A 54,241-nucleotide genomic window follows, 5' to 3' on the forward strand; every position below is an offset into this window, starting at 1 on the left:
CGACCTCGCCGATGAACAGCACGTGGTCGCCGGCCGGATGGCGGTCGACGATCCGGCAGCCGATCTCGGCGAGCCCGCCGGACAGGAACGCGTGGTCACCGCGCCACTGGAAGTCGGGCGTCAGGCCGGGGCACGGCCTGCCGCCGAAGTGGCGGGACAGTTCCTCCTGCTCGGCGGAGAGCACCGTGACGCCGTAGCGGTCGCCCCGGTGCAGGTGCTCGGCCATCGTGCAGTTGCCGAGCGACACGAGCACGAGCGGCGGATCGAGCGAGACCGACAGGAACCCGTTCGCGGTCATGCCGTGCACGCCGCCCTCCGGCGGGGTCGTGGTGATCACCGTGACGCCGGTGGCGAAACGCCCCAGCGCGGCGCGGAAGTGGCGCGCACCGGTGACCGAGGGGCGCGGTCCGGCGATCACGTGCCCGCCACGGGCGCGTAGTGGATCACCTGCGCGCCGCCGGTGGCGTAGTTGGCGACGTCGGCGTTGACGGCCTTGCCCTCGTCGGAGGACAGCGCCGCGATCATGGCGTCCTGCGAGTCGAAGTCGCCCTCGAAGATCGCGAAATACGGGCTGTCCCCGCCACCGGCGGCCCGCACGTCGAGGCTGTAGCGCATCGCGCGCAGGCCGGGCAGCTTCGCGGCCAGCGGCAGGTGCGTGTTGACGTAGTACTCCCGGAAGTGGTCGGGGTCGGCGGGCGGCGGGTACAGCACGGTGAGGCGGTACATGCTGGGTTCTCCTCTCGGATCGGTCAGGATTTGGCGTGGCGGGCGAGGAACTCGCGGGTGCGCTCCGGGGTGGCGAGGATGCGCCACTGCCGGTCGGGGTAGTCGAAGTTGTCCGTGAACTCGTTGGCGACCGCCTGGTCCTGGCTCATCGCGCCGAAGAGCTGCAGCAGGTGCTCCGGCGGCGGCGTGAGCATGAAGTTGGTCCACTGGGCCGCGCCCAGCACGACGTCGGCTCTGCGTGCGGCGACCCGCTTGCAGAACTCCTCGTCGAGCGCGTAGTCGGCGAGGATCTCCTCGCCGGTGACCCACGCGGAGTGCGACGCCGAGTTGGCGCCCTGGCCCACCACGGGGTCCACCACCGTGTGCACGTCGCCGATCGCGAGCGCGTACTTGCCGTTCGGCAGCGCGGCGTAGTCCTGGCGCACGGTCGGGGTCAGTGCGCCCTGGAGGATGTCGAGCGGTCCGGTGAGCCCGAAGCTCGCCGGGTCGACGCGCTCGAAGGTCTGCGGGTGGTGCTTGGCGAGCAGGTCGAGCACGAGGCGCTCGTAGCCTGCTGGGTCCTCGTCGTAGGACTTGCGGCCGAGGATCTCCAGCTCGCCGCCGGGCACGTTCTCGAACAGCAGCGCCGTGGTGAACCCGGCGGCGCTGTACATCGGGATCTCCAGCAGCTCGCCGTGGCCGGGCGAGACGCTGATCGTGACGCCCTTGGGCTCGGAGTAGGTGATGCCGTTGTAGAAGCCCACCGACAGCACGCGCTGCGGCTTGTCGTACGGGCTGTACTCGGGCCTGCGGGGGAACAGCGCGGAGAAGGCGCCCCGGCCGGCCGCCACGACGAGCAGGTCGTGCCGGTCGGCGATGGGCTCGATGTCCTCGGCCTGCAGCATGCGCACCTCGAGCGTGCCGCCGCGTTCCTCGAACGCCTTGGTGAGCCTGGGCAGGTAGAGGCGGTAGTCGATGGCGCTGGACCAGCGTGCGAAGTCGCCGCGGAAGGACAGCGGGCTCGGGCCGCCGACGTAGTGGTGGTGGCAGGAGTAGCCGTACTCCTCGACCGGCCAGAAGTGGACGTCGAGCTCCCGCTCGCGCTGGATGGTGGGGCCGTGGTGGGCCACGCTGTTGAGCAGCCTGCCGCTCGCGAGCTGGGCCGCGGTCTTGTCGGTGTAGATGGTGACCGGGACGTCGTGCTGCCGCAGCTTCAAGCCCAGCTGCAGGCCGGCGATCCCGGCGCCGACGATACCGATGTTCGGCATGGTGCGTGCTCTCCTCACAGTCGCGTCCAGACGCTCTTGATCTCGGTGTACAGGGCGATGGCGTGCTTGCCCATCTCGCGGCCCCACCCGCTGGCCTTGAACCCGCCCCACGGCGCCGCGGCGTCGACGGGGTTGGGCATGTTGACGAACACGGTGCCGGCGCGGATGGCGGCGGCCAGGGAGTGCGCGGCGCCGACATCCCGCGTCCACACCGACGCGGCGAGGCCGTACTCGGTGTCGTTGGCCCTGGCCACCACCTCGTCGGCGTCCTCGAACGGTAGTACGGCGAGCACCGGGCCGAACACCTCCTTCCGCGCGATGATCATGTCGTCGGTGACGCCGGTGAGCACGGTCGGCCGGTAGAAGTGTCCGTCACAGCCGACGAGCTCACCGCCCGCGGCGAGCCGCGCGCCCTCGGCGGCGGCTCCGCGGACGAGGGCGTCCACGGAGGACAGGTGCTCCGCCGACACGAGGGGGCCGACCTGCGTCGCCGGGTCGAGACCGGGGCCGACGACCATCGCGTCGGCGGCCTTGCCGAGCCGGTCGGCGAACTCGTCGACCACGGACGCGTGCACGTAGAAGCGGGTGTAGGCGGCGCACACCTGACCCGCGTTGAGGAACCCGCCCTGCAGGCAGCCCTCCACGGCGGCGTCCAGGTCGGCGTCGGGCAGCACCACCACCGGCGCCTTGCCGCCGAGTTCGAGCGAGACCCGCTTGAGGTTGCCGGCCGAGGCACGCACGATCTCGCGGCCGACATCGGTGGAGCCGGTGAAGGAGACCTTGTCGACGTCAGGGTGGGCGACGAGCGCCTTGCCCGTCTCCGGGCCGCCGGTGAGGACGTTGAGCACCCCCGCGGGCACCCCGGCGTCGATCATCAGCTCTGCCAGGCGCAGCGTGGTCAGCGGGGTCTGCTCGGCGGGCTTGAGTACGACGGTGTTGCCGCACGCGAGCGCGGGCGCGAGCTTCCACGAGGCGATCATCAGCGGGAAGTTCCACGGCGTGATCAGCGCGCACACGCCGATCGGCTCGCGGCGCGTGTACTGGAGCACGCCGGGGATCGACACCGGCGACGTCTCACCCTCGATCTTGGTGACCCAGCCCGCGTAGTAGCGGAAGTGCTCCGCGGCGGCGGCCACCGACACGTTCCTCGCGATGCCGATGGGCTGCCCCTGGTCGCGGCACTCCAGTTCGGCCAGCTCGGCGGCGTGCTGGTCGATGAGGTCGCCGACGCGCCACAGGATCCTGGCCCGCGCGGCGGGGGTCAGCTCCGGCCACGGGCCCGAGGCGAACGCCGTTCTCGCCGCGGCGACGGCACTGTCCACATCGGCCTGCCCGGCGTCGGCGACGGTGCCGAGCGGGCGCGCCGTCGCCGGGTCGGTGGTCTCGAACCGCCCGCCCCCGGCCGCGTCGACCCACTGGCCGCCGATCAGCAGTTGCCCTGTCACGTTCATGTGCTCAGCCTGGCAACCGGCCCCGTGTCCGGTCTTTGCCTGAGGCGAACGGTTCTTGACGATTCACGTACCGGCCAGCGCCCTGGCCCGGAACTCGCGCGGGCTGAGCCCGTAGGCGGCCTTGAAGGCGCGGCTGAAGTGCGCGGCGTCGGGCAGGCCCCACGCCGCCCCGACCGCGCTCACCGGTTTGGCGAGCGTGCCGGGCACTGCGAGGTCGCGGCGGCACTGTTCGAGCCTGCGGGTGCGGATCCAGCCCGCCACGCCCGCGCCCTCCTCGGCGAAGAGCTTCTGCAGGTAGCGCGTGGACACGTGCAGTGCGGCCGCGACGGCGTCCGGGCACAGGCCGGGGTCGTCGAGGTGCTCGTCGATGAACGCCTTCGCGCGGGCCACGAGCGCGGCGTGCGGCACCTCGGCCGGTGCCGCGATGCGTTCGGACAGCAGTGCCGACAACAGGTCCAGCACCGCGTCGGCCAGCGACAGCGTGGCACCGGGCGTCGTGCCGCCGAGCCTGCCGAGCAGGCGCAGGAACAGCGGGGCGAGCAGCGAGCCGGTGTCGTCGTCGCGGGCGATGCGGTGGGCGAGCACGTGCCGCTCTCCCCCACCGGGAACGCGCAGCCGTTCGCGCGGGAACATGAACACCGCCATCGTGGTGGCCTCGGGGAACGCGAGCGTGTAGGGCCGGTCGGTGTCGTAGAGCGCGAAGTCTCCTGGCGAGAGCATCGCCTCGTTGCCGTCCTGCACGAGCAGGCAGCTGCCGGTCAGCTGGAGCCCGAGCTTGTAGTAGCCGCGCTCGCTGCGGGCGATCATGGGCCGGGTGCGCCGGACCCGGTGCGCCTGAGCGTCCACTCTGGACACCAGGAGCGCGCCGAGCCGGTCGATGCGCACCTCGCCGTGGAACTCCGGCGCCTGCGCCACGGCGTCGAGCGGCACGAACGCGTCGGAGATGACGTGGCGCCAGTAGTCGACGCTCTCGCCGCCCGCCACGTCGTCGGTGTTCAGTACGGTGCTGCCGATCGCTGGATGGACCACGTCGTCCTCCGATCTCCTTCTGCTCGGTCCCCGGCGAGGAACTCCCGCTGACGCCGTGGCGTCGCGAGCAGCCGCCACTGCCGGTCCGGGTGGTCGAAGTTGGTGGTGAACTCGTCGGCGCGACGTTGGTCGGCCGCGAGTGCGCGCAGCAGTTCGGGGATGCGGGGCGGCGGGTCGAGCATGAGGTTGGTCCACGCCGACCCCGCGAGCAGGACCTCTTCCCTGGCGCGCGCGACCCGCAGGCAGAACTGTTCGTCGTAGACGGTGTCGGTGACGATCTCGGCGGCGACGACGGCCGCGCTGTAGGCGGCGAGGTTGGCGCCCTGGCCCATCACCGGGTCCACCACCACGTGGGCGTCGCCGAGCGCGAGGGCGAACTTCTCGTCGCCGAGCGGCAGGTAGTCCTCCCGCACGGCGGGGATGACGCCGCCCTGCAGCAGGTCCAGCGGGTGGGTCAGGGCGAACTCACGTTCCTCGACGCGTTCGCGGGTCGCGGGGTGGTGCACGGCGAGCGCGTCGAGCACGGCGCGGTGGAACCGGGCCGGGTCGTCGTCGTAGGGCAGGCTCGCGAGCCCGGCGAGGTCGCCGTCGGGCTCGTTCTCCAGCAGCAGCGCCGTCACCGGTCCGTGCCTGCTGAGGATGGGGATCTCCAGCAGCTCGCCGTGACCGGGCGCGACGCTGATGCCGACTCCGGCGGGCTCGGGCGCGCGGACGCCGGTGTAGAGCCCCGCGCACAGCAGCCTGCGCGGGGCGTCGTGCGGGCAGTGTTCCGGTCTGCGGGCGAACAGACCGCTCAGCGGGCCCCGGCCGGAGGCGACCACCACCAGGTCGTGCTGCGCGCCGAGCCGGGCGAGGTCACGGGGGCCGATGTCGGCGACCACCGGCTTCGCGCCGCGGTCGGCGAGGTCGGCGGCGACGCGGGGCAGGTAGAGGCGGTGGTCGACGGCGCAGGACGGGTTGGTGAAGTGGCCGGTGAAGCGCACCGGCTCGGCGCCGCCGAGGTAGTGGTGGTGAGCCGCGTAGCCGTATTCCTCCGCGGGCCAGTGATGCACGCCGAGCGCGCGCTCGCGTTCGAGCATCGGGTGGTGGTGGGCGACCGTGTTGAGCAGCCGCGCACCGGCGAGGTCCTCGAGGGGGTGCTCGGTGTAGAGCGTCACGTCGACGTCGGCAGCACGCAGGGCGAGGCCGAGATGCAGCCCCGCGACCCCCGCACCGACGATGCCGACCGTTGCCATCGCACGCTTCCCGTCAGTTGCTCTATTATCGAGCAGCACGTTCTCTAAGCGAGCACACCGTACGACGCGCCCAGCGGGCGCACAACCCCGGGTGGAGGCGAGCGATCCGTGGCGGAAGCCAAGGTGGCCGGACTGCAGACCCTGGAGCGTGGCCTGTCGGTGCTGGAGGCCGTCGCCGCGCACGGGCCCTGCACCGCGGCCCAGGTCGGAGAGGCGACCGGGCTGCACCGCTCCATCGCCTACCGCGTGCTGTGCACGCTGGAGGCGCGTGGCTACCTGCGCCGGGGCCAGGGCGGCCGGTACGAGGTGGGGCTCGCGGTGCTCACCGTCGCCTCGGCGGTGCATTCCGACCTGCAGGCACTCGCGCACGCCGAGCTGAGCACCGTCGCGGAGGCCACCGGCACCACGGCGTTCCTCGCCGTGCCGCACGGCGACGACGCGCTGACGCTGGTGACCGTGGAGCCACCCGCGGCCAGGGCTCCGGTCTCCTACCGGCCGGGGGTGCGGCACCCGCTCACCCGCGGCGCGCCCGGCCTGGCGATCCTCGCCGCGCAGCCACCGCGTGCGGGCGAACGGCCCGAGGTGACGCTCGCCCGCGACCTCGGCCACGTGCGTACCAGCGGCGAGGTGGTGCCCGGCATCAGCTCGCTCGCGGTCCCCGTCCGGCTGCGCGCGGGCCGGGTCGCCAGCGTGTGCGTGCTGTTCGTCGCCGGGCGCTTCGACGAGACCGCGGCGCTGGAGCGGCTCCACGCCGCCGCCGACCGCCTGCGGGGGAACTGACGGGCCTTCGCCGTGGCCGCGTCAGCTGCCCGCCGTCGCGAACGCGGGGGCCACCTGTGCGGTCTCCTCCGCCGGCACACGGGTGGCCGAACGCCACGCCACGGCCGCCACGACGGTGGCACCGAGGGTCACCAGCCCGGCGGCGAGCAGCGCCTCGGCGGGGCCGAGCCGCTCACAGAGCCAGCCGAGCAGCGGCGCGCCGACCGCGCCGGCACCAGCGGCGACCGTGCCCTGGATCGCCAGCACCCTGCCCCGCATGCCCTCGGCGGAGTCCAGCTGCAGGCGCGTGCTCTTCGCGGTGTCGATCAGCACCGCGCCCGCGGCGATGGGCAGGATCATCGCGGCGAAACCGGCGATCCCGGGCAGGTAGCCGCTGAGCGCCTGGAGCACGCTGGTGACGGCCGCCGCGCCGAGCAGCACGGGAATCGTCAGCTCGCGGATCCTGGCGGTGACGACACCGCCGACCACGGTGCCGACCGCGAAGACCGACGAGAGCAGCCCGTACCCGGCCGCGCCCGCGCCGAGCGGCCCCTCGGCCATCGCCGCCATCGTGACCTGGTAGTTGCGGCCGAGCCCGGAGAGCACGAAACCGAGGGCGAACAGGATGATCAGCACCCGGTGCCCGCGCACGTAGGCCAGCCCGGCCCGCACCCCGGCGTGCTCGGGCGGGCTGACCGCCAGCGGGTGGAACTCCCCCGTGCGCATCACGGCGATCGTGGCGATGACGGCGACGAAGCTCGCGGCGTTGACGAGGAAGAGCAGCGGCTCGCCGACCGCGGCCGCGAGCACCCCGGCCAGGCTCATGCCCAGGACACGGCCGATGGAGTTGACGATCGAGTTCCACGCGAGCGCGTTGCCGAGGTCGTCCCTCGGCACGACCTGGCTCGCGAACCGCCCGAGCGCGGGGCCGCCGAACGTGCCGACGAGGCCGGAGGCCGCGGTCAGGGCGTACACGGCCGCGATCGGCAGGCCCTGCCACACGACGTAGGCGAGGACGAGCGCCAGTGCCAGATGCGTGGACTCGGCGATGAGGATGATCCGCCGGGGCGGGAACCGGTCCGCGAGCGCACCCGCCCACGGGCCGAGCAGCAGTGCGGGCAGGGTGCTCAGCAGGATGGACGCGCCCACCGACGTCGCCGACCCGGTCAGCTCCAGCACGACCCAGTTGAGGCCGAGTACCTGCATCCACGTGCCGGTCACCGAAATCAGATCGGCGGTGGCCCACAGCCGGTAGTTGTGGTTGCCGAGGGCACGCAGCATCGGCGGCAGTTCTCGCCGCAAGGTCTTTCCCCTTTGGACAGTGGTACGCCGGAAAAGCACCGTCGCGCACCGGAAGGCGGGCAGGTTCGCGATCGACGGTGACCGAGCGGCCGCTCACGCTACCCGGGAACGCGCGCGCTACTCCTTTCCGGACGTGTGGCGATGCCAACAACCGAAGCCGGAAACGCTTCTGCCGAAAGGAATCCGCATGTCGGCGCGTGGGAGCATGGCCGGTTGGTCACGGACCAGAGTCAGTCGTTGTGCGGGAGGCGATGAGATTGGTGGCACAGCCGCGACGAGCAACCCGGGTGCCCTTCGCGCGTCGGCGGACGGTTGACAGAACCCATATCTAGTATAACGATTATCAGGCCAACATCGGCGTTGGAGCGACGGGAGACGAGATGAAGACCAAGGGTGCGCTGCTGTGGGAGCCGGGGACCAACTCCGGGTGGAGCGTCGAGGACATCGAGATCGATCCGCCCAAGGAACGCGAGGTACTGGTCAAGCTCGCCGCCTCGGGCATCTGCCACAGCGACCACCACCTCGACGATGGCGTGATCCCGCTGCCGTGGGCACCCATCCTTGGCGGCCACGAGGGCGCGGGCGTCGTCACCGAGGTCGGGCCCGGCGTCACCGACGTCGAGGTCGGCGACCACGTGGTCCTGTCGTTCCTCCCCTCGTGCGGCAAGTGCACGATGTGCGTCGCCGGCCGCAGCAACATGTGCGCACTCGGCGCGGGCGTGCTCGCCGGCACCGCCCCCGACGGCACCCACCGCGTGCACGCCAGGGGCAAGGGCGTCGGCTGCATGTCCTACCTGGGCACGTTCAGCCCCTACGTGTGCGCGCCGCTCGACGCCACGATCAAGATCGACCGCGACATCCCGCTCGACAAGGCCGCCCTCATCGGCTGCGGCGTCCCGACCGGCTGGGGCTCCTCCGTGTACGCCGCCGACATGCAGCTCAACGACACCGTCGTGATCGTCGGCACCGGCGGCGTCGGCATCAACGCCGTACAGGGCGCCCGCCACAAGGGGGCGCGCAACATCATCGCCATCGACCCGGTCGAGTTCAAGCGCGAGTCCGCACTGCGCTTCGGCGCCACCCACGCCGTCAGCGACTACGCCGAGGCCGCCCAGCTGGTCGAGCGCATGACCGACGGCCAGGGCGCCGACCGCGTGATCGTCACCGTCGGCGTCGCGCACGGCAACCTCATGAACCCGGCCCAGGAACTCACCCGCCGCGGCGGCGTCATGGTCCTCACCGCGGCCGCCCCGCTCACCCAGCGCGACGTGGACTTCGACCTGTTCACCTTCGCCATGTCCGGCAAACGGCTCCAGGGCTGCCTCTACGGCAGCACCAACTCGCGCAACGACGTGCCGGTGCTGCTGGACCTGTATCGCGACGGCAAGCTCATGCTCGACGAACTGGTGACCAAGACCTACGACCTGGAGGACATCAACCAGGCGTTCACCGACCTGCAGGAGGGCAAGAACCTCCGCGGCGTGATCATGTACGACTGAGATACTGCTCCCCTCGGCCGCGCTGTCGATCCGGCCTCTCGCCGTTCGTACAGAGGGTGAGAGGCCGGCAGCCCGCCGGCCGGGTCCGAGGAGAAGCGGCATGAAGCAGTACCTGCTCAGCATCTACCAGCCCACCGGCGGCGTGCCCGCCCCCGACGTCCTCGCCGGGGTCATGCGCGACCTCGAGCGGCTCAACCAGGAGCTGCGCGCCGCCGGCGCGTGGGTCTTCGCAGGCGGCCTGCACTCCCCCGAGTCGGCGACCGTCCTGCGCCCCGACGGCGACCACGTGCTCACCACCGACGGCCCGTTCGCCGAGGGCAAGGAGCACCTCGGTGGCTTCACGATCATCAGGGCCGAGGACCTGGACTCGGCACTGCACTGGGGCCGCAGGCTCGCGAAGGCGACCACGCTGCCCGTCGAGGTGCGGCCGTTCCAGGACGAGGCCGGGGACTGAAGCGACATGGCGCAGCCGTCCACCGCGGACCTCGAACGGATCTTCCGCGAGGAGTACGGCCGCACCGTCGCGGTCCTGGTCCGCGTCTTCGGCGACCTCGACCTCGCCGAGGAGGCGGTCCAGGACGCGTTCGCCGCCGCGGTGCGCGCCTGGCCCGAGTCCGGGCTGCCGCCCAGCCCGGCCGGCTGGCTCATCACCACCGCCCGCAACCGCACGATCGACCGCCTGCGCCGCGAGGCCTCCCGCCAGGACCGGTACGCGCAGGCGGCTCTCCTGCACGCCAGGGGCGAGCCCGCCGAGGAGGGGCCCGTGCGCGACGAACGGCTCCGCCTGCTCTTCACCTGCTGCCACCCCGCGCTCGCCATGAGCGCGCGGGTGGCGCTCACACTGCGGCTGCTCGGCGGGCTCACCACCGCCGAGATCGCCCGCGCGTTCCTGCTGCCCGAGCCCACCCTGGCCCAGCGGATCGTGCGCGCGAAGGCCAAGATCCGCGACGCGGGCATCCCGTACCGGGTGCCGGACGAGGCCGACCTGCCCGAGCGGCTCGCCGGAGTGCTCGCCGTGGTGTACCTGATCTACAACGAGGGGCACACCGCGAGCACGGGCCAGGCGCTCGTCCGCGAGGACCTGTGCGCGGAGGCGGTGCGCCTGGCCCGGCTGCTCGCCGGCCTGCTGCCGGGCGAGCCGGAGGCGCTGGGCCTGCTCGCGCTGCTGCTGCTCAGCGAGTCCCGCCGCGCGGCGCGCACCGGCGAGAACGGCGAGGTGGTGCTGCTGGCCGACCAGGACCGCGGCCGCTGGGACCGGGCGCTCGTCGCCGAGGGCCAGGCACTGGTGCGGGAATGCCTGCGCCGCAACCGGCCCGGCCCCTACCAGCTCCAGGCCGCCATCAACGCCGTCCACAGCGACGCCCCGAGCACCGCCGAGACCGACTGGCACCAGATCGTGCGGCTGTACGACCAGCTGCTGGCGATCGCGCCGAACCCGGTGGTGGCGCTGAACCGCGCCGTCGCCGTGGCCGAGGTGGAGGGGCCCGCCGTCGCGCTCGCGCTCGTCGACGAGCTGAAGCTCGACCGCTACCACCTGTTCCACGCCATCCGCGCCGACCTGCTCGGCAGGCTCGGCCGGACCGGCGAGGCGGCGCGGGCGTACGAGACGGCGCTCGAGCGCACCGCCAACGAGGCCGAGCAGGCACTGCTGCGGCGCAGGCTCGCCGGACTGGGCTGAGGCTCAGGCGGGCCAGTGACCCGGCCGGGTCAGGGTCGACGGCAGTGTCGTGCCGCCGTCGCCTTTCGCGGCGTCGAGCTGGGACTGGATCAGGAACAGGCTCGTGCTCAGGTCGGCGCCCCGCAGATCCGCGCCCCGCGTGTCGGCACCGACGACGTCGGCCAGCCGCAGATCGGCGTCACGGAGATCGGCCCCGATCAGGAACGCGCCCCTCAGGTTCGCACCACGCAGGTCGGCCTTGCGGAAGTCCCGGCCGATCAGGTCGGCACCCCGCAGTTCGGCGGGCCGCCGCACCCCGCGCCGCGCCAGCTCGCTCGCGCGCGACAGCAGGGCGTTCACCGACCGCCAGTGCGGGCCCACGTCGAGCCCGGCGAGCGCGTCCGGCTCCAGTAGCGTGAGTCGTTCTGTCTCCTCGCGCGCGGCCGTCAGGTCGGCATGCACCGGGCGCGCCGCTCGCAGGGTCAGCGCCTCGTTGACGTACCACAGAAGCTCGTGCAGCTCCCGCATCACGGGGAAGACGGTGAACATCCGCTCCGCGGTCTCGGGCGCGCCGCGCCAGTCCCGCCCAGCAAAGGTGACCTGGGAGACGTGCTGGCCCGCGCCGAAGCAGTCGTACACCGTGCAGCCGGGGAAACCCTTGTCCCGCAACCGGTCATGGATGCCGCAGCCGAAGTCGGCGAGGAGGTTGCGGCACGGCGTGCGCGCGGGCTTGTCGACGGCGAAGTCGGCCGACGCGGCGAAGGCGGGAACGACGCAGCACAGCCCGAAGCAGCTCGCGCAGTCGGCCCGCAACCGGGTCCGGAAGCCGTCGGTCGCGGTGGCCGCGCCGGGCGGCGCGGAAGGTTCTGGCATGGGGAGATCTCCTGCGAGGCGGCTGTCAGGCCTGGGACTTCGCGGCCATCCTCGCGCGCACCTCGGGCCTGCGCAGTGGCGGCACCGTCGACGGCGGGTTCCGCCGGGCGGGAAGCTCGGCGAGCAGCCGCGTGGTGATCTCGGCGATCTCGCTGACGGCCCGCTCGAACGGCTCGCGGGTCGCGTCCGACACGGACTGGACTCCGCTGACCTTCCGTACGTACTGCCGGGCGGCGGCCTCGATCTCCTCCGGCGTCGCCGACGGCTCGAGCCCGCGAAGAACGGTGATGTTGCGGCACATGCGTTCAGCCTACGCGCCGGGCCGGGGCCAAAGGCCTTCCCGCCGACCGCGCGACGGTGTACACCTACCTGGTGGGCACCACACCCCAGGGCCCTGAGCAGCTGATCCAGCTCGATGAAGTCGCCACCGCCCTCCGCCTGTTGCACGACGAAATGAGCGCGGCCGAGCCGCTGGAGCGCGCGCTGTGCCGGGTCACCGCGGGGGCGGTGGCCGCCGTTCCCGACGCCCGGCACGCGAGCGTCACGCTGCTCGACGACGGGCAGCTGAGCACGGCCGCGGCGACGGCGGGCGACATCACCGAGCTCGAGCACGTCCAGTACGTCGTGGGCCGGGGCCCGTGCGTGCTGGCCGCCACCACCCGCCGGGTGGTCCGCGCCGTCGCCGGTTCGGGGCCCGCGCCGTGGCCCGAGTTCGCCGAGGCCGCGCACGGTGCCGGCCTGCGGGCGGCACTGTCGGTACCGCTCGTGGTGGCCGCCGACGACGAGCCGATGTGGGGCTCGCTGAACCTCTACAGCGGCGACGAGACCGCGTTCGATCCCTTCGACGAAAGCCTCATGGGCGTGTTCACCGTGGCGGCCTCCGCCGCGATCTGCAACGCCCGCCGCTGGCAGCGCTCGCTCCGCCAGGTCGAGCAGCTGGAGTTCGCGCTCGTCTCGCGCGCCGACATCGAGCAGGCCAAGGGCGTGCTGATGGCGCTGCACGGCTGCTCAGCGGACGAGGCGTTCCTGCTGCTTGCCCACGAGTCGCAGGTCCGCAACACGAAGCTACGCGAGGTCGCCCGCGAGCTGCTGACGTCGCTGCGGCGCCGTTAGCGGCTCATCAGTAGTAGCCCTCCACCGGAACCCGCGCCTCGTCGAACAGCGCGGGGCCCTCCTGCGGCACGGCCGCAAACCCGGTACCGGGTGGCTGCAGGCTCGCCAGCTGTTCCCCCGACAGCGCGAACACGACACGGCCCACGCCGGAGCGCGCGAGCGCCCCCGCGCACATCTCGCACGGCTGGCAGCTGGTGTAGAGGGTGGTGCCCGCCGCGGTGTCGCGGTCCAGTTCCCGCGCCGCCCATTTCGCGAGTTTCAGCTCGGGGTGGGCGCTGATGTCGCGGTCGCCCAGCACGGTGTTCCACGCCTCGGCGAGGACGTCGCCGCCGGGCCCGGCGAGCAGCGAGCCGAACGGTGCCTCCCCGGACTCGCGGGCCTTGGCGGCGAGCGCGATCGCCCTGCGCAGGAAATGGTCGTCGTCGTGGGTCACGAGGTCTCCCTCCGGTTCCAGTGGGCGGCCACCGCCGCCAGCGCCTGCCACGCCCGCTCGGGGTGGTGCGTCTCGGCCGGGTCGCCGCCGAAGGGGTCGAGCACGACCGTGTCGGCGCCGAGCAGCCGCAGCCGCTCCAGGTCACCTGCGATCTGCTCGATGCTGCCCTCGCCGGCGAGCCGCCCCGGCGCGGTCAACGGCGTATCGGTCAGGCGCAGCACGATGCGGGGCGCGAGCGCGGGCACCGGGCGCCCCAGTGCGTCGGCGTCGGCCTTGAGCCGCTGCGCTGACTCGTCCAGCCAGCCCGCCTCGAACCGCAGCGGATGCCACGCGTCACCGAACCGGACCGCGCGGCGGCGGCCCGCGGCGCTGTTGCCGCCGACCCACACCGGGACGTCACCGGCGCGGTAGTCGGACTCGTTCGCCCACGCCTCCCGCAGCATGCGCAACGTCTCGTCGGTGAGCGCGCCGCGCCGCTCGAAGGGCACGCCGAGCGCCTCGTACTCCTGCCGCGCCCAGCCGACCCCGACACCGAGCACGAACCGGCCGCCGCTGAGGTCGTTGAGGTTCGCCGCCATGCGCGCGATCAGCAGCGGATGCCGGTACGGCGCCACGAGCACGGTGGTCCCGAGCCGCACGCGGTCGGTGACGCCCGCCAGCCAGGACAGGGTGGTGAACGGCTCGTAGAACGGCGCAGGGTACTGCGCGGCGACATCCGGGGTCACCGCGACGTGGTCGGAGACCATCAGCAGGTCGAAACCGAGCCCCTCGACCGTGCGGGCCCACTGCCGGAGCACGCCGGGATCGGTGCCGGGCCCGAAGTTGAGGACGTTGACGCCGAGTCGCATGGCTTCAGGCTAGAGGGATTCCTTCGTGAAAGGTCTTTCATCCCGGTTTCATCGGAACGCCGGTGCAGCGTGGCGAGACTTCGGACCGACCGGGTGAACCGGTCCGCGACGTCCCGGCCGGGACCTCGCGCTCGCCCGCGGTTCCGGTTCGGAAGCCGCGCTCTCGAAAGGGTTTTCGACATGTCCAATCCTGTGCGGAAACTGCTCCTGGCCGTGCTGCTCGGCGGTGGCGTGGCGCTCGGTGCCGCGGCGCCGGCGCTCGCCGCCCCGGCCGTCGCCGACGGCGCACCCGCGGCCTACCAGGCCGACGACGACGGTGACGACGGAGCCGCGGGTGGCTCCGCCGACGATGACGACGACGCGGCCCCCAGAGGCGGGGTGGAGACCGGATTCGGCGGTACGGCCGACGACGATGACGACGCGCCGCCGAGCGGTGGGATCGAGGCGGGGGCCGGTGGCACCGTCGCCGACGACCCGATCCTTCCGATCGCCTTCGTCGGCGGCACGGCGCTGGCCACGGCGGGCGGGGTGCTGCTCGTCCGCAGGCTCGCGACCGGCGGCCGCGGCTGAACCGCCCGCCATGCCCGCAGGCTCCCCGCTGAGCGGTGGTGGCCGCGCTCGCCTCGCGGCCACCACCGTCGCACTGCTCGCGCTGCTCGCCGGGTGCGGTCCGGCGCTGCCGCCCCGCGGCGTGGGCACCACGGCCGCGAGCGCCCCGCCCCCGGCGAGTACGCCAGCGGACGCCCAGGCCGCGGCGCCGGTGCGGCTCCGCATCCCCGCCATCGGCGTCGACGCCCCGGTCACCCCGCTCGACGTCGGTGCCGACAACGTCCTGCCCGCACCGGACACCGACGAGGGCACCGGCTGGTGGCGCGGCGGCCCCGAACCGGGCGAACGCGGGCCCGCCGTCATCGCCGGGCACGTCGACTCCTACCAGGGTCCCGCGGTGTTCTTCCGGCTCGCCGAGCTGGAACCGGGACAGCGCGTCCTCGTCGACCGGGCGGACGGGACCACGGCGGTGTTCGTCACCACCCGCCGGGAACGGCACGCCAAAGACGCCTTCCCCGCCGAGGTCGTGTACGGCGACACGCCAGGCGCGGAGCTGCGGCTGATCACCTGCGGCGGGGAGTTCGACCGCACCGGACGGCGCTACCTCGACAACATCATCGTCTACGCCGTGCTGGAGCGGTGACCGGGTGCGAGCAGAGCGCCGCATGGCCGAGCCGACCGGACTCATCGAGTCAATCAGTGATTGAACCGCTGATGGAAGTGCGGTTCACTGGTAGCTATGGCCACCACCGCCACGCCCGGCACACGCGAGCGCCTGCTCGACGTCGCCGAGGAGCTCTTCGCCGAACACGGCTACGACGCCGTCTCCGTCCGGGCCATCAACGGCGCCGCGGGCATGAACCCCGCCGCCGTGCACTACCACTTCGGCTCCAAGGAGGCACTCGTCGCCGCGCTGCTGGAGACCAGGCTCGCGCCGCTCTGGCAGGACGGCCTCGCCTCGCTCACCGCCCGCAGGAGAACCGGTGCGCCGCCCGCGGTCGGCGAGCTGGTGGAGGTGGTGCTGGCTCCGCTGGCCGCGCTGGCCGCCGATCCGACGGGCCGTCTGCGGCTGCGCCTGCTGGCCCGTGTGGTGCTCGGCCGCTGGGACGTGTCCTGGACGTCGGACTGGTTCAGCCTCCGTCCGTGGGTGAGCCTGCTGCGCGCCGCCCGGCCCGACCTCAGCGCCTCCGTCGCGAGCAGGCGCTGGCTGCTGGCCTTCGACCTGGTGCTGCACACGTTCGCCGACCCCGCGGCCGACCCACCGCGGCCCGGGCGCGCCGCGTACCGGGCGCTGCACTCGTTCGTCACCGCGGGACTGGACGCGCCGTGACCGACGTCTTCGCCCCCGCCGCGCTGGGCCCCGTGCGGCTGCGCAACCGGATCGTCAAGGCCGCGACGTTCGAGGGGGCCACGCCGAACGGCGAGGTCACCGACCGGCTCGTCGACTTCCACGTCCGCGTCGCCCGCGGCGGAGCGGCCCTCACCACGCTCGCGTACTGCGCGGTGGCCCCCGAGGGCGGCACCGACCGGCACCAGATCCGCATGCGCGCCGACGCCGTGCCGGGACTGCGCAGGCTCACCGACGCCGTCCACGCGGAGGGCGCGGCGATCAGCGCCCAGCTCGGGCACGCGGGCCCGGTCGCCAACGCGGCGTCCAACGGCGTGCCGGCCCTCGCGCCGAGCAGGCTGCCGAGCCCGCTGAGCCTGCGCATGATCCGCGCCGCCGGCGCCGACGACCTCGACCGGATCGTCGCCGCGCACGCCGACGCCGCACTGGTCGCGATCGAAGCCGGGTTCGACGCCGTCGAGCTCCACTTCGGACACAACTACCTCGCGAGCGCGTTCCTCAGCCCGAAGCTCAACCGGCGCCGAGACCGCTACGGCGGGAGCCTGCGCAACCGGGCACGGCTCGCCCTCGGCATCGCGCGGGCCGTGCGCGAGGCCGTCGGCGACCGCATCGCCGTCACCGCGAAGCTCAACATGGACGACGGCGTGGCGGGCGGGTTCTGGCTCGACGAGAGCGTGCAGGTGGCGCGGTGGCTCGCCGCCGAGGGCACCGTGGACGCGCTCGAGCTCACGGCGGGCAGCTCACTGCTCAACCCCATGTACCTGTTCACCGGCGACGTCCCGCTGCGGCAGTTCGCCGCGCGGTTCCCGCCGCCGCTGCGCTGGGGGATCCGCCTCTCCGGCAACACCTTCCTGCGCGCGTACCCCTACCGCGAGGCGTACCTGCTCGACCGGGCGCTCCAGTTCCGCGCGGCCGTGGACCTGCCGCTGATCCTGCTCGGCGGCATCACCCGCGCCGAGACGATGGAGCTGGCGATGCGCCACGGCTTCGCGTTCGTCGCGATGGCGCGGGCGCTGCTCCGGGAACCGGACCTGCCGCGGCGGCTCCAGGCCGACCCCTCGGCACGCTCGTTGTGCATACACTGCAACAAGTGCATGCCCACGATCTACCGGGGGACGCACTGCGTGCTCACCACCGACGCGAGCTGAGCCTGGAGGGTCGCCGATGACCAGCAGCGGTCACGTCTTCGACATGGTGCGCCACTGGGAGCGGGAGGACCCGGGACGGATCGCGCTGCGGTTCGGCGAACACGCGCGCACGTGGGGCGAGCTCGCCGCGCGCGTCCGGCGGCATGCGACGGCGCAGGCGGCGGCCGGGCTGGCCCCCGGCGACCGGGTCGCCTTCGTGGACAAGAACCACGCCGCGTGCCTGGAGACCACGCTGGCCTGCGGCCTGGCCGGCACGGTCAACGCGGTGGTGAACTTCCGGCTGGCCCCCGCCGAGCTCGCCTACGTGCTCAACGACTCCGGCGCCCGCGTGGTGTTCGCCGGTGCCGAGTTGCTGCCCGTGCTCGAGCAGATCCGCGACGACCTCGACGCCGTCGAGCGCGTGATCACCGTCGGCGGCGACGAGGACGGCTACGAGGCGTTCCTGGACACGGGCAGCGACTCCGAGCCCGGCCACCACGCCGGGCCGGACGACTGCTTCCTCCAGCTCTACACCTCCGGCACCACCGGGCACCCCAAGGGCGCGATGCTGACCCACCGCTCCCTCGGCGCGCACTCGGTGGCCGCGGCGGACGCGTTCGGCTTCACCCGCGACTCGGTGAACATGGTGGCGATGCCGCTGTTCCATGTGGGCGGCACCAGCTGGGCGCTCGCGGGCATGTCGAGGGGCTGCGAGACGATCGTGGTACGCGAGATCGTCCCCGCGGACATCCTGGCACGGTTCGGGCCCGAGCGCGTGACCCACGCGTTCTTCGTCCCCGCCGTGTTCGGCTTCTTCCTCCAGGTGCCGGGCGTCGCCGACTTCGACTACTCGTCGCTGCGCTGCCTCGGCTACGGCGGCTCCCCCATGCCGACCCCGTTGCTGCACAAGGCGATGGACGTCTTCCCGGTGGGCTTCTACCAGGTCTACGGGATGACGGAGGCCTCGGGTGTCTTCGCCGTGCTGGGGCCCGGCGACCACCGGGACACCGCGCATCCCGAACGGCTCACCTCGGCGGGACGGCCCGTCGACGGCGTCGAGGTGCGCGTGGTGGACCCGGCGACGGGCGAGCCGGTGCCCGACGGCCAGCTGGGCGAGTTCCAGGTCCGGTCGGAGCAGGTCATGAGCGGCTACTGGCGGCGGCCGAAGGAAACCGAGGCGACGATCGTGGCCGGGTGGCTGCGCACCGGCGACGCGGGACGCCGCGACGAGCACGGTTACCTCTACCTCGAGGACCGGGTGAAGGACATGATCATCACCGGTGGGGAGAACGTGTACCCCGCCGAGGTGGAGCGGGTGCTGGCCGAGTACCCGGGTGTCGCCGAATGCGCCGTCATCGGTGTGCCCGACGACAAGTGGGGAGAGACCGTGAAGGCGGTGCTCGTCCCGGCCGAGGGCGCGACACTCGACGAGGACGACGTGATCGAGTTCTGCCGGGCGCGCCTGGCCCGCTACAAGTGCCCGGCCACTGTGGACGTCGTGGAGTCCTTGCCCCGCAACGCCACCGGCAAGATCCTCAAACGAACGCTGCGGGCGCCGTACTGGGCGGGCAGGCAGCGCGCACTCTGACCCGTCCAGCTCCCCCGACCGCAGTGAAGGCCACCCTGCCTGCGTTCAACGCAGTGAAGGTGGCCTTCACTGCGTTCGGGCGCGGCGGTCAGCCGAACCGGGCGACGTCGCCGGCGCCGACGCGCACGATCTCGGGTTCGTCGGCGGAGAAGTCCACCACCGTGGTGGGCTCGGTGCCGCACTCGCCGGAGTCGATCACGGCGTCCAGCACGTGGTCGAGCTGCTCCTTGATCTCCCAGCCCTGGGTCAGCGGCTCCTCCTCGCCGGGCAGCAGCAGCGTGCTGGACAGCATCGGCTCGCCGAGCTCGGCCAGCAGCGCCTGGGCCACGGTGTGCTCGGGGATGCGCACGCCGACGGTCTTCTTCTTCGGGTGCAGCAGCCTGCGCGGCACCTCCTTCGTGGCCGGAAGGATGAACGTGTAGCTGCCGGGCGTGGCCGCCTTGATCGCGCGGAACACGGCGTTGCTGATGTGCACGAACTGGCCGAGCTGGGCGAAGTCCTGGCACACGAGCGTGAAGTGGTGCCGGTCGTCGAGCTGCCGGATCGAGCGGATCCGGTCGATGCCGTCGCGGTTGCCGAGCTGGCTGCCCAGCGCGAAGCACGAGTCGGTGGGGTACGCGATCAGCCCGTCGCCGCGGAGGATCTCCACCACCTTGCCGATCGAGCGTGGCTGCGGGTTGTCGGGATGGACGTCGAAGTACCTCGCCATGCACCGAGCCTAGGGCCGCCCGTCTGGGAACCACGACCGGCGCGCCGCTACTCCCCTCGGAGTACGCGCGGGACACTTCCCGCACACGACGCCCCGCGCGCACTCGGCCCCGATGATCGGCGCATGCGCAGCAGACTCGTACCCACCCTGGCGTTGTTGTTCACCGGCCTGCTGGCCGGCGCGTTCGGCTATGGCGCGCTGAACGTCGCGCCGACGTTCGACGTCGTGCCGCTCGACGTGCGGCTGCAGTTCCACACCGCGCTGATGCGGATGAACGGGCCGGTCATGCAGACGCTCATGGGCCTGTCGGTGGTGAGCGCCCTCGCACTGGCGATCACCACGCGGGGGCGTGCGCGGAGGTGTGCGGCGATCGCCTCCGCGTTGTGTGCCGGGTCGTTCCTCGTCACCCGTTTCGGCAACGTCCCGATCAACGGGCGCATCAAGGTCTGGGCCGCGACGACGCCGCCCCCGGACCATGCCGCCCAGTTGCAGCGCTGGGAGGTGTTCAACCAGGTGCGCAGCGCCGCGGCGTTCGTCGCGTTCGTGCTGCTGCGCGTGGCCGTCGACGCGAGCCGCCGCCGTCCGGTCAGCCCGCCTGCCCCCCGGTGAGCCGGTTGTCGACGTGGCGGCTGAGCAGTTCGCCGGCGTTGCGGATATGGGCGAGCATCGCCGCCCGCGCCGCCTCGGCGTCGCGGGCGTGCAGTGCCTCCAGTATCGGGTAGTGGTCGTTCACCGACGCCTGCACCCAGCCGCCGATCGTCTCGTAGAAGCGCGAGGGCGTGTGCTTGACCGACTGGGCCAGGAACCACGTCAGCTTCGGTGACCGGCCCGCCCGGGCCAGCAGGTTGTGGAACTCGTGGTTGAGGCTCTCGATCTCCTCCACCCGGTTCTCGGCGAGCGCGGCGGCGAGGCTTGCCTGGATCTCGTCGAGCGTCGCCAGGTCCTGTTCGGTGAGCCGGGGCGTCGCCCGCGCGACCAGCTCGCCCTCCAGCTGGGCCTGTACCCAGAACAGGTCGCGGATGTCGTCACCGGAGAGCGGTGCGACCATGAACCCACGCCGGGGTTCCAGTTGCAGCAGCCCCTCGGCCCGGAGGGTGAGCAGGCCCTCGCGCACCGGGGTGACGCTCACGCCGAGCTCGTCGGCGATCCGCTCCAGCCGCACGAACTCGGGAAACCGCAGCTGCCCGGACATGATCAGCTCACGCACGTACGTGGCCACCTCGTCGGGCAGGCCGCGTTTCGGCTCGCGGGCGGGCCGGGAGCGAGTGCGCCGGGGCGCGCTGGACGCCTGACTCATGTCGTCGACCCTCACTGCTGCCAGGGAGCACCGAGGCGCTCCGGTTCGGTTGGAGCAACTGTAACGTGCGCCTCTCACCAGGGGCTATGCAGGATCGTATATTTCGGTTATAAAACATAGGAAGCACCGGCGCCGCGATGGAGGTTGGGATGCCCGAGGGGCAGGCAGTGCACTGGTCCGTCCAGGAGGGCATCGCCACGGTGACGCTGAACCGGCCACACGTACGCAACGCGCTGGACGACCAGTCGTGGGCCGGACTGCGCGCCGCCGTCAGTGAGTGCGGCGAGCAAGGGGTCCGCGCGATGGTGCTGACCGGCGGCGACAGCTTCTTCTCCGCGGGCGGCGACGTGTCGAGCATGGCCGATCCCGGCGAGCGGCTGACCGGTGCCGCGGAACGGATCCAGCGGGCGCACGGGGTGTTCGGGCTGCTCAGCACAGCGGAGTTCCCGGTCGTCGCCGCGGTCGAGCGGTACGCGATCGGCGTCGCCTGGGGCCTCGTGCTGGCCTGCGATCTCGTGGTCGCCGCGAAGGACGCGTTCTTCCAGGCGCCGTTCGCGCTGCGCGGGCTCGTCGCCGATGGCGCCACGGCGTGGGCGCTGCCGAGAGCCGCGGGCAGGCACCGCGCGATGCGGTACCTGCTGCTGGGCGAACGGATGCCCGCGCCGGACGCCTTCGAGTTCGGGCTCGTCACCGAGCTCGCCGAGCCGGGCACCGCGACCGACGTGGCCCACGGGTTCGCGACGCGGCTCGCGGCGGGCCCCAGCGAGAGCAACGCGCTCACCAAATCACTGGTCCGGCAGGGCGGGAGCGTCCCTCCCGAGGCGTTCCTCGAAGCGGAGCGCCTCGCGGTCGCGCTGGCCGGGCACGGCAGGGACTCCGCGGAAGGGCGCGCGGCGTTCCTCGAGAAGAGAGAGCCGACCTTTTCGTGAACACACCGGACACTCCCCTCGCCGGCCTGCGCATCGTGGAGTGCGCGACGTTCGTGGCGGGCCCCTCCGGCGGGATGGCGCTGGCGCAGCTCGGCGCCGAGGTCATCCGCGTCGACCTGCCGCAGGGCGGTGGCGACCACGGACGCTGGCCGGTCGCGCCCAGCGGCGCGAGCCTCTACTGGAACAACCTCAACAAGGGCAAGCGCTCCGTCGCGCTCGACTTCCGCACGCCCGAGGGCCGCGAACTGCTCACCGCGCTCGCCACGGCCGAAGGGCCGGCCAACGGCATCTACCTCGACAACGTCGCCGGGCGCACCCGGTTGCGCTACGACGAGCTGACCGAGCGGCGGCGCGACGTGATCCACGTGCACGTCCAGGGCAAACCGGACGGCAAGCCCGCCGTGGACTACACGGCCAACGCCGAGGTCGGCGTCCCGGACATGACGGGCCCGCAGGACCACGCCGCTCCCGTCAATCACGTGCTGCCGGCGTGGGACTTCCTCACCGGCATGACCGCCGCGACCGGCGTGCTCGCGGCGCTGCACCGGCGCGCCGCGACCGGCGAGGGCTCGGGCATCGCGGTCGCACTGTCCGACGTCGCGCTCGCGGCGGTGGGCAACCTCGGCTGGCTGGCCGAGGCGCGCTTCGCGGGCCGGGGCAGGCCGCGGCACGGCAACCACACGTTCGGCAGCTTCGGCGTGGACTTCCCCACCGCCGACGGCAGGCGGGTGATGGTGCTGGCGCTGACGCCCGGCCAGTGGGACGCCCTGTGCGCGGCGACCGGCACCACGGAGGTGTTCAAGGCACTGGAACCCGTCTTCGACGCCGACCTCAGCACCGAGTCCGACCGCTACCGGCTCCGCGACACGATCGAGGCGATCCTGCGCCCGTGGTTCGAAGGCCGCGGGCTCGCCGAGATCGGCGAACGCCTCGACCACGCCAGGGTGCTGTGGGGCCCGTACCGGGACACCCACGAGGCCGCGACCCTCGCCCTGGCCGACCCGGGCTCGATCGTCACCGAGATCGACCAGCCTGGTGTCGGAGCGATGGCCGCCTCCGCCGGGCCGCTGCGCTGGTCCGGCAGCACCCAGCCCCCTCGGCCCGCTCCCCTGCTCGGCGCCGACACCGACGAGGTGCTGAGCAGGGACCTCGGCCTGTCCGCCGCGGAGCTGGGCAGATTGCACGACGCCGGGCTGGTGTCCGGCCCCGCCCCCAGCGAACACTGAGACGACAGACAACGGAAGGGAACGCAAACGACCATGGCGCTACTGGACGGCAGGACCGCGGTGATCACCGGCGCGGCGCAGGGCATCGGCTTCGCCATCGCCGAGCAGTTCGTGCGGGAGGGAGCGAAGGTCGTGCTCGGCGACCTCGACCTGGACGCCGCACGTGCCGCCGCCGACAAGCTCGGCGGGCCCGAGGTGGCCGTCGCCGTCCGCTGCGACGTCACCGTTGCGTCCGAAGTGGACACCCTGCTCAACACGGCGCTGGAGACCTTCGGCGCGCTCGACGTGCTGGTGAACAACGCGGGCATCACGCGCGACGCCACGATGCGCACCATGACCGAGGAGCAGTTCGACCAGGTCATCGACGTGCACCTGAAGGGCACCTGGAACGGCACCCGCAAGGCCGCGGCGATCATGCGGGAGCGCAAGCGCGGCGCGATCGTCAACATCTCCTCGCTGTCGGGCAAGGTCGGCATGGTCGGCCAGACCAACTACTCGGCGGCCAAGGCGGGCATCGTGGGACTGAGCAAGGCCGCGGCCAAGGAGATGGCCCACCACGGCGTGCGCGTCAACGCCATCCAGCCCGGCCTGATCCGCTCGGCGATGACCGAGGCCATGCCGCAGAAGGCGTGGGACCAGAAGATGGCCGAGATCCCCATGCAGCGCCCGGGCGAGGTGTCCGAGGTCGCGAGCGTCGCCCTCTTCCTCGCCAGCGACCTCTCCTCCTACATGACCGGCACGGTGCTGGAGGTCACCGGCGGCCGGTTCATGTGAGCCGGTCTCGACGACAGCGAAAGGTGAAAGACCATGCGTGACGCGGTGATCTGCGAACCGGTGCGAACCCCGATCGGCCGCTTCGGCGGCTCGCTCAAGAGCCTGACGGCCGCGGAGCTCGGCGAGGCCGTGCTGCGCGGCCTGCTCGACCGGACCGGGCTCGACCCGGCCGCGGTCGACGAGGTGATCCTCGGCCACTGTTACCCCAACAGCGAGGCGCCGGCGATCGGCAGGGTCGTCGCCCTCAACGCGGGCCTGCCCATCACGGTGTCCGGCCTCCAGGTGGACCGCCGGTGCGGCTCCGGCCTGCAGTCCGTGGTGCAGGCGGCGATGCAGGTGCAGGCGGGCGCCAGCGACGTGATCATCGCCGGTGGCGCCGAGAGCATGAGCAACGTGCCCTTCTACTCCACCGACATGCGCTGGGGCGTCAAGGGTCCCGGCGTGACGCTGCACGACGGGCTGGCCCGCGGTCGTGTCACCGCGGGCGGGCGCCACCACCCGGTGCCGGGCGGCATGCTGGAGACGGCGGAGAACCTGCGCCGCGAGTACAGCATTCCCCGCGAGGAGCAGGATCGGCTCGCGCTCACCTCGCACCAGCGGGCCGTGGCCGCACAGCAATCGGGCGTGTTCGCCGAGGAGATCGTTCCGGTGACCGTCAGTTCCCGCAAGGGCGACGTCGTGGTGGACACCGACGAGCACCCCCGCGCCGACGCGTCACTGGAGACCCTCGCCGGGCTGCGCCCGGTGCTGGGCAAGCAGGACCCGGACGCGACGGTCACCGCGGGCAACGCCAGCGGGCAGAACGACGCGGCCGCGGTGTGCGTCGTGACCCACCCCGACCGCGCCGCCGAACTGGGCCTGCGGCCGCTGGCCCGCCTCGTGTCCTGGGGCGTCGCGGGTGTCGGCCCGGAGGTCATGGGCATCGGGCCGGTGCCCGCGACCGAGGCCGCGCTCGGCCGGGCCGGGCTCAGCCTGTCCGATATGGACCTCATCGAGCTGAACGAGGCCTTCGCCGCGCAGGTGCTGGCCTGCACCCGCGAATGGAAGTTCGGCGAGAGCGACTTCGAGCGGCTCAACGTCCACGGCTCGGGCATCTCGCTCGGCCACCCCGTCGGTGCCACCGGCACCCGGATCCTGGCGACGCTCACCAGGGAGCTGCAGCGCCGGGAGGCCCGCTACGGGCTGGAGACCATGTGCATCGGCGGCGGGCAGGGCCTCGCCGCGATCTTCGAAAGGGTGGCCGCGTGAGCCCCACCGTCCTGACCTCGCTCGACGACGTCCGTGCCAGGCTCGGCACCGAGCTGGGCCCTACGGAGTGGGAACCGGTCACGCAGGAGCGGATCGACGCGTTCGCCGAGCTGACCGGCGACCACCAGTGGATCCACGTCGACGTCGAGCGTGCCGCCACCGGCCCGTTCGGCGGCACGATCGCCCACGGCTACCTGACGCTGTCGCTGCTGCCCCTGTTCAACAAGCGGCTGTTCCGGCTCGACGCCGGATCGGCGCGGGTGAACTACGGCCTCAACAAGGTCCGGTTCCCCTCCCCCGTGCCCGCGGGCTCGCGAGTGCGCGCCACGGCCTCGTTCCTGGAGCTGCGCGACCTCGACACCGGTTCGCAGCTGCGGACGCAGTACGTCCTCGAGCTCGAGGGCGCCGCCAAACCGGCCTGCGTGGCCGAATCCGTCACCCTCATCCTGCCCTGACCCGTCCCTTCGAAGGAGTTTCTCTCATGGCCCGCCTTGCGCAGACCGCTGGTTTGACCGATGTGCAGCAGGAGATTGTGTCCACGGTGCGGGGGTTCGTGGATAAGGAGATCGTTCCGTGTGCGCAGGAGCTGGAGCGTGGGGATGTGTATCCGGCGGACATTGTGGCGGGGATGCGGGAGATGGGCCTGTTCGGGCTGATGATCCCGGAGGAGTTTGGTGGGTTGGGTGAGTCGCTGCTGACGTATGCGCTGGTGGTGGAGGAGATCGCGCGGGGGTGGATGAGTGTGTCGGGGGTGATCAACACGCATTTCATCGTGGCGTACATGATTTCCCGGCACGGTACCGAGGAGCAGAAGCGGTATTTCCTGCCCAGGATGGCCACGGGGGAGGTGCGGGGGGCGTTTTCGATGTCGGAGCCGGATCTGGGGTCGGATGTGGCGGCGATCAAGACTCGTGCCCGGCGGGATGGGGACGAGTACGTCATCGATGGGGCGAAGATGTGGCTGACCAATGGGGGCACGTCGAATTTGATCGCGGTGCTGGCCCGGACGGAGGAGGGGGCGGAGAAGCCGCATCGGAATTTGACGGCGTTGTTGGTGGAGAAGCCGGAGGGCTATGGGGAGGTGGCGCCGGGGCTGACGATTCCGGGCAAGATCGACAAGATGGGTTACAAGGGGGTGGATACCACCGAGGCGGTGTTTGACGGGTTCCGGGTGCCTGCCTCCCGGGTGCTGGGGGAGGCGCCGGGCCGGGGGTTCGGGTTCATGATGGACGGTATTGAGGTGGGGCGGGTGAACGTGGCGGCGCGGGCGTGTGGGATCGCGATCCGGGCGTTCGAGCTGGCGGTGGAGTATGCCCAGCAGCGTCGCACGTTCGGTAAGCCGATCGCTGAGCATCAGGCGATCGCGTTCAAGCTGGCGGAGATGGCCACGAAGGTGGAGGCGGCGCATTTGATGATGGTCAATGCGGCGCGGTTGAAGGATGCGGGGGCGCGTAACGATGTGGAGGCGGGGATGGCGAAGCTGCTCGCGTCGGAGTATTGCGCGGAGGTGACCCAGGAGGCGTTCCGTATTCATGGTGGTTACGGCTATTCCAAGGAGTATGAGATCGAGCGGCTGATGCGTGAGGCGCCGTTCCTGCTCATCGGGGAGGGCACCAGCGAGATCCAGAAGACGATCATCAGCCGCGGCCTGCTCCGCGAATACAAAACCAAGAACTGACCCCCCCACCGCGGTGACCCTCACCGCGGTGACCCCACTGCGGTGAAGGCCACCATGCCTGCGTTCAACGCAGTGAAGGTGGCCTTCACTGCGGTCGGCCGGCCTCCGGGGGGCTTAGTGCTCCAGGCCGTTGTGGCGGACGTCGAGCACCTGGTCGAGTCCGGTCACCTCGAGGCCGCGGCGCACGCCGGCGTGGGCCACGACGACCCGGAACGGAACACCCTTCTCCTCGCAGCGCTGGTGGGTCTTCACGAGGGTGCTCAGCCCGGAGGACGACAGGAAGGTCACGTCCGACAGGTCGGCCACGACGGCCATCGGCGGCGCCGCGGTGGAACACGCGTCCGCGAGGGCGCTGTCGAGTTGGTCGACGGTGCTCAGGTCCACCTCGCCCTGCGTGCGAACGATGAAGGCATCGGCGGCCCGCTCGGTGGTGATCAGCAGCTGCATGGTGCGCTCCGTCGTGACGTGAAGCCGCCCGCCCGTTCTCGCGGCTTGCCCAGGATGCACTGTTCTACCACGGAATCCGGGCGGGACCTCAGCGGCGCGGCCCGCCGGGAACACGGATCACGATGAGGCAGGTGTCGTCGTCCGTGTCGGCCGTCGCGTGGCCGAGCAACCGGTCGCTGAAATCCTCGACGTCGGTGCCGCCGTCGGCCGCGACGCGGGCGAGGCGATCGAGGCTCTCGTCGAGCAGCACGCCCCGCCGTTCGATCAGCCCGTCGGTGTAGAGGACCAGCGTGTCGCCCTCCCGCAGCGCGGTCGTGGTCTCCTCGAAGTCGGCGTCCGGGTCCGCGCCCAGCATCATCCCGTGCGGCTCCGCGAGAACGGCGGCGCTCCCGTCCCGCACCAGCACGGGCGGAAGGTGACCCGCGCGCGCCCACCGCAGCTGTCGCGCCGCCGGGTCGTAGAGCCCGCACAGCACGGTGCCGTTGGTCCGGTTGCCGGTGAACGTGGTGGCGTTGAGCCAGGCCAGCAGTTGCCCCGGGCCGGCGCCGGTGCTCGCCAGGCCACGCAACGCACTGCGCAACGCCACCATGCCCTGTGCGGCGTCGATGCCGTGCCCGGCGACATCGCCGATCACGAGCAGCGCCTGGTCGCCCGGCAGCGCCACGACGTCGTACCAGTCGCCGCCCACCGCGTGCTCGGACTCGGCGGGCCGGTAGCGCACGGCGATGTCGAGCCCGGCGACGTGCACCGGCCCCGCGGCTATCGGCATGATCGCGTGCTGCAGCTCGCGGACGATCCGGTACTGCTGCTGGGCCCGCTGCTCGGTGTCGGCGAGCCGGTCCTGCGTGGCGGCAAGCGCCACCTGGCTGTGGTACTGCGCGGAGAGGTCCTGGTAGATCCCGCGCACCGCCACGAGCGTGCCGTTGTCGGCCACGACGGGCTCGCCGTGCGCGCGAACCTGCCGGAGGGTCCCCTCGGGGCGGATCAACCGGAAGGTCGCGGTCACCGGGCGGCGCTGCAACAGCGTCGACTGGAAGTGCTCGACGATGGGCGTGTCCTCCGGATGGACGTGTTCGGCGAGTTCCGCCCAGCCCACCGCCCCCTCCGCGCGCGCGATGCCGAACAGGACGAACGTCTGGTCCGTCCAGGTGGTCTCGCCCGTGACGAGGCTGTGTTCCCAGCCGCCGAGCCCGCCGAGCCGCTGGATGTCGCTGAGCAGCGAGGCCAGCCGGTCGGCGTCCGTCCCGGGACGCCAGTCGATGAGCAGGCCGTCGAGGAACGGCACGATGCGCACGGTCACCTCGGCCGCGCCAGCAGCCTCCCCCGTCGCGCTCGACGGGATGCGCTCCAGCCGGCAGGGCACCCCGGTGCGCAGCACCTCGGTCGCGCGGTCGAGGATGCCGTACACGGTGAGCATGGGGTACGCGCGCACGAGGCTCCGGCCCACGAGCTGCCGGTGCGTGCGGCCGGCGGGATCGGTGAAGCCCGCCGCCACGTGGGTGATCTCGAAGTCCGGCTGCTCGCCGGGTTCGCCCCGCAACGGCTGTACCAGCAGGCCGCTGTCGAGCACCGCGCCGAGCCACGTGTTCTCCGGCCGTCCGGACGGGGTGCGGGCGCCGGCCACGAAGCTCGACGCGAGCACGTGCGCGGTGACCTCGGCCAGTGTCGCCAGCCTGCGCCGCACGCTCGGCGGCACGGCGTGGTCGTCGCCCGCCCACACGACCTCCAGCACGCCCAGCAGCGCCGCCGGGCCCCGCACGGGCAGTACAGCCCGTGCGCCGCCGGCCCACGGGCTGAGCGGCTGCTCGGCGACGGGCAGCGGCCCGGTGAGCCACAGTGGCTGTCCCTGCTGGGCCACGCGCTGGGCGAAGGAGTCCATCTGCGGGGGGATGCGGCGCCATCGGCTCGTTTCCAGCGCGCTGAGCCCGGATCCGGCGACGAACTCCAGCGCACCGTCGGGTTGCAGCTGCCACAGCGCGGCCGCGGCGGCCTCGGTCAGCTGCAGCACCTGGGCGAGTAGCGCGTCGCCCAGCTCGCGCTGCTCCCCCGCGGGTTCGTCGGGTGCCTCGGGGGGCCGCGCCGGTGGCGGTCCGGGCTCCCCGCCGGTGAGCTGCGTCCTGCCGGCGCCGACCGGCTCGCCGATGACGTCGGCCGCGAGCTCGACGGCCTTCACCCCGGTGCGCGCGGCGAGCTCGCGGAGATGGGTGGCCGCTTCCGCGGGCGTGCAGTGCAGCTGCTCCACGAGTACGCCCTCGGCGAGGCACACGATCGCCCGTTCGGCCTGCCGGGCAGAGAGAATCTCGAGCTCTCGCTGCTGGCGTTCGATCACCGCGGCCAGGGCCAGCAGCCGCTCGTGCGGGTCGGCACCGTTGAGGTCTGCCGGTCTCTGGGCCTTCACTGGGTCCCCGTTCCGCCTGCTGCGCCGCGATTCTACGCGACACGCGCGTGGCCACGGGTTCGCGCGAAGCGCGCCCTCCGGCCCACCGATCGTGGTCAGCACGGCGCCGACGGGGCGCGCGGCATCGAGTGTGCGGAGGGCGCCGGATCGATCAGCCGTCGAGTGCGATCGACAGCACCGCGCCGTCGAACTCGCCGGGCTCGTCGAGCCCCACCGTCGCCGACGTCACCACCAGCCGTCCGTTCGTGAGGAGCACGCTCGTCGGCTGTACCGCGGGGACCTCGACGACGCGGTCGAGCGCACCCGCGGGCGAGTACCGGTGCACTCGCCCTGCGCCCCAGATCGCCGACCACACGAAGCCATCGGCGTCGACGGTCATGCCGTCCGGGCTGCCGTCCTCGACGCTCGCGAACTCGCCGCGCTGTCCCGGTTCGCCGCTCTCCGGGTCGACGGCGATGCGGTGGATCACCCCGCGGGCGCTGTCGGCGAGGTACATCGTGGTGCCGTCGGCGGTGAACGCGGGCCCGTTCGGCACGGTGAGGTCGCCGAGCACGCGGGTGACCGTCCCGTCCGGATCGGCGCGGTACAGCGAGCCGGCGCCGGGTGTGTTGTCGTAGGCCATCGACCCGGCCCAGAACCGGCCATGCGGGTCGGCGACACCGTCGTTCATCCGCATCGGTGTCGCGGCGCCGTCCTCGGGCCGGGCGAGCCAGTGTTCGACGCCGGTGTCGCTGAGCACGGCGATGCCGGTTCCCGCGGCGGCGAGCCAGCCCCCGCCGGGGCGTGGGGCGACGGCGCCGAGCGGGACGTCCAGCTGGAGCAGCACCCGCGGTTCGCCGTCGGCGGGCAGCTCCAGCAGCCGTCCGGTGAGGATGTCGACCATGACCAGCCGGTCGCCGACGCGGCGCAGGCCCTCGCCGAGCCCGAAGCGCTCCCCCGGCCATGCCGTCCAGTGCCCGCTCATCGCAGCGCCGCTCCTTCCCCGAGTGCCAGCAACTCCAGTTCCGCCCGCGTGGGCAGGCCCTCCCAGTCGCCGGCCGTGGCGACGGCGAACGCGCCGGCCCGGTTGCCCCTCGCCAGGCGCTCGGCCGGGCCGAGCCCGTCGAGCAGCGCGGAGAGGTATCCGGCGGTGAACGCGTCGCCCGCGCCGACCGAGTCGGCCACCGGCACGCGGTGGCCCGGTGCCCGCTGTTCGCCGTCGGGCGTGCTCACCGCGGCGCCGTCGGCACCGAGCTTGGTCACGACCTCCCGCACACCCGCCGTGAGCAACGCGTTCACGCCGCCCACGAGGTCCAGCTCGTCCCCGGACCCGATCACCACGTCGGCGCGCCGCGCGAGCGGGGTGAGCACCGGTGCCGCGTCCGCCGCGGACCACAGGCGGGCGCGGTGGTTGACGTCGAACGACACGGTCGCGCCCAGTTCGCGGGCGCGCGCCACGGCCCGTTCGACGGCCTCGCGCGGCCCATCGCCGAGGGCGGGGGTGATGCCGGTGAGGTGCAGCAGGCGCACGTCACCGTCGAGCACGACGTCCGCCGCGCTCAACCGCGAACCCGCCGAGCCGGAGCGGTGGTACTGCACGCGCGTGACGTCGGGCAGCCGCTGCTCGAACAGGATCAGCCCGGTCGGCGCGGCGTCATCGCGTTCCACTGTGGACACCTCGACGCCCTCGGCCCGCAGGGTGCGCAGCACCAGCTCACCCGGTTCGTCGGCACCGACGCGGCCGAGCCAGCGCACCGAATGCCCGAGCCTCGAGAGCCCGATGGCGACGTTCGACTCGGCACCGGCGATCGACGAGCGGAACGACGTGCCGAGGCGTACCAGGCCCTCGGCGCGCAGCGACACCATCGTCTCGCCGAGGGTCACGACCTCAGCCACCGGCGGCCGCCACGAACCGGGCGGCGCGCTCGCGCAGCGCCTCGAGGTCTCCGCCGTGCGGGGCGTCACCGCCGAGGGGGCTGCCGACGCCGACGGCGAGTGCCCCCGCCTCCAGGTACTCGGGCACGTCGGCGAGGCCGACCCCGCCGACGGGCACCAGGCCGAGGCCGGGGAACGGGTCGCCCAGTGCCTTGACGTAGCCGGGTCCGAGACTGCCCGCGGGGAACAGTTTCACCGCCGTCGCCCCGGCCCGGTGCGCGGCGAGGACTTCGGTGGGTGTCATCGCGCCCGCCAGCACCGGCATCCCCAGTTCCAGCGCCGCGTCGACGCCCTCGCCGAGCGCGGGGGTCACGGCGAAGGTCGCGCCCGCGTCCCGGGCGGACTTCGCGTCTTCTGCGGTGAGCACCGTGCCGGCGCCGATGTGGGCCTGCGCGCCGAGTTTCGCGCAGCTGCGGGTGAGCACGCCGACGGCGTCGGCGGAGGTGAGCGACACCTCCAGCAGCCGCACCCCGGACTCCACCAGTACCTCGGCCGTGCGCTCGCACGCCGTGGGGTCGCTGCCCCGGATGATCGCCATCAGCCGGTGGCGCGCCAGGAGTTCGTTCAGGTCCATGTTTCTTCCTCTCCCCGTCACCACTCGGCGAACGATCCGTCCTCGTGCCGCCACACCGGCGGCCGCCACCGGTGCCCGCGCGCGTCGGCGGCGCGGACGGCGTCCTCGTCGATGTCCACGCCGAGGCCCGGCGCCTCCCAACGGCGGATGGCGCCCTCGGGGAAGCCGAACGGCGCGCGGTCGAGCACGTAGTCGAGCAGCTCGGCGTCGGTGTTGTAGTGGATGCCGATGCTCTGTTCCTGGATCAGGAAATTCGGGGTCGCGAAGGCGACCTGCAGGCTCGCGGCGAGCGCGATCGGCCCGAGTGGACAGTGCGGCGCGAGGAGCGCGTCGAAGGTCTCGGCGAGCGAGGCGATCCGGCGGACCTCCGAGATGCCGCCCGCGTGGGAGAGGTCCGGCTGGGCCACGGCGATCCCGGCCTGCAGGGCCGGGAGGAAGTCGGTGCGCGAGTACAGGCGCTCGCCGCACGCGACGGGCACGTTGGAGGCGGCGACGATGTCGCCGAGCCGGTGCGTGTACTCGGGCAGCACCGGTTCCTCCACGAACAGCGGGTGCAGGGGCGCGAGCTCGGGGATCACCCTGCGCGCCGCGGCGACGCCGAAGCGGCCGTGGAAGTCCACGGCCACGTCGCGCGAGTCGCCGAGCACCTCGCGCACGGCCGCCAGCCTGGCGACCACGCCGTCAACCTCGTTGCGGCCGGGCATGCGCCCGACACGGCCGGAGGCGTTCATCTTCACGGCGGTGAGGCCGCTCTCGACCTGCTCGGCGGCGGCCTCCGCGACGGCCGACGGCTCGTCGCCGCCGATCCAGCCGTAGACGCGTACCTCATCGCGCACGGCACCGCCGAGCAGCTGGTGCACGGGCACGTCGAGGGTCTTGCCGAGGATGTCCCACAATGCCTGGTCGAGCCCGGCGACCGCGCTGGAGAGCACCGGTCCGCCGCGGTAGAAGGCGGCCTTGGTCATCAGCTGCCACAGGTCCTCGACGCGCCGGGGATCCTGTCCCACGAGGAGCTCGGCCAGCTCGTCGACGGCGGCGCGGACGGTGTCGGCCCTGCCCTCCACCACGGGCTCGCCCCAGCCGACGATGCCCTCGTCGGTGGCCACGCGGCAGAACAGCCACCTCGGCGGCACCAGGAACGTCTCTACTGAGGTGATCTTCACTCGCTGACTGTCTCTTTCTCTTCGGCGTCGCCGCTGTGGCCGAGCACGCCCGCGGCGTCCTGGGCCGCCTTGTCCAGCAACGAGGTCATCGCTGCCGCGGCCGCGGCGGGGTCCTGCCCGCGTACCGCCTCCACCACGACGGCATGGCTCGGCACGGGGTCGTCGGCGCTGCTCTCGTGCACGAGCGCGTCGCGCAGGCGCAGCGCGGGCTCGATGAACACGTCCATCCTGGCGAGCATCTCGTTGTGGGTCGCGCGCAACATGGCGCGGTGCCAGCGCAGGTCGGCCGCCACCTCCGCCGCCGCGCCCACGGCGCCCCGCATGTCCTCGAGTGCGGCGTCCAGCTCGGCGAGGTCGTGCTCGTCGCGGCGCAGTGCCGCCATCGACGCCACGGCGGGCTCCACAACGGAGCGCACCTCGGCCAGGTCGCGCAGCACGGCGGCGGTGTCGCCGGCCTCGCTGCGCCAGCGGATCACGTCGCTGTCGAGCAGGTTCCAGTGCTCGCGGTCGCGCACATAGGTGCCGCGCTTCTGCCGTGCCTCCACGAGTCCCTTGGCGGCGAGGACCTTCATCGCCTCCCGCAGTGCGGTCATGCTCACGTCCAGGTCGCGGCCGAGCGCGGCGAGGTCGATCACGTCTCCCCTGCCCAGCTCGCCCGACACGATGCGCGCACCGAGCGCGGCGACCACCTGCCCGTGCACCCCGCGGCCGCTGTAGCCGCTCATGTGGCGCTCCTCCCCATTGCTCGACACCCCGTCACGACGAGGTCTTGTACACGCTCCAGCCGCCGTCCACGGTCAGCGCGGCGCCGGTGATGAACGAGGCGTCGTCACTGGCCAGAAAGGCGATGGCGGCCGCGACCTCGGCCGGTTCCCCCAACCTTTTCACGGCGGTCTGCTCCGCGGACAGGCGCCGGTCGGCCTCACCGATGCCGTCCCACGCCGCCGTGAGCACCGGCCCCGGCAGCACGGAGTTGACCCGCAGCACGGTGCCGTACTCCACGGCGAGCTGGCGGGCAAGCCCGGTGAGCCCGGCCTTGCTGGCGGCGTAGGCGGGCCGTCCGGGCAGGCCGACGAGCGCGTGCACCGACGAGGTGAGCACCACGGACCCGTTCCGGTCGCGGGACAGGTCGGGCAGGCACGCGGTGAACCCGAGGAACGTGCCGGTGAGGTTCACCGACAGCTGCCGCTCCCACGACACCACGCTCGTCTCGTGCGCGGGCCGGACATCGACGGTGTAGGCATTGCTGACGAGGACGTCCACCGGGCCGAGTTCGGCGTGGCAGCGGTCGAGGGCGTGTGCCCACGCGGCCTCGGAGGTGACGTCGCCGGGCACGCCGATCGCCGTGCCGCCCTCGCCGGTGATCCGGTCGACCACCGGCCGGGTGTCGGCGACGTCGAGTACCGCGACGGCGGCGCCGTCGGCGGCGAGCCGTTCGGCGGTCGCGGCGCCGATCCCTTGCGCGCCACCGGTGACGACGGCGACCTTGCCGTTCAGGCCGGGCATGTGCGCACCTCCACGTCGATCGTCAGCGCGGTCTCCTGGCCCGGCCGCAGGGTGGTGAGCGGGCCCAGCACCTCGCCTTCGACGATGCGGGCGGGCGGGTCCAGATCGCCCAGCTCCGCGAGCGGTTCGGGCAGCGGGTGTTCCAGCCACACCTCCACGCGCGAGCCCTGGTCCGGGTACTCGGCGTGCGGGTCGACGGCGAACCGCTGCGTGAGGGTGGTGCCGTCGGCGGTGTGGGAGAGCCAGCCGGTCGCGGCGGGGAAGCCGAGCTTGCCCACCACGTCCTGGTGCGGCACGAACGTCGCGTCGCCGCGCTGCTCCCACTCCGGGTAGCCGGTGCCGGCGAGCAGGCGGGTCACGCGCTCCGCGCCCCCGACGTACGTGCCGCCCTCGCCGTCGGCGGCGAGCTGCGTGACGTTCCACAGTGCCCAGCGAACGTCGCGGTCAGAGGTGTTGCGGGCCGAGAGGGTGAGCCGGTAGGCGTTCTCGTCGCGGCGCAGGTCGAACCGCCGGGTGAGCCGCAGACCGGTTCGCGGGTCGTCGCCGCTGGTGAGCGTCACCGCCGCGGTACCGTCGTGTTCCTCGGTCGTCGCGGTGTAGGCGCCGGAGTCGAGTACCGGGTCGGGCGGGCCTGCCCACTGGTCGTCGCGGTCCCAGCCCTGCGGGGCGGGCCACGTCTTGTCGCCGCCGTAGTTGACCCAGTCGCCGAGGCTGCCCGACACCGCCCGGTGGACGTGTCCTTCCGTGAAGCGCAGGTCGGCGGTGAGCAGCTCGGTGTTGCGCCACAAAAGCTCCCGGCCGTCCTCACCGGACAGTGACAGCAGCCTGCCGCCGAGCGCGGGCACGATGCCGAGACGCAGCCTCCCGTTGGAGAGCCACACCACGCGGGGATCGCCCTCCTGCCATGTGATCACGAGCCCGGCTCCTCCGAGGGCAGCAATACGACCTTGCCCTTGCTGGCCCCGGCGGCGAGCTGGTACGCCTCGTCGGCCTCGGCGAGCGGGAACCGGTCGCTGACGACGTGCTCGGGGCGCAGGCCCCAGCGGGCGAGGTTCCCGGCCAGCTCCGCCATCGCGGGCAGCGACGTGACCCACGAGGCGTAGAGCGTGAGCTGCTTGTGCAGCAGGGAGTCCGACACCTCGGTCTCCAGGGTGCCGCCCTCGCCGACGAGCGACACGCGGCCCCATTCGTCGGCGCCGGCGATGGCCGTGGACCGGCCCGCCCGGGAGCCGGAGCAGTCGATGGCGGTCAGCGCTCCCGGTGCGCCGAGCGCGTCGGCGACGAGCCCCGCGGTGGCCTCCGCGTCCGGTTCGGGGGCGAGCGTCGCGTCGAACACGCCGAGCCCGTCGGCCCACTCCCGCCGCTGCGGCGACACCTCGACGCCGACGACGCGCCGGGCGCCCATGCCCTTGCCGATCATGCCGGCGGCGAGCCCCACCGGGCCGAGACCGACGACGAGCAGGTCGCCGTCGCCGTTGACGCCGATGCGGCGCAGGCCCTCGTAGGCGGTGCCGAAGCCGCACGCGATCAGCGCGCCATCCACATAGGACAGCTCGTCGGGCAGCGGCACGCAGGTGGACTCCTCGGCGAGCAGGTAGTGGGCGTGCCCGCCGTCGCGCTGCCAGCCGTAGGACTCGCGCTGCGGTGAGGTGCAGCTGATGAAGTAGCCACGGCGGCAGTTGTCGCACAGCCCGCACCCGGCGATGTGGTAGACGATCACGCGGTCGCCGCTGCCGAAGCGACGGCAGCCCGGTCCCGTCGCGACGATCCGGCCCGAGGGCTCGTGCCCGGCGACCACGCCGCGGTAGGCGGGGCCGTCGACGCCGCGGTGTCCCTTGTGCTCGTGGTAGATGTAGCCGATGTCGGAGCCGCAGATGCCGGAGGCGCCGACCTCGATCAGCACCTGTCCCGGCCCCGGCTCCGGCACGGCGAGCTCGCGCAGGACCGCGGTGGAGTCGCCGGGCAGGTACACCCCGGTCATGTCGTGCTTGAGGCTCATCAGGTCTCCCTCGTCGCGCGCGCCCGCTTGGTGATGATCACGTTGACCAGTACGGCGGCCACGATGATCACACCGCGCACCACGTTCTGCAGGAACGAGTTCACCCCGAGCAGCACGAGCCCGTTGCTGATCACGGTGATGAAGCCGACGCCGAGCAGTGTGCCCAGCATCGTGCCGCGCCCGCCGGCGAGCGCGGTGCCGCCGATCACCACGGCGGCGATCACGTCGAACTCCAGGCCGGAGGCGGCGCCGCCGTTGCCGGAACCGAGACGAGCGGCCAGCAGCACGCCGGTGATGGCCGACAGCAGGCCGGTGGTGGCGAACAGCAGCACCCGCACCCTGGACAGGTTGATGCCGGCCATCCTGGCGGCCGGGGCGTTGCCGCCGACGGCGTACACGGAGCGGCCGTAGCCGGTGTAGCGGGCGATGTAGGCGAAGACGAAGAACAGCACCACCATGACGATCGCGGGCGTCGGGATGCCGAGGATCGAGCCGCCGAGGGTGTCCATGAGCCCGCTCTCGGGCAGCACCACCGGGAGCGCGTCGGTGAGGTACAGCCCGAGGCCGCCGAGCGCGCTCCAGATGCCGAGCGTGGCGATGAACGAGGGCACGTCGAAGCGGGCCCGCAGCCAGCCCGCGAGCGCTCCCCACGCGGCGCCCGCGACGAGGGTGAGCAGGACGGCCAGCGGGATGCCGAGGCCCCATTCGGCGGCGCCCTTGGCGACGAGGACCGAGGAGAAGGCGACGGCGGGGCCGATGCTGATGTCGATCTCGCCCGCGATGATCACGAGGGTGACGCCCCACGCGGCGATGCCGACGGTGGCCGCGTCGCGCAGCATGCCGAGCTGGTTGTCGAGGCTCAGGAAGCCCGCCGCCGTGCTGCCGAGGACGACGTAGAGCACGACGATCGCGGCGATCAGGCCGATCTCGTTGAGCGAACGGCCCGCGAAGGGCCTGCCCACGCGGCCGCGGCGCTGCTGCGGCGTGGTCTGGGTAGCTGTCATGGTGGTTCCTTGGTCGAGGGGTCAGGCCGCCATCGCGGCGGAGAGCACGGAATCGGTGGTCAGCTCGGGCCCGGTCAGCTCCGCGGCGACGCGCCCGTCCCGCAGGGTCAGTACCCGGTCGCAGACGAGGGGCAGCTCCTCCAGCTCGCCCGAGACGAAGACGATCGCGGCCCCGGCTTCGGCGAGTTCGCGCACGAGCCGGTAGATCTCGGCCTTGGCGTGGACGTCGACGCCGCGGGTCGGCTCGTCGAGCAGCAGGATGCGGCTGCCGGCGTGGAGCCAGCGGCCGATCACGGCCTTCTGCTGGTTGCCGCCGCTGAGGTTCACGATCGGCGTGCGCGCGGAGGCCGTCGCGATCGACAGCCGCCCGATGAGCCGGTCGGCGGCCCTGCGCACCAGACCTGGCCGCACGGTGGGCCCGGAGCTGACGGCGGAGAACTTGGAGAGCACGAGGTTCTCGTCCACGCCGAGCAGCGGCACGACTCCCTCGTCCTTCCGATCCTCGGGGGTCATCCCGACGCCGAGGCGTTTCATGGCGGCCGGGGTGGGGTGGGCGATCTCGGTGCCGTCGACGCTGATCGTGCCGTTCGCGGCGGGATCGAACCCGGCGAGCGCGCGCAGCACCTCCGTGCGGCCGGAGCCCATGAGCCCGCCGATGCCGAGCACCTCGCCCGCGTGGAGGTCGAACGACACGTCGAGCACCTTCGGCGGCACGGCGAGCCCGCGCACCGACAGCAGTGGCGTGCCATCGCGGTCCACGTCGCGCTCGGGCGGGCGCTCGGCGGCCTTCGCGGTGTCGCCGAGCATGAGCGAGACGATGGTGGCCGTGTCGGCGTCGCCGACATCGACGGTGTCGACGATCCGCCCGTCGCGCATCACGGTGGCGCTGTGGGCGATGCGGCGGATCTCCTCGAGCCGGTGGCTGACGTAGAGCACGGCGACCCCGGCCGAGGCGATGCGGGTGACGGTCTCGAGCACCACGTCCACCTCGGCGGCGGCGAGCGCGCTGGTGGGCTCGTCGAGGATGAGCAGCCTCGGTTGCTCCCGCACGGCGCGGCAGATCTCCACGAGCTGCCTGCTCGCGAGCGACAGCGAGCCGACGGGCGCGGCGGGGTCGATGTCGAGGCCGAGCCGGGCGAAGACCTCGGCGGCGCCGGAGCGCATCTCGGCGTAGTCGACGGCGCCGCCCTTGCGCGGCCAGCGGCCGAGGTAGAGGTTCTCGGCGACGCTCAGCTCGGACACCAGGCTCAGCTCCTGGTGCACGGTGTTGATGCCGAGCTCCGCCGCCCTGCGCACGCCGCCGTCGCCGAGCTTCTCCCCCGCGACGGTGACGGTTCCGGTGTCGGGACGCTCCACTCCGGACAGTACGCGGATGAGGGTGGACTTCCCCGCGCCGTTGCGGCCGAGCAGTGCCCGGACCTCCCCGGCGCGGATGGACAGGTGGGCGTCGGTGAGCGCGCGCACGCCCGGGTAGTGCTTGGTGACGCCGTCGACCACGATCACGGTCGAGCCGCTGGCGACCTCGGCAGCCACTGCTTCTCCTTCACTGGTTCGGTTCCGGTCCTGCACCTGCGCGGGGTCGGTCACGGCACACCGTCCGGGTGCGCGCGCAGCCAGGCGGAGCCGTCCTCGGGCGTGGAGTACAGGTCGATCGGCGCGGGCACGACGGTGTAGTCGGTGAGCTCGCCGGTGCGGACCTGGTCGGCCGAGCGGGCGGCGAGCTTGCCGACGGCGATGCCGGAGATGTCCACGACGCCCTTGAGCACGTCCTGGGCGGCGAGTGCCTGTGCGGCCTCGGTGGACATGTCACTGCCGAAGACGACGGTCTGGCCGACCTTGCCGCGGGCCTGTACGGCGCGGACCGCGCCCATCGTCGCGCCGCCCGCCTCGCCGTAGAAGGCGTCCAGGTCCGGGTTGGCGGTGAGGATGCGCTCGGCGACGTCCACGGCCTCGTCGATCGTCGCGCCCTCCTGGTTGGCGACGATCTTCGCGCCGGGCAGCTTGGCGTGCAGGGCCTGTTCGAAGCCGTGCCGCCGGTCGATGCAGACCTCGACGAACTCGCAGTTCACCACGGCGATCTTGGGCTCCCGGTTGCCGACCGAGAGGAAGTACTCGGCGGCCCGCTCCCCGAGGAGACTGCCGAAGCGCACGGGGTCACCGAGTACGTAAGCGGACACGTACTGCCGGGCGGCCTCCTCGGCGATGCACGTGTTGTAGCAGATCACCGGGATGCCGCTCTCGTGCGCGAGCTCGATGGCGGGCACCGAGGCCGTGGCCGAGGCGGGCGAGAGGATCAGCGCGTCGACCTTCGCGGCGCTGACCTGGTCGATGAACGTGCTCTCCTTGGAGGCGTCGCCCTGCGCGTTGAGCTGGAGCAGCTGCGGCGAGCGGCCGAGCGCCTCCGCCTCCTGCTGCATGCCGACGCGGACTCCGGCGTAGAAGCCCTGTGCGTCCATGTAGACGACGCCGAACCGGCCGTTCTCGCCGACCTTGCCGCCGCAGGCGGCGACCATGCCGAGCAGCACCACCGCCGCCAGCGCCAGGCCTGCCCGGCCACGACGCCTCGTTGCGCCCATCTAGTTCTCCTCGATCCTCGCGGTTCGGCAGCCCCAGAGCGGGGGCCGTGCCGACAGTCTTGCTCGCGAGGCACCGCGAAGTCAACATTAATTAATAATTAATCCTTCGGTGGCGTGAGTTGCCGGTACGGCAGGTAACGCCGGAACCCCAGCGGCGTCAGCCCCGGGGTCGCCGCGATGAACGCGGGCACCGGGTCGTCGGCACGCAGCCGGGAGTCCACCACCGACTGATGGGCGGCCTCGTCGCGGAACTCGGCGTAGTTGACGACGCTCGTGCCGTCGACGGCGACGTGGAAGTGGTTGCTCGCCATGCCCGGCACCGACCCGGCCTGCGGGCGGCGGGCCGGGTGGTACTCGTCGAGCAGCGTGTCCACGAAGTACCGCGCGGTGCGCCCGCTGTCGGTCGCGAACGACACGAGCACCACGCACCCGGCCCGCATTCCGGGGTCGGGCACCACGGAGCGGTAGCCCCGGTAGCTCGTGACCCCGCTGCGTTCGATCCCGGGCACGGCGTCGTCGATCCCCCGCACGCGCGCGGGAGGGTCGCTCTCGCGGAAGCGCGCGGCGGCGTCCTCGCCGGTCCACTGCGAGTAGTGCAGGATCGTCCGCCCGTCGGTGCCGAGCAACAGGCTGTAGGACAGCAGCCCGTCCGGCCACGGCATGCCGCTCCACGCCTCGGCCGCGGCGTCCGCCGCCGCCCGCTGCCGTTCCGGCGTGTCGAGCGTCCACGTGCTCAGCAGGACGACACCGGCGTCCTCACGGCCGACCGCGGGCAGCGGATCGGTGAACTCCGCGGCGTGCCGGTCCAGCCACTCGGCGAACGTCCGCGCCGGGTGCCCGATGACGCGCTCGACGGTGCCGAGCACCGGAGCCGGGTGCTCACGCATCGCGGCGTAGGCGCTGCGCAGCGAGTCGAGATCGGCGTCGGTGTAGCCCTCGGCGCGTTGCCGCTCCCGCCACTGCGGCTCCGGAAGTTCCTCCCAGCGCAGGGGTTTCGTGATGCGGCGGCCGATCCGCGCGACCTGCTCGGCCGGGGTCAGCAGCTCGGGACCGGTCAGCTCGTGGACCACGTTCGCGTGGCCCTCGTCCAGCAGGGCGGCCACGGCGACGTCGGCGAGGTCGCGTTCGTCGAGCAGGGTCACGGGCACATCGCCGAACGCGCCGCGCACCACCTCGCCCGTGCGCGTCTGCTCCGCCCAGCCGAGGAGGTTGGTGGCGAACGCCGCGGGCCGCAGGAAGGTCCAGCGCACCCCGGAGTCGCGGATCAGCCGCTCGAGATCGTGGTGTGCCTGGCCGATCACGTCGTCGTAGCGCGAGACGCCGTCGCGCACGGCCGCCGAGGACAGGAACACGACGTGCCCGGCGTGCGCGGCGATCCGTGCGACCGCCTCCTTCGCCGCGGTCAGCTCGCCGAGCCTCGGCCACATCAGGAACACCGCGTCGGCGCCGTCGAGTCCCGCCAGGTCCGCCTGGCTGCCCCGGACCACCTCGATGCCCGACGGCAGGCGCGCGCTCTCGGGGCGGCGCGTGAGCGCCCGTACCCTGGCGCCCCGCCGCGCGAGCCGCAATGCCACCTCGCGACCGACGATGCCGGTCGCCCCCGTCACCAGGATCGTCCTGCGTTCGCTCATGACGGCGACGCTAGGCAGTGGGCGGCGGCCGGGCATCTGTCAGCCGACTGGCGCTACCGCCTGTGCACGTGCGCCCGTTCGCCCTGCGGACCGAACAGGACGAGTGTCTCGACGGCATGGCCGTCGGCCGTCCCGAGCCAGTGCGGCAACGCGGTGTCGAACTCGGCGGTCTCGCCGGGCCGCAGCACGAGGTCGCGGTCGCCGACCAGGAGCCGCAGCCGACCGTCGAGGACGTACACCCATTCGTAGCCGCCGTGGGTCTGCGGTGCCGCTTCCGCGGGTTCCGCACGGCCCGGGATCAACAGCTTGAACGCCTGCAGTCCACCGGCGCGGCGGGTGAGCGGGAGGAACGTCATGCCGTGACGGTGGATCGGCCGCAGGTGAACCCGCGGATCCCCCGTGCGAGTCGCACCGACGAGGTCGTCGAGTGGCACCCCGTACACCCGGGCCAGCGGCAGCAGCAGTTCCAGTGTCGGGCGCCGTCCGCCGCTTTCCAGCCGGGACAGGGTGCTCTCGGAGGTGCCGGTGGCCGCCGACAGCTGGGCCAGCGTCAGGCCGCGCCGCTTGCGCAGGGCGCGCAAGCGGGGGCCGACCGCGTCCAGCACGGGATCCGTCTCCTCCGCCGCGACGCCCGATTTTGCCATCCCGGCAAGTTTTCGTGCGGTCTCACGACGTGCGCGCCACAGTGGTGCTCCACCGAGCAGGAAGGATTCCGATGAGCGCGAGGCGGAAACGCGACATCGGGCCGCCGTCGGCCGGGCCGGGAGAGAAGGCCGTGCTCACCGGTTTTCTCGACTACCTCCGTGCCGCCGTCGCGGCCAACGCCGAGGGGGTGCCCGGCACCCAGGCCCGTGCTCCCGGAGTGCCGTCGGGAACGAACCTGCTCGGGCTGGTCCGGCATCTCACCTTCGTGGAGCGGCACTGGCTGCTTGGCGAGGACGTCACCGACTGGCAGGCCACGTTCCACGCCGCCCAGGACGACACCGCCGACTCCGTCCTGGCCGCCTACCGGCGGACCAACGCCGAGGCGAACGAGCGGATCGCGAGGTGGGACGACCTCACCGAGCCTGGTCCCCGCCCCGCGAGGCGCGGCAGGGCGGCGCCGTCGCGGCGCTGGACGCTGGCCCATCTGATCGAGGAGACCGCACGGCACGCGGGACACGCCGACATCCTGCGGGAGCTCCTCGACGGCTCCACCGGACGCTGAGTCCTCACCCGCCGGAGTGCGCGCCGTTCTGCGCCGAGACGGCCCTCTGCAGCGCTGTCACCACCGGCTCCACCGGGGAGCCGAGCTGACCCAGCCTGGCCTTGTGCCGCTTGCGGTCCTTGCCGGAGAGCACGAGCTTCAGCTGTCCCGCCGAGGCGAGCGCGGCGAGCACGCCGACCTCCGGGGTCACGCGCGACGCGGGCTGGCTGCCGCGCACCGCCCTGCCCACCTGCTCGCTCAGGCGTTTCGCGACCAGCGGCTGGCGCAGCGTCAGCCGCACGGTCGGGAACAGGCCGAGGACACGGCGCGGCTCCGCCCTGAACACGTGGGCCCGCACCAGCTCCTCGCGGGCGAGCTCCATCGTCCGCGCACGGTCTTTCGCGACCCAGCGCCGCCACGTGCGCGGCGGGTCGCGCTCGATCTGGTCCCACACGTACCGCAGCACCGAGTCCTCGGGCCCCGGCGGCGCGCTCACCGGATGCGCCTTGCCGCCGTCGTCGGTCAGGTACCCCCGCAGCATCAGCTCAGCGAGCGCGGCGGCCCGCATGAGGTGACCGAGCTGTCCCGTGCCGGTGAGCCGCTGCTTGCGCCGGTCGTAGGCGAGCAGCAACGCCTTGGCCGGCAGGGTCGACCGCACCTCAGTCATCATCACCGTCTCCCTCCGTTGTGGACTTTCGCGGCCGCCCCGGCGACCTGATCCTGCCGACCCCGCTGGGCAGCCTTCCGGCGTCCGCGAGCGCCTTGCGCAGCAGGAACTCGATCTGCGCGTTGGTACTGCGCAACTCGTCGCCCGCCCAGCGCGCGAGCGCGTCGTGCACCACGGGATCGAGCCGCAGCAGCAGCTTCTTGCGTTCCGCCACGGTGGCTACTGGTAGAGCGTCCCGGAGTTGACGACCGGCTGGGCGTCCCGGTCGCCCACGAGCACGACGAGCAGGTTGCTCACCATGGCCGCCTTGCGTTCCTCGTCGAGCTCGACAACGTCGTGCGCGGCGAGCTTCTCCAGCGCCATCTCCACCATCCCGACGGCGCCCTCCACGATCCGCTGCCGCGCGGCCACCACGGCGCCCGCCTGCTGGCGGCGCAGCATGGCCTGCGCGATCTCCGGCGCGTAGGCGAGGTGCGTGATGCGCGACTCGATCACCCGCACGCCCGCCGACGCCACGCGTGCGCCGATCTCCTCCGACAGCTTCTCGGTGATCTCGTCGGCGTTGTCGCGCAGCGAGAGACCGTGCCCGTCGTGGATGTCGTACGGGTAGGCGTTGGCGATGTGACGCACGGCCGTCTCGGTCTGGATGGCGACGAACTCGACGAAGTCGTCCACTTCGAACAGTGCCTGCGCGGTGTCCTCGACCTGCCACACCACCACCGCGGCGATCTCGATCGGATTGCCGTCGGCGTCGTTGACCTTGGCGACGTCGGTCTCGTGGTTGCGGATCCTGGTGGACACGCGGCGGCGCACGGTGAAGGGGTTGACCCACTGCAGCCCGTCGACCCGCACGGTGCCGGTGTAGCGGCCGAGCAGCTGCACGACCCTCGCCTCACCGGGCGCGACCGGCGTGAGCCCGGCGAGCAGCACCCCGCCCACCACGGCCAGCACCGCCCCCAGCACCACCAGGAGCGGGTTGCCCTGTGTGGCGGCCACGATGACGAGCGCACCGCCACCCAGCACGAGCACGGTTCCCACACCCAGCATCGCGAAGCCGGGCAGCGCCCGCGCCTGCCGCTCCCTGGTCCTCGGCGCCGGCATCTCCACAGCCGTCTCGGTGATCGTCATCGCAGCTGCCCCTTTCCCCTCCTGAACCCCGTCCGGGCGACCCGTCGAGCACTATCATAGTGATATCACATTTTTGACCTGCGCGGGAGGGCCACAATGAGGGCCTGCACGCCGGGATCTCACGTTCCGGCCCGCCGCGGCGTCTACGGGAGGTGAGCGTGAGACCTTTCGAGCGGATCGTCGACGAGTACGGACCGGTGGTCCTGCGGGTGTGCCGGGCGGTACTCGGTCCGGCCGACGCGGAGGACGCGTGGTCGGAGACGTTCCTCGCCGCCCTGCGCGCCTATCCGGACCTGCCCGAGGGCGCCAACGTCGAGGCGTGGCTCGTCACGATCGCCCACCGCAAGGCCATCGACGTCACCCGCGCGCGGGCGCGGCGGGCCGTCCCGGTCGGCGAGGTGCCGGACCGGCCGAGCGCCTCCGGGCTGCCGCAGGACTGGGACGGTGACCTCTGGGCCGCGCTCGCCCGCCTCCCGGACCGCCAGCGGATGGCCGTCGCCTACCACTACCTGGCGGGACTGCCCTACCGCGACATCGCCGAGCTCACCGGCGGCACCACCGACGCCGCGCGCCGGGCGGCCGCCGACGGCATCCGCGCCCTGCGCGCCACCTACCGCCCCACCTCGAGTGTGGAAGGAGCGAGACCATGACCACCGGACCCGACAGTGCCACAGACCTCTTCGGCGCGCTGACCGGCACCGACGACCCGGCGCTCGGCCGCCTCCGCGAGCGGCTCGCCGCCGCCGCGGAACGCGACGGCCTGCTCGACATCGCCTACCGCACCGTCGACTCCCCCGTCGGGACCCTGCTGCTCGCCGCGACCGGCGAGGGCCTGGTGCGCGTGGCCTACGACCGCGAGGACCACGACGCCGTGCTGGCGAAGCTGGCCGACGCCGTCAGCCCGCGCGTGCTGCGCGCACCCGCCCGGCTCGACCCCGTGGCGCGCCAGCTGGAGGAGTACTTCGCCCGCTCCCGCAGGACGTTCGAGCTACCGCTGGACTTCCGCCTGGCCAAGGGGTTCCGCCGCGCGGTGCTCACCCACCTGCCAGACATCGGCTACGGCCACACCGCAAGCTACGCGCAGCTCGCCGCCGCCGCGGGCAGCCCCAGGGCCGTCCGGGCCGTGGGCACCGCGTGCGCCACCAACCCCCTCCCCGTGGTGGTGCCCTGCCACCGCGTGGTGCGTTCGGACGGTTCCTCCGGCGGCTACGTCGGTGGCGAGCAGGCCAAGCTGACCCTGCTGAACCTGGAGGCCGCGGCATGACCACCCGATCCACTGTGGACCGCTTCGCCAAGCGCGTCGCCTCGGCCGACTGGGCGGCGGTCGCCGACGAGGTCGACGAGTACGGCTGCGCACTGCTGCCCCGGCTGCTCACCCCCTCCGAATGCGCCGCGATCGTGGCGCTGTGGGACGAGCCCGAGCGGTTCCGCGCGACGGTGAACCTGCGCAGGCACCGCTTCGGCGACCACGGCGACTACCGCTACTTCGCCGAACCGTTCCCCGAGCCGGTACACCGGCTGCGCGAGGAGCTGTACCCGCGGCTGCTGCCCATCGCGCGGGACTGGGCCGCGCGGCTCGGCAGGGACGCCGAATGGCCGGACTCGCTCGCCGGATGGCTCCGCGTGTGCCATGCGGCGGGCCAGACCAGGCCGACGCCGATTCTCCTGCGCTACGAGCAGGGCGGCTGGAACGCGCTGCACCGCGACCTCTACGGCGACAAGGTGTTCCCGCTGCAGGTCGTGGTGAACCTCAACGACCCCGGCGCCGACCACATCGGCGGCGAGTTCCTGCTCGTCGAGCAGCGGCCCCGCGCGCAGTCGCGCGGCACCGCGACGTCGATCCCGCAGGGGCACGGCCTGGTCTTCACCACCAGGGACCGCCCGGTGCGCTCGGCCCGCGGCTGGTCGGCCTCCCCGGTACGGCACGGCGTGTCCGCGGTCCGGTCCGGCCGCAGGCACACCCTCGGCCTCGTCTTCCACGACGCGACGTGAGCCATGTCCGCCTACACACTGATCGGCACCGACGGGATGCCGTACGAGAGCGAGCGGCCCGGGCGGCTCGGCGGCTACCGGACGAGGCGGAGCTACGGCCGCCTCGACTGCCCCTCCGCGCTGCGGGCGATCGCCGGTGGCGGCTACGTGGCGCAGCGGGTGTTCTTCGCCGACGAGCTCACCGCCATCAGCGCGGGGTACCGGCCGTGCGCGGTCTGCCTGCCGCAGGGCTACCAGGCGTGGCGCCGGTCTCCGCGGGAGTAAGGTGATCGCCGGTGTGCCGGGAAGTCTGGTCGGCGTGAAGTGAGCGATCGGCGCCCGGGAAGGAACACAGGCATGGACACCGCCCCCTCGACCAGGCTGGCCAGGCTTCGCCGGGCATTCCAACGAGCTGGCGTTGCTGCTCGTGTACTGGGAGCTGATGGCCCGGTATCTCGACCGGCAGCGGGGCACGTCCCGGCTCGGCGAGCGAGGCTGACGTGACCTCGATCTACCGCACACCGGCGGGCCGGGAGGCCATCGCCGCGTGGTGCCACGAGCGGTTCGACCGGTGGCCTGCCGCCCACCGACGCGAGACGACCGTCGCGCACGGAGCCACCACGCACCTGGTCACCGCCGGCCGGGGCGAACACACGGTGCTGCTCGTGCCGGGCACCAACTTCGGTGCGGCGGCCTACCTCCCGCTCGCCACGGCGCTGGCGCGACGGTGCCGGGTCCTCGTGGCCGATCTGCCCGGCCAGCCGGGCCTCAGCTGCGGCGAGCGGATTCCGCGCGCGGGCAGGCTCGGCTGGTACGGGCGCTGGCTGACCGAGCTGATCGAACAGACCGTACGCGGACCGGTGACCGTGCTCGGCCACTCGCTGGGCGCCGCGATCGCCCTCGCCTGCGGCTCGTCCCTGGTCCGGCACCAGGTGCTGGTCTCGCCGGGCGGGCTGACCCGGCTGCGGATCACCCCGGCCGTCCTCGTCGCCTCCACCGGCTGGGTGCTCCGGCGCACGCCCGCCGCGAGCGCCCGGCTGCTGCGGCTCATGCACGGTCCGGCGCACACGCCGCGCCCTGAGCTCGTGGAGTGGATGACACTGGTGGCCCGCCACGTCCGCTCCACCGCCGACCCCGGCGAGACCGCCGTCGCGGGCCGCGACGTACCACGCACCGTGGTGGTGGGCGGGTCCGACGTGTTCCTTCCCGGCCGCACGCTCGCGCCCGCCGTGCGGGGAACGCTCGGCGTGGATCTCGACATCGTTCCCTCGGCGGGGCATCTCGTCGTCGACGAGCACCCGGAGCGGCTCGCGGAGCTCGTCGCGGCCGCTCAGGAGCCGGGAACGTAGCGGGCGTTGCGGTCGACGGCGAGGTAGACGTCGCCCGCGACCGGGCGGCGCAGCTCCTCCGCCAGGTGCCCGAGCAGGCCCGCGGTGCGGGCGAGCAACGCGACCCCGCGCAGCAGCTCGACCGGCAGGCCCAAATCGGCGAGGGCGGCGCCGCAGACCCCGGCACCGTTAAGCGGCAACGGTTTGCCGAGCACGTCGGGCGCCGCGCGCCCGATCGCCTCGAACAGGGCCAGGTGCGGGCCGTAGGTGCCTTCCTCGTGCGCGACGCGCACGAGCACCGGTGTGCGAGGGTCCTGGAGCTTGTGCACCGGGTGACCGAGTCCCGGCACGAACCGCTTCTGCGCCTTCCGTTCGGCGAGCGCCGTGCGGGCGAGCGCGTCGAACTCCGCCTCCCTCGCGGGTGCCGGATCGGCGGAGGCGAGCGTCTCGGCCAGAAACCGGCCCGTGTCCTCGGTGACGCCGAGGAACCGGGATCCACCCCCGAGCAGGCCGGCCGCGAGCGCCCCCTGAATCGACTCCGGCGCCGAGTGCAGGGTCAGTCGCGCGGCGATGGCCGTGGGCGTGAACCCGTGGTCGGCGAGCGCCACGAGCACGGTCTCGAACACCCGCACCTCCCCCGCGCCCGGCCGTCGCCCGCTCGCCAGCCAGAACGCCAGCTCACCGAAGCCGGTCTCGCCCATCAGCTCACCGGCGAGGTCGTGGCCGAGCAGACTGATCGAGTCGGCGTCGGACGTGCCGATCGATGTCGGGTAGCCGCGCTCGGTGGTCAACGGGTCTCCTCCTCGGTGAGCCACGCACGGATCTCGGCGCCGTGCTCGTCCAGGGTGGGCGGAGGCAGCACGTGCCTGCTCCCGCTGGCGCTGAGGCCGATCGGGCTGCGGATCACCGGCAGCGCGCGCTCGCCGTCTCCGACCTCGACGACGGGGTCGAGACCCAGCTCGCGGGCCAGCGCCACACCGCCGTCGACGTGGTTGATCGGTCCACACGGGACACCGGCCGCGGAGAGCTCCTTGAACCACTCGTCGGCTCCGCGTTCCCGCAGTTTCGCCACGAGCAGCGGCCGCAGCTGCTCCCGGTTGGCGGTGCGGGCCTCGTTGGTGGCGAACCGTTCGTCTCCGGGCAGCTCCGGCAGCCCCAGCACCGTGCAGAGCCTGCGGAACTGACCGTTGTTGCCGGCGATCACGATCAGCTCGCGGTCGGCACAGGGCAGCGGCTCGTACGGGAACAGGCTCGGGTGGGCGTTGCCCATGCGGTGTGGCACGACCCCGCCCGCGACGAAGGCCGACGTGTGGTTCACCAGCCCGGACAACGCCGAGGACAGCAGGTTCACCTCCACGTGCTGACCGGCGCCCGTCGCGTGCCGGTGGTGGAGCGCGGCCAGGATGCCGATGGCCGCGTGCATCCCGGTCATCACGTCGAACACCGAGATCCCGGCCCGGTACGGCGGCCCGTCCGGGTCACCGGTGAGGCTCATCAGCCCCGACGCCGCCTGCACCAGCAGGTCGTACCCGGGCAGCGCCGCCCCACCGGCGGTGCCGAAGCCGCTGATGGAGGCGTAGACGAGGCGCGGGTTGTCCCGGCTGACCGTCTCGTAGTCCAGCCCGAAACGGCGCAGCCCTCCGGGCTTGAAGTTCTCGATCAGCACGTCGGCCCGGGCGGCGAGCCTGCGAGCGAGCTCGCGGTCGCCGTCGTCGGACAGGTCGAGCGCGATCGAACGCTTGTTGCGGTTGATGCCCAGGTAGTAGGTCGAGACGCCGTCGCGCTCGGGAGGCACCCACGTGCGCGTGTCGTCGCCCGCGGGGGCCTCGACCTTGATCACCTCGGCGCCGAGGTCACCCAGCAGCATCGTGGCGTAGGGGCCCGCGAGGATCCGGGAGAAGTCGGCGACCAGCAGCCCGTTCAGGGCCCCGGGCACATCGGTGTCCGCCATACGGACCAGTGTTCGTTACCGCTTCAACTCCTGTCAAACCTTGCCTAGCGGCATCCGGAAGAGAAGAATGTCCGCACTGCGGACCATCGTCCGCAAAAGCCGTCACCGTCGCCGGATCGAGGAGAGCGATGGCATTCGTCAACGAGGACAACATCACCGACCTCGCGCAGCAGCGCTGGAACACCGCCCGCTCGCCCCGGCTCGCCGAGCTGATGACCGCGCTCGTGCGGCACCTGCACGACTTCGCCAGAGAGGTCCGGCTCACCGAGTCCGAATGGGCGGCCGCGATCGAATGGCTCACCGCCACCGGACAGCTCAGCGACGACAAGCGGCAGGAGTTCATCCTCGCCTCCGACGTGCTCGGGCTGAGCATGCTCGTCGTCCAGCTCAACAACCGCTTCTCCGACAAGGCCACCCCCGCGACCGTGCTGGGCCCGTTCCACATCGACGACTCCCCCGCCGCCGAGTTCGGCGACGACATGGCCGACGGCCTGCCAGGAACACCGCTGTTCATCACCGGCACGGTCACCGGCACCGACGGCAACCCCGTGCCCGGCGCCGTGCTCGACGTGTGGCAGGCCGACGCCGAGGGCTACTACGAGGCGCAGCTCGCCGAGGTCGACGAGGCCAGGCTCCGCGCCAAGTACCGCGCCCGCGACGACGGCACCTACTGCGTGCGCACCATCGCCCCGCGCGGCTACTCCATCCCGATGGACGGCCCCGTCGGCGACCTCATCCGCAACACCGGCATCAGCCACTTCCGGCCCGCCCACGTGCACTTCCTGCTCGACGAGCCCGGCTACGCCACCCTCATCACCCACCTGTTCCAGGAGGGCGCCGACTACCTGGACAGCGACATCGTGTTCGGCACCAAGGACGCACTCGTCGTCCCGTTCACCGAGCACGAGGCCGGACCCACGCCCGACGGCGGCACCATCGACCGGCCCTACCTCCACGCCCGGTTCGACTTCGTGCTCGAACGCCTGCCATGAACCTCGCCCTGCTCCTCTTGCGCATCCTGCTGGCGGCGCTGCTGTTCGGGCACAGCACCCAGAAGCTGCTCGGCTGGTTCGGCGGCGCCGGGCGGCAGGGTACCGCCACCACCTTCGAGCAGTGGGGGTTCGTGCCGGGGCGACCGCTCGTGGTCGTCGCCGGCCTCACCGAGCTGTTCGGCGCCGGGTCGATCGCCACGGGCCTGCTCACACCCGGCGGCTGCGCACTCGTGATCGGCACGATGACCGTCGCCGCCGTCGCCACCGCACCCAACGGGTTCTGGGCGGTCAAGGGCGGCTGCGAGGTGCCCTTCTGCTACGGCGCACTCGCCACCGTGCTCGCCTTCAGCGGCCCCGGCGCCTGGTCACTCGACCACGCGCTCGGGCTCGGCTCACTCTCCGGTCCCTGGTGGGGCGTCACCGCGCTGGCCGCGGGCATCGCCGCCGCCTCCGTCCCGCTCGCACTGCGGGCCCGCGTCCTGCGGGCCCGCGGCCCACTCACAACGAGGTGAACGACATGACCAGCACCCCACCGCCCGGCGAGCTGTCGTCCGGCCGTCCCATCCTCTTCCGCAACGCGACCGTGCTGACCATGGACCCGGCGCTCGGCGTACTCGACGGCGGCGACGTGCTGGTGAGGGGACAGCGCATCGAACACGTCGGCACGGGCCTGGACGCCCCGCAGGACGCCGTGGTGGTCGACGCCACCGGCGGCATCCTGCTGCCCGGCATGATCGACACCCACCGGCACATGTGGCAGACCGCGCTGCGCGGCTTCGGCGCCGACTGGACGCTCACCCAGTACTTCGTCTTCTACTACCTCAACTGGGGCAAGATCTTCCGGCCCGAGGACATCTACGCGGGCAACCTCACCTCCGCCATCGAGTCGCTCGACGCCGGCGTCACCACCACCGTCGACTGGTCGCATGGCCTGCGGACCCCCGAGCACGGCGACGCCGCGGTGGAGGCGTTGCGCGCCGTGCCGGGCCGATTCGTCCTCGCCTACGGCAACCTGCTGGGCGCGCCCTGGGAGTGGGCGAACGCGCCGGAGTTCCGGGCGTTCGTCGACCGCCACTTCAGCTCCCCCGACGACCGGCTGCGCCTGCAGCTCGCCTTCGACGTCACCGGCGAGGCCACGTTCCCCGAGAAGGGCGCGTTCGAGGCCGCCCGCGAGCTGAACCTGCCCGTCACCACCCACGCCGGGGTGTGGGGCGCCACCGGCGACGACAGCATCCGGCTCATGTGGGAGCACGGCTTCATGACCTCCGACGTCACCTACGTCCACGCGTGCAGCCTCAGCGAGGACTCCTACCAGCGCATCGCCGCCACCGGCGGCTCGGTGTCGCTCGCCACCGAGAGCGAGCAGAGCGCCGGGCAGGGCTACCCGCCGAGCTGGCGGCTGCGCCGCTACGGCATCCCCGTGTCGATCTCCATGGACACGAGCGTGTGGTGGAGCGCCGACCTCTTCTCCGCCATGCGCGCCACGCTCTCGGCCGACCGCTCCCGTGAGCACCTCGAAGCGCAGGCCCAGCAGGAGACCGTGGTGCACAACAGCCTGCGCGCGGAGCACGTCGTCGAATGGGCGACGATGGGCGGCGCCAGGGCACTCGGCCTCGACACCGAGCTCGGCTCCCTCACCCCCGGCAAGAAGGCCGACCTGGTGCTGATCAAAAACGACCGATCCCCCGCCATGTTCCCGATCGTCAACCCCTACGGCCACGTCGTGTACCAAGCCGGCCGCGGAGACGTGCACACCGTGCTCGTCGACGGCAGGGCGGTGAAGTACCGCCACGAGCTGATCGGCTGCGACCTCGCGAAGGCCCGCACCGCCGTCACCGCCACCGTCGAGTACGCCCGCGGGCGCATCGGTGACGACTGGCAGGGCTGCATGTCGCCGGAGATCCCGGAGACCGAGGTGATCGCCAACCCCTACACCTACACCGACTACCAGGGCGCGGGCGTCGCGGTGCACCGGGGCGACCAGCCGCAGGCCGGTTAGAGTCTCAGGCGCACCACGTTCTCCGCGGAAAGGGACAGCACATGCGCCGGGACGCCGGCCCGGACTTCATCGAGGCGCTCGCCCGCGGCCTCGACGTGCTCAGGGGATTCCAGCCGGGCAGGCCGCACATGACGCTGAGCGAGGTCGCCACCACCACGGGCCTCGCCAGGCCGACCGCCCGCCGGATCCTGATCACGCTGCAGGAGCTCGGCTACGTCCACAGTGGCCCGCACGGGTTCTCGCTCACCCCGCGCGTGCTGGAGCTGGGTATGGCCTACATCGGCTCCCGCAACGTGTGGGAGCTGGCCGAGCCGCACCTGCGCGCGCTCGTCGACCGCACCGGCGAGTCCTGCTCGATCGCCCAGCTCGACGGCTCCGACATCGTCTACGTCGCACGGGTCGCCGTTCCGAAGCTCGTGACGCTCGCCGTCACGATCGGCACCCGCTTCCCCGCCGTGCAGACCTCGCTGGGCAAGGTGCTCCTCGCGGCCCTCGACCCGGAGGAGCTGGACGAGCTGCTCGCGACGCCCAGCCGCTCCGGCATCGAGCCACGCTGGCAGCCCGGCCGGGCCGAGCTGGACGCCGTGCTGCGCGACACCCGCGCCAAGGGCTGGGCGGTGACCGACCAGGACCTCGCACTCGGCATCCGCTCGGTCGCCGCGCCCATCCGCGACGGCAACGGCCGCACCGTCGCGGCTGTCAACGTCAACGCGCACGCCGCCGAGACCACGGTCGAGCACCTCGTCGACCACCACCTGCCGATTCTGCTGCGCACCGCGAGCGCGATCAGCGCCGACTGGGCGGCCTTCGCCGACCGTCCGATCGCGACGGTCAACCGCCCGGCGAGCTGACCTACGTGAGCAGGGCGACGGTCAGGATCATCACGGGCATGCTCACTAGCGTGGTGAGCAGGACCGCGTCCCGCCCGAGCGTCACGCCCTGGTCGAACCGTACGGCGTAGCCGAACACGTTCTGCGCCGTGGGCAGCGCCGCGCACACCACCACCGCCAGCAGCGCCTCCCCCTCGAGCCCGAGCATCCAGCCCAGCCCGGCCGCCAGCAACGGGTGCACCACGTTCTTGATCAGCACCACCGACAACAGCAGCGGCATCGTCTCGTTGCGGCGCAACGGCCACGCCGCCGAGCGCAGCGAGATCCCGAAC

Annotated in this window: 61 protein-coding genes (2 of these 61 cut by a window edge); 27 read left to right on the plus strand and 34 right to left on the minus strand. The window is 72.6% G+C overall.

The features are described 5' to 3' along the window. From BA062_RS11660 to BA062_RS11685, 6 genes are all read right to left on the minus strand, one after another. Positions 1-418, minus strand: partial view of a flavin reductase family protein gene (locus tag BA062_RS11660; protein WP_245959779.1) — the 5' portion only. The gene continues 98 nt to the left of window position 1, outside the view; 418 of the gene's 516 nt are visible here — the first part of the coding sequence; the start codon lies at positions 416-418; its stop codon lies beyond the left edge, outside the window. Then, positions 415-726: an EthD family reductase gene (locus tag BA062_RS11665; RefSeq protein ID WP_110336059.1), complete on the minus strand. Its 312-nt coding sequence runs from the start codon at positions 724-726 to the stop codon at positions 415-417. Before BA062_RS11665 ends, BA062_RS11660 begins: the two co-directional genes overlap by 4 nt. A 23-nt stretch (positions 727-749) precedes the next feature. Continuing rightward, positions 750-1,973 (minus strand): styrene monooxygenase/indole monooxygenase family protein, encoded by a 1,224-nt coding sequence (locus BA062_RS11670; protein WP_110336060.1) that lies wholly within the window; start codon positions 1,971-1,973, stop codon positions 750-752. Between the two features lie 14 nt (positions 1,974-1,987). Further along, positions 1,988-3,424, minus strand: coding sequence for an aldehyde dehydrogenase family protein (locus BA062_RS11675; RefSeq protein ID WP_110336061.1), 1,437 nt, complete (start codon positions 3,422-3,424; stop codon positions 1,988-1,990). 63 nt (positions 3,425-3,487) lie between these two features. Next, positions 3,488-4,453: an AraC-like ligand-binding domain-containing protein gene (locus BA062_RS11680; protein ID WP_110336062.1), complete on the minus strand. Its 966-nt coding sequence runs from the start codon at positions 4,451-4,453 to the stop codon at positions 3,488-3,490. Continuing rightward, positions 4,420-5,688 carry a styrene monooxygenase/indole monooxygenase family protein gene (locus BA062_RS11685; RefSeq protein ID WP_168213927.1) on the minus strand — a complete coding sequence of 423 codons (1,269 nt, stop codon included), beginning with the start codon at positions 5,686-5,688 and terminating at the stop codon, positions 4,420-4,422. The genes BA062_RS11680 and BA062_RS11685 overlap by 34 nt, the downstream gene beginning before the upstream one ends. A gap of 108 nt (positions 5,689-5,796) precedes the next feature. On the opposite strand from BA062_RS11685, the gene BA062_RS11690 reads away from it, so the two are divergent. After that, complete coding sequence (locus BA062_RS11690) at positions 5,797-6,468, plus strand: IclR family transcriptional regulator (protein ID WP_110336063.1); 672 nt, start codon at positions 5,797-5,799, stop codon at positions 6,466-6,468. Between the two features lie 21 nt (positions 6,469-6,489). On the opposite strand, the gene BA062_RS11695 is transcribed toward BA062_RS11690, so the two are convergent. After that, complete coding sequence (locus BA062_RS11695; RefSeq protein ID WP_425452892.1) at positions 6,490-7,749, minus strand: MFS transporter; 1,260 nt, start codon at positions 7,747-7,749, stop codon at positions 6,490-6,492. A gap of 380 nt (positions 7,750-8,129) precedes the next feature. On the opposite strand from BA062_RS11695, the gene BA062_RS11700 reads away from it, so the two are divergent. The 3 genes from BA062_RS11700 to BA062_RS11710 all read left to right on the plus strand — a co-directional run bounded on the left by BA062_RS11700 (position 8,130) and on the right by BA062_RS11710 (position 10,926). After that, complete coding sequence (locus BA062_RS11700) at positions 8,130-9,248, plus strand: NDMA-dependent alcohol dehydrogenase (RefSeq protein ID WP_110336065.1); 1,119 nt, start codon at positions 8,130-8,132, stop codon at positions 9,246-9,248. A 100-nt stretch (positions 9,249-9,348) separates the two neighbouring features. Then, positions 9,349-9,702 (plus strand): YciI family protein, encoded by a 354-nt coding sequence (locus BA062_RS11705; protein ID WP_110336066.1) that lies wholly within the window; start codon positions 9,349-9,351, stop codon positions 9,700-9,702. 6 nt (positions 9,703-9,708) lie between these two features. Beyond that, the gene (locus BA062_RS11710) at positions 9,709-10,926 is read left to right on the plus strand and encodes an RNA polymerase sigma factor (protein WP_110336067.1); all 1,218 of its coding nucleotides are present in this window, start codon (positions 9,709-9,711) and stop codon (positions 10,924-10,926) included. Positions 10,927-10,929: 3 nt separating this feature from the next. On the opposite strand, the gene BA062_RS11715 is transcribed toward BA062_RS11710, so the two are convergent. Together BA062_RS11715 and BA062_RS11720 are read right to left on the minus strand one after the other, a co-directional pair. Continuing rightward, on the minus strand, positions 10,930-11,778 hold the full coding sequence (locus tag BA062_RS11715; protein WP_110336068.1) for a pentapeptide repeat-containing protein: 849 nt from the start codon (positions 11,776-11,778) through the stop codon (positions 10,930-10,932). 25 nt (positions 11,779-11,803) lie between these two features. Beyond that, positions 11,804-12,079 carry a DUF2277 domain-containing protein gene (locus BA062_RS11720; RefSeq protein WP_110336069.1) on the minus strand — a complete coding sequence of 92 codons (276 nt, stop codon included), beginning with the start codon at positions 12,077-12,079 and terminating at the stop codon, positions 11,804-11,806. 71 nt (positions 12,080-12,150) lie between these two features. Between BA062_RS11720 and BA062_RS11725 the strand changes: the two genes are divergently transcribed. Further along, positions 12,151-12,891, plus strand: coding sequence for a GAF and ANTAR domain-containing protein (locus BA062_RS11725; RefSeq protein ID WP_245959780.1), 741 nt, complete (start codon positions 12,151-12,153; stop codon positions 12,889-12,891). A gap of 7 nt (positions 12,892-12,898) precedes the next feature. On the opposite strand, the gene BA062_RS11730 is transcribed toward BA062_RS11725, so the two are convergent. Together BA062_RS11730 and BA062_RS11735 are read right to left on the minus strand one after the other, a co-directional pair. Then, a complete protein-coding gene (locus BA062_RS11730; RefSeq protein WP_110336070.1) occupies positions 12,899-13,324 on the minus strand; it encodes a nucleoside deaminase in 426 nt (141 codons plus the stop codon). Next, a complete protein-coding gene (locus BA062_RS11735) occupies positions 13,321-14,172 on the minus strand; it encodes an LLM class flavin-dependent oxidoreductase (protein WP_110336071.1) in 852 nt (283 codons plus the stop codon). Before BA062_RS11735 ends, BA062_RS11730 begins: the two co-directional genes overlap by 4 nt. 180 nt (positions 14,173-14,352) lie before the next feature. Here BA062_RS11735 and BA062_RS11740 point away from each other — a divergent pair, with 180 nt between their 5' ends. The 5 genes from BA062_RS11740 (at position 14,353) to BA062_RS11760 (ending at position 18,784) form a co-directional block, all read left to right on the plus strand. Continuing rightward, the gene (locus tag BA062_RS11740) at positions 14,353-14,742 is read left to right on the plus strand and encodes a hypothetical protein (protein WP_110336072.1); all 390 of its coding nucleotides are present in this window, start codon (positions 14,353-14,355) and stop codon (positions 14,740-14,742) included. A 10-nt stretch (positions 14,743-14,752) separates the two neighbouring features. Beyond that, complete coding sequence (locus BA062_RS11745) at positions 14,753-15,364, plus strand: class F sortase (RefSeq protein WP_110336073.1); 612 nt, start codon at positions 14,753-14,755, stop codon at positions 15,362-15,364. A 96-nt stretch (positions 15,365-15,460) separates the two neighbouring features. Continuing rightward, positions 15,461-16,051 carry a TetR/AcrR family transcriptional regulator gene (locus tag BA062_RS40490; RefSeq protein WP_110336074.1) on the plus strand — a complete coding sequence of 197 codons (591 nt, stop codon included), beginning with the start codon at positions 15,461-15,463 and terminating at the stop codon, positions 16,049-16,051. Continuing rightward, positions 16,048-17,217 (plus strand): NADH:flavin oxidoreductase, encoded by a 1,170-nt coding sequence (locus BA062_RS11755; protein WP_110336075.1) that lies wholly within the window; start codon positions 16,048-16,050, stop codon positions 17,215-17,217. The genes BA062_RS40490 and BA062_RS11755 overlap by 4 nt, the downstream gene beginning before the upstream one ends. 16 nt (positions 17,218-17,233) lie before the next feature. Continuing rightward, the gene (locus BA062_RS11760) at positions 17,234-18,784 is read left to right on the plus strand and encodes a long-chain-fatty-acid--CoA ligase (RefSeq protein ID WP_110336076.1); all 1,551 of its coding nucleotides are present in this window, start codon (positions 17,234-17,236) and stop codon (positions 18,782-18,784) included. 88 nt (positions 18,785-18,872) lie between these two features. Here the strand turns inward: BA062_RS11760 and BA062_RS11765 are convergent, their stop codons facing one another. Then, the gene (locus tag BA062_RS11765; RefSeq protein ID WP_110336077.1) at positions 18,873-19,493 is read right to left on the minus strand and encodes an L-threonylcarbamoyladenylate synthase; all 621 of its coding nucleotides are present in this window, start codon (positions 19,491-19,493) and stop codon (positions 18,873-18,875) included. A 123-nt stretch (positions 19,494-19,616) separates the two neighbouring features. Between BA062_RS11765 and BA062_RS11770 the strand changes: the two genes are divergently transcribed. Continuing rightward, entirely contained in the window at positions 19,617-20,102 is a 486-nt protein-coding gene (locus tag BA062_RS11770; RefSeq protein WP_110336078.1) for an anthrone oxygenase family protein, read from the plus strand. Here the strand turns inward: BA062_RS11770 and BA062_RS11775 are convergent. Then, positions 20,080-20,790 (minus strand): GntR family transcriptional regulator, encoded by a 711-nt coding sequence (locus BA062_RS11775; protein ID WP_110337266.1) that lies wholly within the window; start codon positions 20,788-20,790, stop codon positions 20,080-20,082. The genes BA062_RS11770 and BA062_RS11775 overlap by 23 nt on opposite strands. A gap of 149 nt (positions 20,791-20,939) precedes the next feature. Between BA062_RS11775 and BA062_RS11780 the strand changes: the two genes are divergently transcribed. The 6 genes from BA062_RS11780 to BA062_RS11805 are packed head-to-tail and all read left to right on the plus strand — an operon-like array spanning position 20,940 to position 26,645. Then, positions 20,940-21,719 carry an enoyl-CoA hydratase/isomerase family protein gene (locus tag BA062_RS11780; protein WP_168213928.1) on the plus strand — a complete coding sequence of 260 codons (780 nt, stop codon included), beginning with the start codon at positions 20,940-20,942 and terminating at the stop codon, positions 21,717-21,719. Continuing rightward, positions 21,716-22,945, plus strand: coding sequence for a CoA transferase (locus BA062_RS11785; protein ID WP_110336080.1), 1,230 nt, complete (start codon positions 21,716-21,718; stop codon positions 22,943-22,945). Before BA062_RS11780 ends, BA062_RS11785 begins: the two co-directional genes overlap by 4 nt. Before the next feature lie 33 nt (positions 22,946-22,978). Continuing rightward, positions 22,979-23,719 (plus strand): 3-oxoacyl-ACP reductase FabG, encoded by a 741-nt coding sequence (gene fabG, locus BA062_RS11790; RefSeq protein WP_110336081.1) that lies wholly within the window; start codon positions 22,979-22,981, stop codon positions 23,717-23,719. Positions 23,720-23,752: 33 nt separating this feature from the next. Continuing rightward, entirely contained in the window at positions 23,753-24,967 is a 1,215-nt protein-coding gene (locus BA062_RS11795) for an acetyl-CoA C-acetyltransferase (protein ID WP_110336082.1), read from the plus strand. Further along, a complete protein-coding gene (locus BA062_RS11800; protein WP_110336083.1) occupies positions 24,964-25,422 on the plus strand; it encodes a MaoC family dehydratase in 459 nt (152 codons plus the stop codon). Before BA062_RS11795 ends, BA062_RS11800 begins: the two co-directional genes overlap by 4 nt. A gap of 26 nt (positions 25,423-25,448) precedes the next feature. Next, positions 25,449-26,645: an acyl-CoA dehydrogenase family protein gene (locus BA062_RS11805; RefSeq protein ID WP_110335148.1), complete on the plus strand. Its 1,197-nt coding sequence runs from the start codon at positions 25,449-25,451 to the stop codon at positions 26,643-26,645. A 114-nt stretch (positions 26,646-26,759) separates the two neighbouring features. Here BA062_RS11805 and BA062_RS11810 read toward each other — a convergent pair whose 3' ends face one another. The 15 genes from BA062_RS11810 to BA062_RS11885 form a co-directional block, all read right to left on the minus strand. Then, positions 26,760-27,092, minus strand: a complete 333-nt coding sequence (locus tag BA062_RS11810; RefSeq protein WP_110336084.1) for an STAS domain-containing protein — start codon at positions 27,090-27,092, stop codon at positions 26,760-26,762. An 88-nt stretch (positions 27,093-27,180) separates the two neighbouring features. After that, positions 27,181-29,490, minus strand: a complete 2,310-nt coding sequence (locus tag BA062_RS11815) for a SpoIIE family protein phosphatase (protein ID WP_110336085.1) — start codon at positions 29,488-29,490, stop codon at positions 27,181-27,183. A 151-nt stretch (positions 29,491-29,641) separates the two neighbouring features. After that, the gene (locus BA062_RS11820; RefSeq protein ID WP_110336086.1) at positions 29,642-30,454 is read right to left on the minus strand and encodes an SMP-30/gluconolactonase/LRE family protein; all 813 of its coding nucleotides are present in this window, start codon (positions 30,452-30,454) and stop codon (positions 29,642-29,644) included. After that, the gene (locus BA062_RS11825) at positions 30,451-31,365 is read right to left on the minus strand and encodes a sugar kinase (RefSeq protein ID WP_110336087.1); all 915 of its coding nucleotides are present in this window, start codon (positions 31,363-31,365) and stop codon (positions 30,451-30,453) included. The genes BA062_RS11820 and BA062_RS11825 overlap by 4 nt, the downstream gene beginning before the upstream one ends. Next, complete coding sequence (locus tag BA062_RS11830) at positions 31,358-31,978, minus strand: bifunctional 4-hydroxy-2-oxoglutarate aldolase/2-dehydro-3-deoxy-phosphogluconate aldolase (RefSeq protein ID WP_110336088.1); 621 nt, start codon at positions 31,976-31,978, stop codon at positions 31,358-31,360. Before BA062_RS11830 ends, BA062_RS11825 begins: the two co-directional genes overlap by 8 nt. A gap of 17 nt (positions 31,979-31,995) precedes the next feature. Continuing rightward, on the minus strand, positions 31,996-33,141 hold the full coding sequence (dgoD, locus tag BA062_RS11835) for a galactonate dehydratase (protein ID WP_110336089.1): 1,146 nt from the start codon (positions 33,139-33,141) through the stop codon (positions 31,996-31,998). Next, a complete protein-coding gene (locus BA062_RS11840) occupies positions 33,138-33,866 on the minus strand; it encodes a FadR/GntR family transcriptional regulator (RefSeq protein ID WP_110336090.1) in 729 nt (242 codons plus the stop codon). Before BA062_RS11840 ends, dgoD begins: the two co-directional genes overlap by 4 nt. A 31-nt stretch (positions 33,867-33,897) precedes the next feature. Next, positions 33,898-34,647 carry an SDR family NAD(P)-dependent oxidoreductase gene (locus BA062_RS11845; protein WP_110336091.1) on the minus strand — a complete coding sequence of 250 codons (750 nt, stop codon included), beginning with the start codon at positions 34,645-34,647 and terminating at the stop codon, positions 33,898-33,900. After that, positions 34,635-35,561: a DUF4380 domain-containing protein gene (locus tag BA062_RS11850; RefSeq protein WP_168213929.1), complete on the minus strand. Its 927-nt coding sequence runs from the start codon at positions 35,559-35,561 to the stop codon at positions 34,635-34,637. Before BA062_RS11850 ends, BA062_RS11845 begins: the two co-directional genes overlap by 13 nt. Then, on the minus strand, positions 35,558-36,646 hold the full coding sequence (locus BA062_RS11855) for a zinc-dependent alcohol dehydrogenase family protein (protein WP_110336093.1): 1,089 nt from the start codon (positions 36,644-36,646) through the stop codon (positions 35,558-35,560). Before BA062_RS11855 ends, BA062_RS11850 begins: the two co-directional genes overlap by 4 nt. After that, a complete protein-coding gene (locus BA062_RS11860; protein WP_110336094.1) occupies positions 36,646-37,650 on the minus strand; it encodes an ABC transporter permease in 1,005 nt (334 codons plus the stop codon). The genes BA062_RS11855 and BA062_RS11860 overlap by 1 nt, the downstream gene beginning before the upstream one ends. Before the next feature lie 21 nt (positions 37,651-37,671). Continuing rightward, a complete protein-coding gene (locus BA062_RS11865; RefSeq protein ID WP_110336095.1) occupies positions 37,672-39,183 on the minus strand; it encodes a sugar ABC transporter ATP-binding protein in 1,512 nt (503 codons plus the stop codon). A 50-nt stretch (positions 39,184-39,233) separates the two neighbouring features. Next, a complete protein-coding gene (locus BA062_RS11870; protein WP_110336096.1) occupies positions 39,234-40,226 on the minus strand; it encodes a substrate-binding domain-containing protein in 993 nt (330 codons plus the stop codon). 98 nt (positions 40,227-40,324) lie between these two features. Then, entirely contained in the window at positions 40,325-41,857 is a 1,533-nt protein-coding gene (locus BA062_RS40495; RefSeq protein WP_245959781.1) for an SDR family oxidoreductase, read from the minus strand. Between the two features lie 53 nt (positions 41,858-41,910). Beyond that, positions 41,911-42,501, minus strand: coding sequence for a helix-turn-helix domain-containing protein (locus BA062_RS11885; protein WP_110336097.1), 591 nt, complete (start codon positions 42,499-42,501; stop codon positions 41,911-41,913). 71 nt (positions 42,502-42,572) lie between these two features. Between BA062_RS11885 and BA062_RS11890 the strand changes: the two genes are divergently transcribed. After that, positions 42,573-43,064: a DinB family protein gene (locus BA062_RS11890; RefSeq protein WP_110336098.1), complete on the plus strand. Its 492-nt coding sequence runs from the start codon at positions 42,573-42,575 to the stop codon at positions 43,062-43,064. A 4-nt stretch (positions 43,065-43,068) separates the two neighbouring features. Here the strand turns inward: BA062_RS11890 and BA062_RS11895 are convergent, their stop codons facing one another. The 3 genes from BA062_RS11895 to BA062_RS11905 are packed head-to-tail and all read right to left on the minus strand — an operon-like array spanning position 43,069 to position 44,838. Further along, positions 43,069-43,713 carry a GOLPH3/VPS74 family protein gene (locus BA062_RS11895; RefSeq protein ID WP_245959782.1) on the minus strand — a complete coding sequence of 215 codons (645 nt, stop codon included), beginning with the start codon at positions 43,711-43,713 and terminating at the stop codon, positions 43,069-43,071. Continuing rightward, the gene (locus tag BA062_RS11900) at positions 43,703-43,924 is read right to left on the minus strand and encodes a type II toxin-antitoxin system antitoxin (RefSeq protein ID WP_110336100.1); all 222 of its coding nucleotides are present in this window, start codon (positions 43,922-43,924) and stop codon (positions 43,703-43,705) included. Before BA062_RS11900 ends, BA062_RS11895 begins: the two co-directional genes overlap by 11 nt. A 5-nt stretch (positions 43,925-43,929) precedes the next feature. Further along, complete coding sequence (locus BA062_RS11905; RefSeq protein WP_110336101.1) at positions 43,930-44,838, minus strand: SPFH domain-containing protein; 909 nt, start codon at positions 44,836-44,838, stop codon at positions 43,930-43,932. A gap of 152 nt (positions 44,839-44,990) precedes the next feature. On the opposite strand from BA062_RS11905, the gene BA062_RS11910 reads away from it, so the two are divergent. From BA062_RS11910 to BA062_RS11930, 5 genes are all read left to right on the plus strand, one after another. Beyond that, complete coding sequence (locus BA062_RS11910; protein ID WP_110336102.1) at positions 44,991-45,488, plus strand: RNA polymerase sigma factor; 498 nt, start codon at positions 44,991-44,993, stop codon at positions 45,486-45,488. Then, on the plus strand, positions 45,485-46,102 hold the full coding sequence (locus tag BA062_RS11915; RefSeq protein WP_110336103.1) for a methylated-DNA--[protein]-cysteine S-methyltransferase: 618 nt from the start codon (positions 45,485-45,487) through the stop codon (positions 46,100-46,102). Before BA062_RS11910 ends, BA062_RS11915 begins: the two co-directional genes overlap by 4 nt. Next, positions 46,099-46,830, plus strand: a complete 732-nt coding sequence (locus BA062_RS11920; protein WP_245959783.1) for a 2OG-Fe(II) oxygenase — start codon at positions 46,099-46,101, stop codon at positions 46,828-46,830. The genes BA062_RS11915 and BA062_RS11920 overlap by 4 nt, the downstream gene beginning before the upstream one ends. A gap of 3 nt (positions 46,831-46,833) precedes the next feature. Further along, complete coding sequence (locus tag BA062_RS11925) at positions 46,834-47,094, plus strand: Ada metal-binding domain-containing protein (RefSeq protein WP_110336105.1); 261 nt, start codon at positions 46,834-46,836, stop codon at positions 47,092-47,094. A gap of 215 nt (positions 47,095-47,309) precedes the next feature. Further along, complete coding sequence (locus BA062_RS11930) at positions 47,310-48,158, plus strand: alpha/beta fold hydrolase (protein WP_110336106.1); 849 nt, start codon at positions 47,310-47,312, stop codon at positions 48,156-48,158. Here the strand turns inward: BA062_RS11930 and BA062_RS11935 are convergent. Further along, positions 48,140-48,928, minus strand: a complete 789-nt coding sequence (locus BA062_RS11935) for a citryl-CoA lyase (RefSeq protein ID WP_110336107.1) — start codon at positions 48,926-48,928, stop codon at positions 48,140-48,142. The two genes, BA062_RS11930 and BA062_RS11935, sit on opposite strands and share 19 nt — an antisense overlap. Beyond that, positions 48,925-50,088: a CaiB/BaiF CoA transferase family protein gene (locus BA062_RS11940; protein WP_110336108.1), complete on the minus strand. Its 1,164-nt coding sequence runs from the start codon at positions 50,086-50,088 to the stop codon at positions 48,925-48,927. The genes BA062_RS11935 and BA062_RS11940 overlap by 4 nt, the downstream gene beginning before the upstream one ends. A gap of 128 nt (positions 50,089-50,216) precedes the next feature. On the opposite strand from BA062_RS11940, the gene BA062_RS11945 reads away from it, so the two are divergent. The 4 genes from BA062_RS11945 to BA062_RS11960 are packed head-to-tail and all read left to right on the plus strand — an operon-like array spanning position 50,217 to position 53,930. Beyond that, the gene (locus BA062_RS11945) at positions 50,217-51,080 is read left to right on the plus strand and encodes a dioxygenase family protein (protein WP_110336109.1); all 864 of its coding nucleotides are present in this window, start codon (positions 50,217-50,219) and stop codon (positions 51,078-51,080) included. Continuing rightward, the gene (locus BA062_RS11950) at positions 51,077-51,592 is read left to right on the plus strand and encodes a DoxX family protein (protein ID WP_110336110.1); all 516 of its coding nucleotides are present in this window, start codon (positions 51,077-51,079) and stop codon (positions 51,590-51,592) included. Before BA062_RS11945 ends, BA062_RS11950 begins: the two co-directional genes overlap by 4 nt. A gap of 5 nt (positions 51,593-51,597) precedes the next feature. Next, positions 51,598-53,079, plus strand: a complete 1,482-nt coding sequence (locus BA062_RS11955) for an amidohydrolase family protein (RefSeq protein ID WP_110337270.1) — start codon at positions 51,598-51,600, stop codon at positions 53,077-53,079. A 41-nt stretch (positions 53,080-53,120) separates the two neighbouring features. Then, positions 53,121-53,930, plus strand: a complete 810-nt coding sequence (locus tag BA062_RS11960; protein ID WP_110336111.1) for an IclR family transcriptional regulator domain-containing protein — start codon at positions 53,121-53,123, stop codon at positions 53,928-53,930. A gap of 1 nt (position 53,931) precedes the next feature. On the opposite strand, the gene BA062_RS11965 is transcribed toward BA062_RS11960, so the two are convergent. Then, a protein-coding gene (locus BA062_RS11965; RefSeq protein WP_110336112.1) for an AEC family transporter crosses the window boundary here: on the minus strand, positions 53,932-54,241 show its 3' end. Its footprint extends 620 nt past the window's final position; 310 of the gene's 930 nt are visible here — the last part of the coding sequence; the start codon falls outside the window, past its right edge; it ends in the stop codon at positions 53,932-53,934.

Source organism: Prauserella flavalba, assembly GCF_003202235.1.
In the GTDB taxonomy this organism is placed as follows: Bacteria; Actinomycetota; Actinomycetes; order Mycobacteriales; family Pseudonocardiaceae; genus Prauserella_A; species Prauserella_A flavalba.

Bases quoted from the DNA above. Each gene is read 5' to 3' on its own strand.
- BA062_RS11665 (WP_110336059.1), bottom strand. From the start codon at position 726: ATGTACCGCCTCACCGTGCTGTACCCGCCGCCCGCCGACCCCGACCAC.
- BA062_RS11670 (WP_110336060.1), bottom strand. From the start codon at position 1,973: ATGCCGAACATCGGTATCGTCGGCGCCGGGATCGCCGGCCTGCAGCTG.
- BA062_RS11675 (WP_110336061.1), bottom strand. From the start codon at position 3,424: ATGAACGTGACAGGGCAACTGCTGATCGGCGGCCAGTGGGTCGACGCG.
- BA062_RS11685 (WP_168213927.1), bottom strand. From the start codon at position 5,688: ATGGCAACGGTCGGCATCGTCGGTGCGGGGGTCGCGGGGCTGCATCTC.
- BA062_RS11700 (WP_110336065.1), top strand. From the start codon at position 8,130: ATGAAGACCAAGGGTGCGCTGCTGTGGGAGCCGGGGACCAACTCCGGG.
- BA062_RS11705 (WP_110336066.1), top strand. From the start codon at position 9,349: ATGAAGCAGTACCTGCTCAGCATCTACCAGCCCACCGGCGGCGTGCCC.
- BA062_RS11710 (WP_110336067.1), top strand. From the start codon at position 9,709: ATGGCGCAGCCGTCCACCGCGGACCTCGAACGGATCTTCCGCGAGGAG.
- BA062_RS11715 (WP_110336068.1), bottom strand. From the start codon at position 11,778: ATGCCAGAACCTTCCGCGCCGCCCGGCGCGGCCACCGCGACCGACGGC.
- BA062_RS11720 (WP_110336069.1), bottom strand. From the start codon at position 12,079: ATGTGCCGCAACATCACCGTTCTTCGCGGGCTCGAGCCGTCGGCGACG.
- BA062_RS11735 (WP_110336071.1), bottom strand. From the start codon at position 14,172: ATGCGACTCGGCGTCAACGTCCTCAACTTCGGGCCCGGCACCGATCCC.
- BA062_RS11740 (WP_110336072.1), top strand. From the start codon at position 14,353: ATGTCCAATCCTGTGCGGAAACTGCTCCTGGCCGTGCTGCTCGGCGGT.
- BA062_RS11745 (WP_110336073.1), top strand. From the start codon at position 14,753: ATGCCCGCAGGCTCCCCGCTGAGCGGTGGTGGCCGCGCTCGCCTCGCG.
- BA062_RS40490 (WP_110336074.1), top strand. From the start codon at position 15,461: ATGGCCACCACCGCCACGCCCGGCACACGCGAGCGCCTGCTCGACGTC.
- BA062_RS11760 (WP_110336076.1), top strand. From the start codon at position 17,234: ATGACCAGCAGCGGTCACGTCTTCGACATGGTGCGCCACTGGGAGCGG.
- BA062_RS11765 (WP_110336077.1), bottom strand. From the start codon at position 19,493: ATGGCGAGGTACTTCGACGTCCATCCCGACAACCCGCAGCCACGCTCG.
- BA062_RS11770 (WP_110336078.1), top strand. From the start codon at position 19,617: ATGCGCAGCAGACTCGTACCCACCCTGGCGTTGTTGTTCACCGGCCTG.
- BA062_RS11775 (WP_110337266.1), bottom strand. From the start codon at position 20,790: ATGAGTCAGGCGTCCAGCGCGCCCCGGCGCACTCGCTCCCGGCCCGCC.
- BA062_RS11780 (WP_168213928.1), top strand. From the start codon at position 20,940: ATGCCCGAGGGGCAGGCAGTGCACTGGTCCGTCCAGGAGGGCATCGCC.
- fabG (WP_110336081.1), top strand. From the start codon at position 22,979: ATGGCGCTACTGGACGGCAGGACCGCGGTGATCACCGGCGCGGCGCAG.
- BA062_RS11795 (WP_110336082.1), top strand. From the start codon at position 23,753: ATGCGTGACGCGGTGATCTGCGAACCGGTGCGAACCCCGATCGGCCGC.
- BA062_RS11805 (WP_110335148.1), top strand. From the start codon at position 25,449: ATGGCCCGCCTTGCGCAGACCGCTGGTTTGACCGATGTGCAGCAGGAG.
- BA062_RS11810 (WP_110336084.1), bottom strand. From the start codon at position 27,092: ATGCAGCTGCTGATCACCACCGAGCGGGCCGCCGATGCCTTCATCGTT.
- BA062_RS11820 (WP_110336086.1), bottom strand. From the start codon at position 30,454: ATGAGCGGGCACTGGACGGCATGGCCGGGGGAGCGCTTCGGGCTCGGC.
- BA062_RS11830 (WP_110336088.1), bottom strand. From the start codon at position 31,978: ATGGACCTGAACGAACTCCTGGCGCGCCACCGGCTGATGGCGATCATC.
- BA062_RS11840 (WP_110336090.1), bottom strand. From the start codon at position 33,866: ATGAGCGGCTACAGCGGCCGCGGGGTGCACGGGCAGGTGGTCGCCGCG.
- BA062_RS11845 (WP_110336091.1), bottom strand. From the start codon at position 34,647: ATGCCCGGCCTGAACGGCAAGGTCGCCGTCGTCACCGGTGGCGCGCAA.
- BA062_RS11855 (WP_110336093.1), bottom strand. From the start codon at position 36,646: ATGAGCCTCAAGCACGACATGACCGGGGTGTACCTGCCCGGCGACTCC.
- BA062_RS11860 (WP_110336094.1), bottom strand. From the start codon at position 37,650: ATGACAGCTACCCAGACCACGCCGCAGCAGCGCCGCGGCCGCGTGGGC.
- BA062_RS11870 (WP_110336096.1), bottom strand. From the start codon at position 40,226: ATGGGCGCAACGAGGCGTCGTGGCCGGGCAGGCCTGGCGCTGGCGGCG.
- BA062_RS40495 (WP_245959781.1), bottom strand. From the start codon at position 41,857: ATGAGCGAACGCAGGACGATCCTGGTGACGGGGGCGACCGGCATCGTC.
- BA062_RS11885 (WP_110336097.1), bottom strand. From the start codon at position 42,501: ATGGCAAAATCGGGCGTCGCGGCGGAGGAGACGGATCCCGTGCTGGAC.
- BA062_RS11890 (WP_110336098.1), top strand. From the start codon at position 42,573: ATGAGCGCGAGGCGGAAACGCGACATCGGGCCGCCGTCGGCCGGGCCG.
- BA062_RS11895 (WP_245959782.1), bottom strand. From the start codon at position 43,713: ATGATGACTGAGGTGCGGTCGACCCTGCCGGCCAAGGCGTTGCTGCTC.
- BA062_RS11905 (WP_110336101.1), bottom strand. From the start codon at position 44,838: ATGACGATCACCGAGACGGCTGTGGAGATGCCGGCGCCGAGGACCAGG.
- BA062_RS11915 (WP_110336103.1), top strand. From the start codon at position 45,485: ATGACCACCGGACCCGACAGTGCCACAGACCTCTTCGGCGCGCTGACC.
- BA062_RS11920 (WP_245959783.1), top strand. From the start codon at position 46,099: ATGACCACCCGATCCACTGTGGACCGCTTCGCCAAGCGCGTCGCCTCG.
- BA062_RS11925 (WP_110336105.1), top strand. From the start codon at position 46,834: ATGTCCGCCTACACACTGATCGGCACCGACGGGATGCCGTACGAGAGC.
- BA062_RS11940 (WP_110336108.1), bottom strand. From the start codon at position 50,088: ATGGCGGACACCGATGTGCCCGGGGCCCTGAACGGGCTGCTGGTCGCC.
- BA062_RS11945 (WP_110336109.1), top strand. From the start codon at position 50,217: ATGGCATTCGTCAACGAGGACAACATCACCGACCTCGCGCAGCAGCGC.
- BA062_RS11950 (WP_110336110.1), top strand. From the start codon at position 51,077: ATGAACCTCGCCCTGCTCCTCTTGCGCATCCTGCTGGCGGCGCTGCTG.
- BA062_RS11955 (WP_110337270.1), top strand. From the start codon at position 51,598: ATGACCAGCACCCCACCGCCCGGCGAGCTGTCGTCCGGCCGTCCCATC.
- BA062_RS11960 (WP_110336111.1), top strand. From the start codon at position 53,121: ATGCGCCGGGACGCCGGCCCGGACTTCATCGAGGCGCTCGCCCGCGGC.